32 protein-coding genes, 3 pseudogenes and 1 CRISPR repeat array are annotated in these 45,111 nt (G+C 39.3%); of the genes and pseudogenes, 4 read left to right on the top strand and 31 right to left on the bottom strand.

Annotation, left to right across the window (positions count from 1 at the left end):
* From ACPC57_RS06870 to ACPC57_RS06855, 4 genes are all read right to left on the bottom strand, one after another.
* Positions 1–3,204 (bottom strand): N-6 DNA methylase (locus ACPC57_RS06870; protein ID WP_434066559.1); only part of this gene is annotated, 3,204 nt, incomplete at its 3' end.
* Positions 3,205–3,252: 48 nt separating this feature from the next.
* Positions 3,253–3,804, bottom strand: a complete 552-nt coding sequence (locus tag ACPC57_RS06865; RefSeq protein WP_039671047.1) for a hypothetical protein — start codon at positions 3,802–3,804, stop codon at positions 3,253–3,255.
* Entirely contained in the window at positions 3,788–3,979 is a 192-nt protein-coding gene (locus ACPC57_RS06860) for a calcium-binding protein (protein WP_039671048.1), read from the bottom strand. Before ACPC57_RS06860 ends, ACPC57_RS06865 begins: the two co-directional genes overlap by 17 nt.
* Complete coding sequence (locus ACPC57_RS06855; RefSeq protein WP_434066558.1) at positions 3,980–8,875, bottom strand: SspB-related isopeptide-forming adhesin; 4,896 nt, start codon at positions 8,873–8,875, stop codon at positions 3,980–3,982.
* Positions 8,876–9,156: 281 nt separating this feature from the next.
* Here ACPC57_RS06855 and ACPC57_RS06850 point away from each other — a divergent pair, with 281 nt between their 5' ends.
* Together ACPC57_RS06850 and ACPC57_RS06845 are read left to right on the top strand one after the other, a co-directional pair.
* A complete protein-coding gene (locus tag ACPC57_RS06850) occupies positions 9,157–9,747 on the top strand; it encodes a type IV toxin-antitoxin system AbiEi family antitoxin domain-containing protein (RefSeq protein ID WP_434066557.1) in 591 nt (196 codons plus the stop codon).
* Positions 9,744–10,589 (top strand): nucleotidyl transferase AbiEii/AbiGii toxin family protein, encoded by an 846-nt coding sequence (locus ACPC57_RS06845; protein WP_111679138.1) that lies wholly within the window; start codon positions 9,744–9,746, stop codon positions 10,587–10,589. The genes ACPC57_RS06850 and ACPC57_RS06845 overlap by 4 nt, the downstream gene beginning before the upstream one ends.
* Before the next feature lie 86 nt (positions 10,590–10,675).
* Here ACPC57_RS06845 and ACPC57_RS06840 read toward each other — a convergent pair whose 3' ends face one another.
* From ACPC57_RS06840 to hemW, 16 genes and pseudogenes are all read right to left on the bottom strand, one after another.
* On the bottom strand, positions 10,676–13,477 hold the full coding sequence (locus tag ACPC57_RS06840) for a phage tail tip lysozyme (RefSeq protein ID WP_434066556.1): 2,802 nt from the start codon (positions 13,475–13,477) through the stop codon (positions 10,676–10,678).
* Position 13,478: 1 nt separating this feature from the next.
* Positions 13,479–15,828 (bottom strand): annotated as a pseudogene (locus ACPC57_RS06835) (VirB4-like conjugal transfer ATPase, CD1110 family).
* Positions 15,785–16,138, bottom strand: a complete 354-nt coding sequence (locus ACPC57_RS06830) for a PrgI family protein (RefSeq protein WP_039671053.1) — start codon at positions 16,136–16,138, stop codon at positions 15,785–15,787. The pseudogene ACPC57_RS06835 and the gene ACPC57_RS06830 overlap by 44 nt, the downstream one beginning before the upstream one ends.
* Before the next feature lie 61 nt (positions 16,139–16,199).
* On the bottom strand, positions 16,200–17,054 hold the full coding sequence (locus ACPC57_RS06825; RefSeq protein WP_172036569.1) for a conjugal transfer protein TrbL: 855 nt from the start codon (positions 17,052–17,054) through the stop codon (positions 16,200–16,202).
* Between the two features lie 18 nt (positions 17,055–17,072).
* The gene (locus ACPC57_RS06820) at positions 17,073–17,315 is read right to left on the bottom strand and encodes a hypothetical protein (protein ID WP_001072171.1); all 243 of its coding nucleotides are present in this window, start codon (positions 17,313–17,315) and stop codon (positions 17,073–17,075) included.
* A 17-nt stretch (positions 17,316–17,332) separates the two neighbouring features.
* Positions 17,333–19,150 (bottom strand): VirD4-like conjugal transfer protein, CD1115 family, encoded by a 1,818-nt coding sequence (locus ACPC57_RS06815; protein ID WP_434066555.1) that lies wholly within the window; start codon positions 19,148–19,150, stop codon positions 17,333–17,335.
* Positions 19,150–19,638: a hypothetical protein gene (locus ACPC57_RS06810; protein ID WP_220017028.1), complete on the bottom strand. Its 489-nt coding sequence runs from the start codon at positions 19,636–19,638 to the stop codon at positions 19,150–19,152. Before ACPC57_RS06810 ends, ACPC57_RS06815 begins: the two co-directional genes overlap by 1 nt.
* A 76-nt stretch (positions 19,639–19,714) precedes the next feature.
* Positions 19,715–20,299 (bottom strand): CPBP family intramembrane glutamic endopeptidase, encoded by a 585-nt coding sequence (locus tag ACPC57_RS06805; RefSeq protein WP_434066554.1) that lies wholly within the window; start codon positions 20,297–20,299, stop codon positions 19,715–19,717.
* Between the two features lie 2 nt (positions 20,300–20,301).
* The gene (locus ACPC57_RS06800) at positions 20,302–20,535 is read right to left on the bottom strand and encodes a hypothetical protein (protein WP_014621275.1); all 234 of its coding nucleotides are present in this window, start codon (positions 20,533–20,535) and stop codon (positions 20,302–20,304) included.
* An 8-nt stretch (positions 20,536–20,543) separates the two neighbouring features.
* Positions 20,544–20,927 carry a hypothetical protein gene (locus ACPC57_RS06795; protein WP_000895325.1) on the bottom strand — a complete coding sequence of 128 codons (384 nt, stop codon included), beginning with the start codon at positions 20,925–20,927 and terminating at the stop codon, positions 20,544–20,546.
* Positions 20,928–20,937: 10 nt separating this feature from the next.
* Positions 20,938–21,366 carry a hypothetical protein gene (locus ACPC57_RS06790; protein ID WP_434066553.1) on the bottom strand — a complete coding sequence of 143 codons (429 nt, stop codon included), beginning with the start codon at positions 21,364–21,366 and terminating at the stop codon, positions 20,938–20,940.
* On the bottom strand, positions 21,350–22,705 hold the full coding sequence (gene dcm / locus ACPC57_RS06785; RefSeq protein ID WP_434066552.1) for a DNA (cytosine-5-)-methyltransferase: 1,356 nt from the start codon (positions 22,703–22,705) through the stop codon (positions 21,350–21,352). Before dcm ends, ACPC57_RS06790 begins: the two co-directional genes overlap by 17 nt.
* Positions 22,706–22,853: 148 nt before the next feature.
* Positions 22,854–23,672, bottom strand: coding sequence for a replication initiator protein A (locus ACPC57_RS06780; RefSeq protein ID WP_039671059.1), 819 nt, complete (start codon positions 23,670–23,672; stop codon positions 22,854–22,856).
* A gap of 330 nt (positions 23,673–24,002) precedes the next feature.
* Positions 24,003–24,299 (bottom strand): annotated as a pseudogene (locus ACPC57_RS06775) (NUDIX hydrolase); the annotation flags it as partial.
* Positions 24,286–25,026 carry an acyl-ACP thioesterase domain-containing protein gene (locus tag ACPC57_RS06770; RefSeq protein ID WP_217374925.1) on the bottom strand — a complete coding sequence of 247 codons (741 nt, stop codon included), beginning with the start codon at positions 25,024–25,026 and terminating at the stop codon, positions 24,286–24,288. The gene ACPC57_RS06770 and the pseudogene ACPC57_RS06775, both read right to left, overlap by 14 nt.
* A gap of 13 nt (positions 25,027–25,039) precedes the next feature.
* The gene (gene hemW / locus ACPC57_RS06765) at positions 25,040–26,179 is read right to left on the bottom strand and encodes a radical SAM family heme chaperone HemW (RefSeq protein WP_312951461.1); all 1,140 of its coding nucleotides are present in this window, start codon (positions 26,177–26,179) and stop codon (positions 25,040–25,042) included.
* 24 nt (positions 26,180–26,203) lie between these two features.
* On the opposite strand from hemW, the gene ACPC57_RS06760 reads away from it, so the two are divergent.
* Positions 26,204–26,851, top strand: a complete 648-nt coding sequence (locus tag ACPC57_RS06760; RefSeq protein WP_434066551.1) for a VanZ family protein — start codon at positions 26,204–26,206, stop codon at positions 26,849–26,851.
* Between the two features lie 238 nt (positions 26,852–27,089).
* Here ACPC57_RS06760 and glgP read toward each other — a convergent pair.
* The 11 genes and pseudogenes from glgP to cas9 all read right to left on the bottom strand — a co-directional run bounded on the left by glgP (position 27,090) and on the right by cas9 (position 43,160).
* Positions 27,090–29,358, bottom strand: a pseudogene (gene glgP / locus ACPC57_RS06755) (glycogen/starch/alpha-glucan family phosphorylase).
* Positions 29,359–29,535: 177 nt separating this feature from the next.
* Positions 29,536–30,252 carry a purine-nucleoside phosphorylase gene (gene deoD / locus ACPC57_RS06750; protein WP_277836721.1) on the bottom strand — a complete coding sequence of 239 codons (717 nt, stop codon included), beginning with the start codon at positions 30,250–30,252 and terminating at the stop codon, positions 29,536–29,538.
* Positions 30,253–30,537: 285 nt separating this feature from the next.
* Positions 30,538–31,245 carry a glutamine amidotransferase-related protein gene (locus ACPC57_RS06745; RefSeq protein ID WP_434066550.1) on the bottom strand — a complete coding sequence of 236 codons (708 nt, stop codon included), beginning with the start codon at positions 31,243–31,245 and terminating at the stop codon, positions 30,538–30,540.
* A 9-nt stretch (positions 31,246–31,254) separates the two neighbouring features.
* Positions 31,255–32,064: a purine-nucleoside phosphorylase gene (locus ACPC57_RS06740; RefSeq protein ID WP_277745641.1), complete on the bottom strand. Its 810-nt coding sequence runs from the start codon at positions 32,062–32,064 to the stop codon at positions 31,255–31,257.
* 96 nt (positions 32,065–32,160) lie between these two features.
* Positions 32,161–32,565 (bottom strand): arsenate reductase (glutaredoxin), encoded by a 405-nt coding sequence (gene arsC, locus ACPC57_RS06735; RefSeq protein WP_274504753.1) that lies wholly within the window; start codon positions 32,563–32,565, stop codon positions 32,161–32,163.
* Positions 32,565–33,776 carry a phosphopentomutase gene (locus ACPC57_RS06730; RefSeq protein ID WP_318150877.1) on the bottom strand — a complete coding sequence of 404 codons (1,212 nt, stop codon included), beginning with the start codon at positions 33,774–33,776 and terminating at the stop codon, positions 32,565–32,567. Before ACPC57_RS06730 ends, arsC begins: the two co-directional genes overlap by 1 nt.
* Positions 33,777–34,090: 314 nt before the next feature.
* A complete protein-coding gene (gene rpiA, locus ACPC57_RS06725) occupies positions 34,091–34,762 on the bottom strand; it encodes a ribose-5-phosphate isomerase RpiA (RefSeq protein ID WP_434065030.1) in 672 nt (223 codons plus the stop codon).
* Between the two features lie 121 nt (positions 34,763–34,883).
* A CRISPR array of direct repeats spans positions 34,884–37,099; the repeat unit is 36 nt; unit sequence GTTTTGAAACCATTCGAAACAGCACAGCTCTAAAAC.
* 98 nt (positions 37,100–37,197) lie between these two features.
* Positions 37,198–37,863 carry a type II-A CRISPR-associated protein Csn2 gene (gene csn2, locus ACPC57_RS06720; RefSeq protein ID WP_434066549.1) on the bottom strand — a complete coding sequence of 222 codons (666 nt, stop codon included), beginning with the start codon at positions 37,861–37,863 and terminating at the stop codon, positions 37,198–37,200.
* A gap of 1 nt (position 37,864) precedes the next feature.
* On the bottom strand, positions 37,865–38,197 hold the full coding sequence (cas2, locus tag ACPC57_RS06715) for a CRISPR-associated endonuclease Cas2 (protein WP_217374919.1): 333 nt from the start codon (positions 38,195–38,197) through the stop codon (positions 37,865–37,867).
* Positions 38,194–39,060: a type II CRISPR-associated endonuclease Cas1 gene (gene cas1, locus ACPC57_RS06710; protein ID WP_434066548.1), complete on the bottom strand. Its 867-nt coding sequence runs from the start codon at positions 39,058–39,060 to the stop codon at positions 38,194–38,196. The genes cas2 and cas1 overlap by 4 nt, the downstream gene beginning before the upstream one ends.
* Positions 39,060–43,160, bottom strand: a complete 4,101-nt coding sequence (cas9, locus tag ACPC57_RS06705; protein ID WP_434066560.1) for a type II CRISPR RNA-guided endonuclease Cas9 — start codon at positions 43,158–43,160, stop codon at positions 39,060–39,062. Before cas9 ends, cas1 begins: the two co-directional genes overlap by 1 nt.
* 496 nt (positions 43,161–43,656) lie before the next feature.
* On the opposite strand from cas9, the gene mnmE reads away from it, so the two are divergent.
* Positions 43,657–45,030, top strand: a complete 1,374-nt coding sequence (gene mnmE, locus ACPC57_RS06700) for a tRNA uridine-5-carboxymethylaminomethyl(34) synthesis GTPase MnmE (RefSeq protein WP_172036661.1) — start codon at positions 43,657–43,659, stop codon at positions 45,028–45,030.
* Positions 45,031–45,111: the final 81 nt, after the last annotated feature.

The raw sequence follows: 45,111 nt of genomic DNA, 5'->3' as shown, positions 1-45,111 counted from the left end.
TTTCTCAGATAAGGGAGCTTCATAGAAAACTGTCTTTTTATATAACCCTTTAAACTGACCACGTTTTGCTGCATCATATGTAACATAAACATCTAGAGCAGTGCTATCAGTTACTTCTAAGGCATTAAAGCGATCAATCTGCTTTTGGGAATGCTTGGTGTCCCAGGCTTTGAAGTTACCATCTTCATCGACATAGTAACTGGTTTCTTCCGTCTTGGTCCCCACTCGAATGCCTTTGTTATCTCGATAGTAAATTGTTGAACCCTGATACCCAAAACTGTACTGACCTAGATTTTCTCTAATATCAGGTGGAATGGAGGTATCAATCACTTGTTTGGTCAATACATCTGGGTTAATGATAACCTCATTTCGATCAATCTCTCTTGGGGCCTTAACATGGTTTAGAGCAGTTTGGACACTGGCAATCAAGTTATCACTAGTCCCCTTAACAGAAAGTGTTCCACCGTTAAAGTTTCTAACCTCATAGGTTCCTAGCACTTGGCTATTGTATTCTCCATCAAAGTAAGGATTGAGCCAAATACGGTTGTCCTTGTCATAACGAATAGACCCTGAAAAGGCTAAGTCATCTGCCACATAGCCCTTGTTCAAGTGTTTCTGGAAGAACAACATATCCGTTGTGACATTGGTTCCGGCAATGGCCTTAAAGGCGGTATCAGGCAAGCGAACCCCTCCAAGAAAGTCAGTTGTCTCACGAATATCTTGTAAAATGTTTTCGGTTCGCTTATCCATGGTTCCTGTTGAAGAGATAATGGATACTTGCCCACCATCATGCACCAAATCAAGGGATTTTTTAACAAAATAGTCATGAATCATATAAGGCTTATCGTACTTGTTATCCGCAATTCGTATATTGGCAAAGGGCACATTAGAAATCACCAAATCAAAACTATTGTCGTTAAAAGCCACCGTCTCAAAGCCCTTAATTTCAATATGACTATTGGGATGAAGGTGTTTGGCAATAGCTCCTGTAATAGTATCTAATTCCACACCATATAACTCACTCTTTTTTCTTAAGTGTTTGGGCATTGCTGCAAAAAAATTCCCTGTTCCCATGGAAGGATCTAGGATTTTGCCACCTGTAAAGCCATCTCTTTCCAACTTATCCCACATCTGACGAATCAGGGCTGGGTCTGTGTAATAGGCTGTCAGAGAGGACTGTTTCATATCCGAATACTCTTTATCTGTGACTAGGCTTTTCAATTCTTCTCGTTCCTTAGAAAATTTTGGATTATAGTCATCAAAAAATTCATTGGCTAGTCCACCCCAGCCTACATACTTGGCAAGGAGTTCTTGTTCACTTGGTAAAGCATTGCGGTGCTCCACTTCCAAATTTTTTACCAACCGAATGGCCGCAATGTTTGTCTCAACCTTATCTCTAGCAGTCTTAGGATAAAAGTCCGTCAAATCTTCTGGAAAATAAAAGTCCGGTACTGGAATCTCTGGAATTGTTTCGACGACTTCCTCTTCAGGAATTTGATTATCTGATTCTTCATGATCAGTATCGTTATGACCTTTTTCTGAACCATCTGGTTCCAATAGTCCAACACTCTGAACTGGCTCCTCTTCCAGAAATGAAAAAAGGTTTAGTTCTTGGTCCGCTTCTTCTAACTCTCTTTGTTTTTCTGCCTTTGGCTGATGAAGTGCCTGACTGACTTCCTCCCAGGTCCTCATATAAAGAACTGGATTTTGTTCAATGATATCCGAAAAATCATTGACTAACTCAATCCGAATCAAACCATTCAATTGAGCATCACTGACCGACACGACCTCAAAGTCCTGTCCCTTATAGGAAACCAATAACCCCAGAGGATAAGTGTCCAATACTCTCTGGACTAGTGGATTTTCCGCTAACTCTTCATCAACCACTACTTTTGACTCAGCTTTCTCTAGCTTGCTCTTCCAATCTCTGAGGGATAAATCTGGCTGTTTGCCCTTATCCTTTTCAAATTGTTCCGCATCTTCTCTGCTGAGTTCTTCGTGTAAAAAGGCGTAAGCAACTTGTCGCAGCTCTTCAAGGGAAAGCTGGCTACCAAAGAAAAATTCAACCTTTTCATGACTTAGCCCCATTTGGAGTAGTTCTGTCGCAAGGGCTAGTTGAGTTACCGAGGCTTTGGGATAGCCACCTAGTAAAGCAAGGTCCGCATTTTTCAAACGAAAACGACCTGCCGCATCCAATAAAATACCGACTTGGTCTGATTCAAACTGAGATAGCTCAATCCCTACCTGAGTCAATTTTTCTTGATTGTCTATCCTAATAGCTCGTCCAATTTTTTCTAATTCCTTTTCTTCGACTGTGGTCAGCGTTCGTTTCAGCTCATAGGGACTACCATCAGCTTCTAGATAGGTGAGTAACTCCTCGCCCTCAAAGATTGGTGTCATTTCCATTTCAGTGTCAAAATCACCTCGTTTAAAACTTGGGACTTTGGAACGTTCATTTCGAATTTGGTCAAAATATGTTAGTATCTCAAATTTACGTCGTAATGACAACTCTTCATAAGCTGGCAGATGACTTGTTTTTCCTGTTTGAACATCTAGTTGAGACAAATCTACATCCAAACTAGCAATGATGAGAGAGCCATCTTCTCTAAATGATATTGCTTGATGAACACTAGCTTTGTGCTCATCAACAGTTTCTTCATTTTCTAGAACTGTTTCATCAACTCTTGTTTCAAGCTCAGGCTCGTAAGTCAAGAGAAACTGCTCAATATCTCGGCTAATCCGATCCGCTAAATTATTAGCCACACGATACACATTGACCAAATTAGCTCCCCTACTCTTTTGTAAAAGAGAATCTGGTGAAATGGTTTGGTAATGACCATTTGAGTCTAATAGTTGAAAACGAGTGGCCAGATTGAACAAGGCCACTTCTATCACCAAGTCTTTTTCAGACGGCGATAGTTTGTCAAGTTTTTGGAGACCAGTTTGGCCGAAAACTTGTGTATAGGTCAATAGATCATGAGCAGTATCATAAGGACTAGCCTGGACAAAAGCTGAAACATCTGTCTCAAAGTGAAGTACCTGAACAGATCTTTTGATTCCCTGCCTATTGGTCATAAACTGACGAATAAGACTATCCCACTCCTCATCAAAATGCTCTGCTTGGTAATATAAAAATGCCTCAAGCAGGGCTCTATCACGAGGAATGGTGGCTCTCATCATTTGTAGTAAGACTTCTTGATTCATTTTCCCTCCCATTTTAAAAGGGCTGAGAGTTTTTCTCAGCCCTTTGCGTTAATCTAGGACCAAGGCTCGTTGGTCTCTTTCTTGTGGAATACCTTCCATTACAGTTGCCACATAGTGTTGTAAGAAATGACTTTTCTGGTCTAGTAAATCTTTTTGCAAGGCAAGGTGAACCAGATCTCCAAAATAATCCTGACTGGAAATGGCTAAGTCCTGTTGAATCATAGCCTGTAAGGTTTCAAGACCGATTAAGGAATAGTCTTCACTATCCAAAATTTCATATTGATCCATCGTGTCAGAAATACTATTCGAAGACATGACATCCATGATAAAACTAGATCCTTCACCTGTTCGGTACAGCTTTTCCAGAATGTCAGTCATATCTGCCTGTACTTCTTCCTGATAACTATCAACTTTAACTCGTAGCTCATCACTAATCAAGGATAGGTCATCTTCATCCATATAATCTTGATAAACCTGATTGAGAATTGTTCTATCAGAAATACTTAATTCCAAAGAGAGAAAGGCCTTGATAAACTCTTGGTAATCGGTCTTCTCCATTTCAGATAAAGCCTCTTTCATGGTGTCAAAGTTCCAAGTCATCGTACAACTCCTTTTGTGGGACTTGTGGTGAATGTCCAGATTGTAGCTCCTCTAAATCAGCCTGACCATCACCATCTGTGTCAACAGACTGCGGATTGGTTCCCAAAGCTAGTTCCTGAGCATCTGTCAAACCATCTTGGTCTGAATCCTTTTCATAAATAGTTTTTGGATTCATCTACTTCTCCTCCTTTTTCTTCAGTCCATAGGCCGTACCAAGTAGAATACCAGCCTCAATCAAGCCCAAAAGGGATTCCTGTTCCCCTGTATTTGGCAAAATGCTTGCTGGAACAGGTGGTTCAAGAGACTCAATCGATGGTTGAGGTGGTGTTGGTTGATTTGGAGCCGGCACTTCTGGTTCAGGAGTACTTGTTACAACTGTATTTGAACTGATGACATAACCATTTACGGTATGAAGATAGGTATTCTCCACCTGACCAGCCGCAATCCGTTTCATCTGAAGGTAAACATCTGCTTGGAAGGATGAGTCATCTGAGATAGTTTCTAAGAAGGCAGTATCAAACGTAATAGAAACTAGACCGTTTTCCGTATCTACCTGTTGTAAGGTATATTTCGTGACTTCAGTTCCCGCTTTTAACAGCGTACCATCTTTGAGCGTGACATCCGTTATCAAATAACTACGATAAACACCATTGTATTCATCATGTTTTTCGTCATAATCATCTTTAAAACCATAGTCAAATAAATCAGTCGCACGATTGCTTGGAATCATCGCTCCAACTAAGCGATAGTTAAAGGTTTGATTCAGGGCCACTTCTTTCCCGTCAAGGCTGTCATTTTTATGAGATAAGTCAATCACCACATCCTTTTGTGGGTCTAGTTTGGGAACATTATTAACCACTGTTTCCGTGACATAGGCCAATCCAAAATCAATTTGATAGGCTGTATTTTCATACCGACCACCTGTTTTGGTCAACTCATTTTTTACCGTCATCGGAAGCGTGACAACTAAGGTTTGACCAGTCTTCACATAGGTCTCATAAAAGGTTTTGGGATCATCGCTACTAAGGACCTGAATGGCTCCTTTAGGCGTATACTGACGTTTAGCCATGGCATCTTGAACGACTTTCGGAGCTTCTGACAAACTTGCATAGGTGCTGACAGAGATACCAGATACACGATTGCCATCCTTATCTAAAACTTGAATGCCATCAGGATTTAGGGTAAGGGCTTCTTCTGGGTAATCGTCTACCATGTAAAATCCCTTGGCAAGAACATCATCCGTCACTATCATGTCCTTGTATTGACTGTAATCCAAGACAATTTTGTAATAATTGACTGTATTCGGAAGAACAGTCTTTCCATCAATTGAAATACCTTCTTGATTGGTATTAGACTTATGTGGAGTTACTTTAGGGACAAAATTGGTCACCGTATTAGTTTCATATGCTTGTCCAAAGTCCACCTGATAAGCCACGTTTTCATAAGACTTCCCTGAATTAAGCATGGTTTCCAAAACCGTCATCGGAGTGACAATGGTAATATTCTCCCCCTTGGTCACATAAGATTCAAAAAAGGCTTTTGGGTCTTCAGGCATGAAAATTTGAAAAGCTCCTTTAGTCTGAATTTTTTGTTTCGAAAGGGCTGCTTGTAGCGTTTTAGGAGCTTCAGATAATTGAGAATAAGACTTCACCGTGATTCCTGAAACTGTTTTGCCATCAGATGTGACAAACTGAATAGCTGCTTCATCCGGCAATAAAGCTTCTTCTGGATAATCATCCACAAAGTAAAAACCTTGTGCAATCTGAGAGTTGTCTGCTTTAATCCCTCGGTATTGGTCCAAATCCCATGAGAGAGTATAGTGATTTTGACTTCCCACTAGCATGGGCTTCCCATTGATGTCCACTTTGTCTTTATTGAGGTTCTGTTTCTTGGGTTCTGGAGAAACAAGGGTGTTGGTCACTTCCTTAGTTTCATAGCCATTGCCGAAATCAACTTGATAAGCCTTGTTTGTATAGGTCTTTGTCTGACCGTAGAGACTATCTTTAACCGTCATTTTGGTCAAAAGAGCTAAAGAAGTTCCTGTTTGAACATACTGGTCATAAAAGGCTTGGTTGTCATCCGGCATAAAGACTAGAAAGGCACCTGTCGGTGTAATTTTAGCACGAGCTAATTTAGCTTGAAGGTCTTTAGGAGCTTCATTTAGTGAAGCATAGTTTTTAACCGTTATTCCTGATACCTTCTGACCGTCAAGGGTAGTAACAGCCGTGCCATTTTCCACCACATCGAGCACTTCCTCTGGGTAATCGTCCACAAAGAAGAAGCCTCGTGCAATTGTCTCTTTAGCAGAACGATCTCCCTTATACTGGTCCAAATCCCAAATCAATCGGTAGTGGTTGGTTGTGCCAAGGGCTACGACCGTGTCATTAATGAGGACACCATCCGCATTTTCATTGTTTTTATCTGGTGTAATGAGTGTGGTTGTCTCCCCATCACCTGGTGTACGAACCGTTACAACATTTGAAGTGACTGTGTAAGCATTGGTTGTACCCTTGTTCAAAAGGAGTTTGTAACTATTGGAATAGGTTGCCCCATCATTTTGAACAGAACCATAGAGTTTTGGAGCAGCCAGTTGATAAACCTTGGTTAAATCTTTATTTACCTCCTGCAACAAGTTTTCCTTTGCGGTCAAGGTCACAAAATTCTTAGTCTCATCAAAGCTAAGGACATAGTTTCCATTCTCTTTTTGTGTTGTTTCCTTATCAACGAGGTAACCAGCAGGCAAGTAGTCCTCAAAAATGAGACTAGTCGTTTGGGCACGATTGGGCGATAAGGCATCAACTGTTAAGGGATAAATCACCGTTGAATCTTTTGCGACAGTTTTCTCATGAAGATTAGCTTGGTTACTATTGACCACTTCTTTCATAATCTCTGGAGTTGTCGTCAAACGGTATGCATGATAATGGACTGTCGGTACTTGTGGTGGCGTTGGAAGTTCTTTTGGAATAGGTTTGACAGGTAAGGTTACTTTCGTCAAGGTCAGACTAGGCTGCACTACTTCTTCCAAAGGCTTTGGCGTGAAGGTCACAGGCTTTTCTGGTGTAAATGTTTTAGGAGTAAAGATATCTGGTGTTACCGTAATAGGTTCTGGAATGGGTTCAAGTTCCACCGTTACATGAGGTTTGGGACTATACGGTGTTACAGTACGTGCCACTGGTAGGGTATTTAAGGCGAACCAGTATGACAAGCCAACATTCTGTGGCATATCGCCTTGCCCAAAGGTGACTGTATAGGTATTGCCTGATGTGACCGTTGAGACAATTGCTCCTTTATAAGCATAACGACTTGATGTGGTATCCCATTCCTCAGGTAAATTCAAATCACTTGCACGGTTGGAACCCAACGAACGGGCCAGACCTTCATTAGTCACTTGAACGGTTGAACCATTAATCGGCACAAATTTCCCAGAAGTATCTTTGACATATTCTAGACCAATGTCATTATGATTGAGGGAAGAATGTGTGAAGACTCCTGGCTTTTCTTTGGAGAAGGCAACTTGTGAACCGTCTTCCAAGAAATACTTAGCAACTACACGAAACTCCATCTTGTCTGTTCGCCAGTCACCGTTTCCGTCATTTCGATAGGCAATAAAGCCCTCTGTGGGATCGTTTGGTACAACCAATTTCACGGCATCGGTTCCAGCAGGTGATACAAGGTTGGTAATATCGTAAGTCACTCGACTAATCTTTTTACCATCAAATCGTGCATTTTGAAGATTTTGATAGTTAAAACTAAGGGTCTCACCTGTTTTGAAGCTATCATAGACAAAGAATCCTGTTGAATCCAATATTCTTGAGCAGCCACCCAGCATGGCATCGCCAGTTGAAATGATTTGATTAGGATTTCGGGTAATTGCTCCATGTTGTGCTTGTGGCTCACCGTTATTGAGATTGAGGGCTTGAGCAAGGGCTTCAGAAATATAACCTTCTTCACCTTTTGAAATCTCGGCTAAGTCACGTTGATAGCGTTCCATTTCTTTGGCATTGTAGGCATCAATCGCTTCATTTTCTTTTCTGGCTGCGGCTTCTTTTTCTTGATTGCGTTTTGTAATAGCTTCAATCTCGGCTGCTCGATCTGAAACTAATTGTTGTTTCTCCTTATTAGCTTGATCTACTGCGGCTTGACCTGCACGGTTTTCAGCATCAACAGCTGCTTGACCTGCCTGATTACGCCTTTCAATGGCTTCATTATCTGCCTTTGCCTTAGCAAGTCCAGCTTCGTTTTCTTTTTGAACGGCTTGATTTTTTGCAACAATATCATCAGCCTTGGTTTTCTTTGTTTGATAATCCGCTACAGCTTGTTCGTTAGTTGATTGAATGGTTTCAACAGTCTTACCATAGTTTGTATTGTCAAGTACAGATGTCCCATTCCCTGCTGAAACTATTTGTTCATTTACTGTCACATCAGCATCTGCATACTGGGATTTTAGGTCAGTGACTTTGGTATCAACCCAAGCATTTGTCTCTTTACCAGTTTGGGCAGCCTCTCCATAGGCCTGTGACAGCTCCTTATTTTCTTGTTCAATGCGAACTTTATTCGATTCGTATGTCGCTTTGTCAGCTTTGTAGGTTTTAGTGACTTCATTGATAGCCTCAACTTGATTTTGGGCATCTGCTTCTGCTTTTGAAATTTGTTGGTTGGTCTCTGACGCAGAAGTTGTATTTCCTAAATCCATTGGGCTATCTTCAACCGTAGAAACACCTTCAGCCTTTGCCTCTTCAACCGCTTGTGTTACCGTATCATGTGGTACGGTGACAGCGATTGCACCATTAGATTGACCAGTTGACGCTATACTTTCAGTTTGTTCAGATACAGGGTTTGGTTGTGCTTCTGGTAAATTCGTAGCTGGATTCTCCGTTCGTTGAATGGTGGTGTCAACTGATGGTGTCACTTCATCAGCATGTGCAACCGTGCCTCCCCAAGCAACAACGGCAGTCACCATAGTTCCAAGGGCAACCGAACATAGCGTTCGATATTTTTTACTCTTGCGAAAGACGTGTTTCTCGCCTTTTTCCTGATTGACAAGAAAGTGATGATTATATGTTTTGGTCATAAAGTGTCCTTCTTTTCTTTTATTCTCTAGCAACATACTGTCACTCTTTATTAGATACGAGGGCGTTAAGCGAGCACGACAAAAATAGGAGTTTTGACGAAGAACTTTCCGTTCTAGGAGAAACTCTCTTTTTTGTACAGCTCGTAGCCCAAGTTCAATACCATCATAAAAAAGAAGGCTTGATTTTGTTATCACAATCAGTTCAGGGAAAAGAAAATGTTGCTTTTACACTACAAATGTTATAAAATTGTAGTGTAAAAGCAACATAGAAAGGAGTAAGCATGTCAAAAAAAGAGATTCTACTTGAATTTATAGAAAACCACAATGGCATTATCACCTATAAAGATTGTAAAGCTCTAAATATTCCAACAATATATTTGACAAGACTAGAAAAAGAAGGAATTCTATACCGCGTCGAAAAAGGAATTTTCCTAACCCAGAATGGAGACTACGACGAATACTACTTCTTTCAGTACCGATATCCGAAAGCTGTTTTCTCATATATCTCAGCGCTTTATCTGCAACAATTTACAGATGAAATTCCTCAATATTTTGACGTAACCATTCCTAGAGGCTACCGTTTTAATACTCCTCCAGCAAATCTGAACATTCATTCCGTTTCTAAGGAATATAGCGAACTAGGAATTACACTTGTAAAAACCCCTATGGGAAACGAGGTAAGAGTGTATGATTTAGAACGTATTATCTGTGATTTTGTGATTCATCGAGAAAAAATAGATACTGAGCTTTTTGTCAAAACACTTCAACATTACGGAAACTATTCTAAAAAAAATCTTACAAAACTCTATGAATATGCGACAAAAATGAACACCTTGGACAAGGTCAAACAAACTCTGGAGGTCCTAGTATGAATAAAGCTAAGCTAACAGCACTCTGTCATAAAATATCAAAGAATACTGGATTAACCTTTAATTCCGTGATGACCTATTACTTTCTTGAAGTGATTTTGAAAAAATTAAGTCAGAGTACCTATTCAAATCACTATATATTCAAAGGAGGATTCCTACTGTCAAATGTTATCGGAGTTGAATCTCGTAGCACGGTTGATATTGATTTTTTGTTCCATCAAATAACACTTTCAGAAGATACTGTGAAGCAGCAACTCAAAGAAATTTTAGCAGATTCCGAAGAAGGTATATCTTTTGTGATTCAATCAATTACAGCTATTAAAGAAAGCGATGACTATGGTGGCTATCGAGCAACAATTTCGTGCCAACTTGAGAATATTAAACAAGTTATCCATTTGGATATTGCGACAGGTGATGTTGTAACTCCTCAGCCGATTACATACGACTATAAAGCTATTTTTGATGAAGACAATTTTCCAATCATTGCTTATACAATTGAAACAATTCTAGCTGAAAAACTTCAAACCATCTATTCACGTAACTTCTTGAACAGTAGAAGCAAAGATTTTTACGATGTTTATATTCTTTCAAAACTGAAAAAAGAAGACATTGACTTCATTCAGTTGAAAAATGCCTGTCAGAGAACATTTTCATATCGCGAAACAGAACTCGATTTTGTAAAGATTATTGAACTACTCGAGAGGTTCAAATCTGATCCTATTCAGAATAAACAATGGCAAAATTATTCGAAAAAATATAGCTATACAAAAGGGATTTCACTTGCAGATGTTCTTGATGAGATGATTAGTCTTATTACAATTATTATTTCTACAGACTTTGATTAAAACATTTATCTGCCCCACTAGGTAATCGTGACAAAAAAATAAAAAAGATATACTAACATTTATTCATTTTGTTAGCATATCCTTTTTTATTTCGTCGTATAAGCAAAACTCAAGCTACTATCCACTCCCGATAATTTACGGAAGGTGTAGTTGGGATTGCCATTGTAGTTGGTTTCGGAGATAAGGAATGAGCCGTCTGGGTAGACTTTCTCCACAAAAGCTACATGTCCGTATTCTGCTGGTGTGCCATGTCCTCCTCCCGCAAATGAAAGTATAGCTCCTGCTTGCGGACTTGTTCCAGTCTCACCACCAAGGCTTGCGGCTGTACGCACCCAATCTTGGCCATTGCCCATGGTACTGATAATTGGAATCTTCTCACCGTTTTTACCTTTGAGTTTTAGACCCAGTTGGTTGATACGGGCTGCAACTCCCCAAGTACATTGGCCGTAGGCATAGCCCATACCATCACCACCTCCTGGAACGGAATTGTCAAAAAGGTCTCCTCGTACAGCTTCAAGTGCTGTTGGATCACTTTGGGCGGTTCCACCATTGGGTTGGCTAAAGCCTTTCTCAATTTGGTAATACCACTCACTTGCTCGTGTCTGACGTTCAAGTAGCTTATCACCACTATTTCCTTCCCAGTAAATGAGAAAGAGTTGGGCAAGACTAGCTGGACTTCCTGAATTTTTGAAGAAGTCCTGTAACCAGTTGGTGTAATAAGGACTATCCCCATCCAACATGAAATCTAGTTGTAACCCTAAGTCATACCACTTTTGATGTTTTCCTTTGGCATATTCGAGCAATGAGGTATGTCTGCGTGAACCATCTGCAGTATCTGTCCATTGGCCTAAGCCTAAACCACGTTTGAGAATATTTGGGTAACGTCCATTGTATATAGTTGGACCATTGAGTGAGAGCCAGCCCTCATCATCCCACGAACTGTCTGTTGCACCAATCGGGGGAGATAGATAGTCGCCTTCCGCACGTTTGGGGTTAATAGAGGATTCTACCGACCAATTTCCTAGAATGGCTGCGATAGCTTGATTAGTCGCACCTATACTTTTGAGATAGTCATAAATCACCTTGGCTCTCTCAAACTCATCGCCGCCAAACTGACCGATAGTTGGAAGAAGGGTAGTCTGAACCTGAATCACGTTTGGAAAGTAGAAAGCTGGATTGACATAGACCAACTTATCCGTGTCATCATCAACCTTTTGATAGGTGACTTTTAGACCCGTTCCGTCTTTGGTCTGACCAATAATGTCTCCTGCCAAGACTTGTTGATGTTCACTCACTCGACCTGAATGAATGCCAAACAAGGTTAGTTTAGTCTTATTCACTCCCTTACCTGATGTCAAAACAATGTTCTCTCCATCAAGAGATACCTTGCCATCCATCGGAGCCACAATGACTTGACCTACTTTTGCTTCTAAGATGATATGGTGATGAAGCGTTGGTTTCTCATCAATGACCTCATAACCATATCGGTAGGTCATGTTTAAGCTATCCTCATCGGTCTGTCCCTGAAAGGGATTGTCCAATTCTTGAAGGGCTAAATAGTTGCCTTCTTCGGTCAATTCCTTTAGCTCTTCTTGGTCCTCCTCAGACAGCTTGTAAGCAGGTTCTTTATACAAGTCAGACATGGATTTAATAGAATCACCACCATTTAAGTCCGTCCACACCTGACTGAGAAATGCTTTGTAGGTCACACCACTTGTTTCTATAACATCATCTAACTTGTAGTCTTGGTATTGATGATTCATGTAAACCATGACCTCATCAATTTTGGTGTAGTAGGTAATCCCTTTTTCATTGGTTCTCGTATGTTCCGCATCTTCCCACGTCATGTGGGTATAGGCCTTGGTCAATTCCATCTCATCTTGTTGAATGACACTGCTACCTGAGACACTCATGAAAAAGCTCATCATCAAAAGGAGTATCAAGAGAATGCCTGAGACAATCCAAGTCAAAGGATTTCCCGCAAGTACAGAAAAGAAAGTCATACTTCCCTTAATGGCTTGGACGATTCCTTTGAAACCTGCGACACTTTGTTTTTTGGCAAGCTTTAAAAAGGTTTGGTAGCGTCTTCTTGGTTTAATAGGTTTCTGGCGTGTGAATCCTTTTCCATTTTTGAAGTTCTGGAATCGTTCCTTTCCATGAGAAATTTTTGATTTGGTAATCCGCACACCAGTCTGACCACTTTTTACCGCCACTTTACCTGCTTGATAGGTAAACCTTCCATAGCGTCTGGCTTTTAAGCTAGTATCCTTTAAGGTTCTTAGACCATCTAAATCATCATCCTGTGCTATCAGGTCAAGGGATTCAGAAGCAGCTAAGCCTAATCCAACTTTGACTTTGGTAGAACTTTTCTTAGACTTTCGGACTTTCTTGAGTTGTTTAACCTCACGCTTTGCAGAACTTACGTCTTTTTCTGCACTTAACCGATCAAATGATTTTTCTTGGTGAAACTGAAAGCGAGACTTCAGGGAAGGATTTTCTTTTTGGAAAGTAAACTTGGGATTAACTGCCTTTTGCTTCTCACTTAGTTTCACTTCTGACAAATGTTTTCTTGCCGTCCTCAAACGCTCTTGAGCTTGAGGAAGTCGATAGTTCTTGATTTCCTTTCCCCTTAACAGTCTAGGAGACACATAGGTAATTTCCTTTAGGAACTTCTCTTCTGCTTCCTCTTGGCTACTGAATAGATTTTCTTTTAACTCTGTTTTCTTATCTTGAAACAGAGAATTTTGGGCTGGTTTTCGAAATAGGCCATTTTTAAGAACAGTCTGTTTTAAGTCTCTAACTTCTTTCCGATAATGCATCCGGGCTGATTTTAAGTTGCTTCGAAAGTTTTGCCTAGCCTGTTTGACTAGCTTTTTATCCTCTTTCATCTCATGTCCTCATTTTTTCAGGGTCCGTACTCATGATGTCAAAGAGCTTGGTGTGTTGTGGAATCTTATTTTTGAATGGGACAACGGTGGAACCAGCCTTGATTAGGCCAGCCCCTTTTTCAGGATTGACCAAGTATTTCTCCAGTTCCTTGGAAAGTCCAAGCATATGCACCAATTCTTCGCGATCGCTCTTGGCCTGTTTTAAAAGAATCATAAACTCGCTATTGGCAATAATACGTCTGCCATTGGCATCCAAAAGAAGCGTTTCTACATTCTGAGTAATGCCTGTCGGTATCGCCCCATACTTACGGACACGACTCCAGAGTTTAAAGAAAAAATCAGAGGCATACTTGTCCAATAAAAGTAGCTGCATTTCATCAAAGTAAATCCAGGTCTTCTTCCCTAGCTTTTGGTTTTTGACCACCCGATTCCAAATTTGGTCAAAGATAACCATGAGGGCAATTTGTTTTAATTCATCGCCTAACTTTTTGACATTGTAAATCAGGAAATGACTGTCTGTTTTGATGTTGGTGCGATGTGAAAATATGTCCAGCGACCCTTCCACATAGAGTTCCATATCTAGTGCCAAGTCCTTAGCTTCCTGTTCAGGTTGTTGAGATAAGACAAAGACCCATTCGACCAGGGACGGTGTGTCAAAATGCTTATAGGTGAGTCTTGTCACACGGTCAATCAAGGACTTTTCACGGCCATCCATTTTGCGGTCCAAGAGCTTTCCAATCCAAGACAAGAGAAATTCGGACTTGACCTTGACTGGGTCCTCATCCATATTCTCATCTGATAGATCTAAGACATTTAAGAAGGTGGTAGAATCTGGGGCAATATCAATACTCTCTCCACCAAAGGCTTGACCGATAATGCTGTACTCGTTTTCTGGGTCAACAATAATAATTTCAGTATCGCAATCTGCTTCCTTGAGCTTAGTAGAGATGATTTCATGTTTTGTCGCCATCCCTTTGCCAGCTCCAGGTCCCTAAAATCAAACCTGACGGAGTATTTAACTTGCCACGGTCAATACTGATGATATTACTTGAGATTTGATTGATGCCATAAAATTTCCCACCCTTGTCCTGAATATCTACGGAAGTCCAAGGTGCATTCACGGCAATATTTGAAGTCAATAGAGACCGAGAAACACCTTCGAGATAGTTCTTCCCAAATGGCAAGAGACTATTAAAAGCAGCTTCTTGCATGTAGGTCAAGTTATCGATAATCATATCATTAGACCCTGCAACTTGCTTGATAATATCAAGAGATTGTTTGAGTTGATCTTCAGTATCCGCCAGCACGCCAATTAGAAATACGGTGTCAAACAGTTTATCTCCTGTTTGGGTCATGGTTTGAAGAAGAGCTTCAGCTTCATCGATGTTGTTCTCAAGAACATGGCCGACCTTCTCCAAATAGATTCCAGTCCGAGCCATTTTTTGTTGTTCACCAATCTTTTGTGATTCCATCAAGGTCTTCTTGGTTCGTAGCTTGGTCATGGTTTCAGACTTGGTAGAGCCTTTGGCATGTAGGCTAATCATCACTTCCAAATCTGACTGCATGAGGTCTCGAATAAATTTATCCCCTAGCTCCATACCATAGTCACGAACATAGACAATTTGTAATAATCGTTCGTCCAATTCAATATGATTCTTGTGTTTAAAGGAAAGGTAGGTTGGGGCAATAAAGTGTTTGGTGGATTGACCTGAGAGAGTCAAATCCTTGTAAGAAAACGGTAAATGATTTTCACCTCGTAACATATCCGCAAGGACATTCACTCGCTCCTCTCCACCGAGCAGACCAAGAGATACATCAATCTCTGAAAAGCCACTCTTGAAATATTCTCCAATTTGTGACAGAGAACGAAAAGCTAGTTTTGGTGTTTGGTCGCTCTTGCCAAATGAAAGAAACTTGACAGCTGAAAAGTTGTTCTCACCCGCCTCTAAGTTGGCATCCATCATACGATTCAATTCATCACGATAAGCATCAAACCCATCTTCCTGTAAGGGATAGAGAATACTCTTACGGAATTTTTCCAAATTAACTTTTTGATTGAAGATGGTCAGTTGGAAATTAGTCTTATCATCCAGTGAATTGATTAAATCGGAATATTTCTCAACAATAGCTCCCTTATCGTCTAAGCCAACTGTTTGATAATTAACATCTCCTAAGAGATAGGTTTGTGAGAAATAACTTGGACTGACCTGCATAAGGCCATTCTGAAAAAGCCCTTGATAAGCTAACGTATTTATGGTAGACGGTCTAATCTCCTGCTTCTGCGTTTTCGTCTTTTGCTTTTGGTCATTAGAAGATGTCTTTGGTTTCATTGAGTGTTTTAATTTTTTCACGTTGGTCTCCTTTTCTTCCAGTAAATGTACGTTCTGGTACTGTTAGTTCAAAATGAAAACGGTACTTGAGATAGGTTTCAAATGGTAAATCGTTGGGGCGATAGACCCCAAATAACATGAGTGGAATGGTAAAGCTAAAAACAAAACCATAGATAAACCAATCCCCAAATTGCCAGTAAAATAGGTTCAAACCCAATACCAAAATGGTTATGGCGACGGCTGGAAATACAAAAATAACCTGTCTAGTTGTAAATCCTAGCCATGCCCTGTGTTGAACCTTTGAGATGTCCTTAAAGACACGTGTGTTCATAAATGTTCTCCAATCTAAGTAAGCTATAAAAAGAGGAGGCGAGATATTGACTCCCTTCCTCCTACATCCCCAAAATACTTCGGGCGGTTCGTTGACTGCCAACTAAGGCAGTGATTAACAATATGGCCTGTACCAAGCCACCAAACATAATGGCGAGTGATTCCATCACTCCAGCTCCATTTGATACGGCAATCTTTCCAGCCGATTCAAACAAGGGAACAAGAGATACAATTAGAAAAATCAAAATACCTTGAATGGCATAGACCATGATGTTTTTAAGGTAACCAATCCCAACACTTCTCCAGTCATCACTAAGGAAGGTCGGAATGGTAACAGGGGCAAAAGGAATCATCAGATAGAGTTGGATAAAGCGAATGGTAATCAAGATATTGACAACCATGATACTGGCCATTCGTACCAACCAAATGAGAATCGCAAAAAAGCCAATAATCATTTTTCCTACAATTCCAGATCCCTTAATGCCTGATATGGTATCGTAATTAGCACCACCATTCGTGACTAGCCCTGCCACTTGTTCAATAACATAAGAAGCAAGGGCAATAATGGCTTCCACAATAACCGTCGTATTGGTAATCACGATCGCAACCATGATGTAGCTGACAATCATAGGTGCTATGGCTTCAAAGGTCATTGCACCACCTGAGTTTGCGATTTTCTTGGCCATTTTTGAAAATTCGAGTACGAGAACAACCGCAAGAATAGCTACTCCCAAGGGCTGCATAATCCCCTTTGTAATGGCTGTCATGTAAGACCACACCGTTGGATTAAAGTCCGCTAGTGACTTAACCAAGTTGGCGGTTGATTCTAAATCCACTTGAAACCCTTCAAAAAGGCTATCGCTAGATACTTTTTCAGAGGCTAGATATACAAAAGGTGACGTAAAATTCATCATCATGTCATGTGCTGTCCTCCCCTAAATGGTAATCTGAGTCACAAAAGCACCCGCGGCTCCCACCATGACTCCACCAACAATTTCTAGAATGGCATTTCGGACACCTGGCCCACCATCTTTAATGTTGGTTGAAAGGTTGATAATGCCCATGACAACAAGAAAGGCTCCTACTGCAATCAAACCTTTTTGTAATAGAGACATAGCTTGGGAGAACATGGAGCTGGCGTCCACTCCGTAAACAAAGCCTGATAGTTTTTGATTCATATAATTCCTCATTTCTATTAATGTAGTGTCGTTTCTGTGCTTAAATCCCTTATTTTATGGTCTGACAAATCTACCTCTTCCTCAGCGGTTAGGGGATTGATATGATAGTGCCACCAGCGTACATCGGTTTCCTTATCCGCAAGCCATTTCCAATTCTTATGTTTGAGCGGAAAATATTTCTTGGTTCGAAAAACAGGAATCCCTGCAATGCGTACGAGGCACTCATCTCGTTTCATATTCCCTACTTCATCAGCCGTCATCAAGTCACGGGCAATTTTCTGGTGGGAGGTCGAACTTGAACCAGTCTGCCCAAAAGAACGACTGGTGCTTCTGACATCAACGGTTTGTTTGCCTAAAAGACCACTCATAAATTTGAAAGTTTCCTCGTCATTTCCACCCAAATAGAGGAGGCTGTCACAGTTCCCCAGTATAGTTTTCCAAGCCTCTTTTTCCTTATAAAGTCCTTGGAGTTGAGCAATATTTTGCAAGATTGGAACCAGACTCATGTTCCTAGAGCGAACTGTTGAGGTTTGTTCGGCAAAGTCTGGGATTTCTCCGACATTCGCAAACTCATCCAGATAGCTTCTAACATGAATCGGCAGTTGCCCTTTAAAGTCAACATCAGCCTGCCTGGTCAAAGTGGAGAAAACCGTAGAGAAAAATAAAGCAGATAGAAAACGAAAGGTCGTATCATTGTCTGGAATGACAAGATAGACCATGGTCTTTTGAGTGCCCCACGTTTTCAAGTCCATAGAATCTTTTTTCGTCAAATCAATCACCGATTGGATATTAAAGAGGGCAAATTTAGCTGTTGTGACCGCAATGACCGAATCCAACGTCTTATCCTTATAGTTTTGAAAATCTGCCCAGTTTCGCATGGTAAAGTTTTCGTGACCGTATTTTTTTGCATAATCTTCAAACAGGACTTCAAGAATACTTTTGTCCTGATTGACTCCCTTTGATAAGAGTTTGATGAGTTTCCCAATCTCAGAAAAGGCTGGATAACGGCCACGCTTACGTCTTGCTTCCTGCTCTTGCTTAGAACTTCCTGGAGGATTGTAAAAATCCACCAAGTAAGAGGCAATAGCTCTCACCAATGTCATGGAAGCCTCATCCCAAAATGGATCACTGCGTGAACCAGACCCACGGGTATTGTTAAAATAGACCGTTAACATGCGGTTCAAATCATTCTCTGTTTCTACATAACGAAAGGGATTAAAACCGTCTGAATTGGTCATATTAACCAAGTCTAAAACCTTGACCTGATAACCGTTTTCTAAAAAGAGTTTACCTGTCTTCTCAGCCAAATGGTCTTTAGGATCTACGACAATATTGGAACAATTAAGTTGGATAAGGTTGGGTTTCACAAAGCGAAAGGTCTTTCCTGCACCAGAACCCCCAATGACAATCAAATTTTTATTTCGGTCAAACTGGGGTTTCTTCTTTTCCAACAAGGTTAGACGAACATCACGAGCCAAAATCGTGTCATTAAAAGGATTCTTACTGTAAAAGTTCCGCTTTTCCTTACTGGTTCCAAATCGTGCAGAACCGTATTCTTCCCCTTCTCGATAGACTTTCTGTCCTGTCGATACATAAAGATAGACTAGTATCATCGTTAGAACCCCAAGGATAAAGGCAAGAAGAGATTTTTGAGTAAAGGAAAATAGCCATAAAGGATTGAAAACCTGATTTAACCCCTCTCCTAAGAGGTAGGCAAATCGTTCCATAGGTGGGGCATTGGTTAAACTATCATAGAGTAGAGTTAGACGATGGCAGAAATAGCCAAAGGCGAGACCCAAGAGACCAAAGACAAATGCTTTTTGCCTGGAATACATTACAAGGTCACCTCCTTGGTTTTGACTGCCGAAGGTTCTGTCACTCTAATTTTCTCTTTGGCGAGTTCTATCTCTTGATCCAAGGTTTTATCAAAGGTTAAACCTTCTAGCTTCTCTGGATTAGACATCAGTTTCTTCAACAATTCATCCAAGTGATGATCGAGCAAGGTCTTATCCTTGGCATAAAAGTAGAGATAGTCTTTTTGCCAACTAATTGCGATTGGCAGTTTTTCTGACTCCATCAACTCCTTAAATTTCTCCACATCGATTGGCTTATCCAGTATGTCTTTACTAACATCTATCGCTTCAATTGCGTAAGGGCTTTGAAGGAGTTCTTCCAGTTTTTGAACCCCAATCTTATAAGCTGAATCTTGAGCTAAGGCTTGCCTAGCCGACCATTCTAAGAGCTTTAAGAGAGTTCTAACTGTCAATAAACTACTTCTTTCCACGTATTGTATCGCTTGACGTTCTTGTTGTTCAGATGACATGGTGACCTCCTCTTATTTGAATTCCCTATCAAACATAAGGTGCTTCCATAATACGGAAGAACTCTTGATTTTGGTATCACAAGAAGGTTAAGACATAAACCAAACTATTCCAAAGTAAATGTAAGGTGATTGCCGTCATACAATCAGTTTTCAATCGAACAGCAGCCAAGGTCAAGCCAAGACAGCTATACATGAGCCAATTCCCTAACTGATTGGGTCCATGGGATAGAACAAAGAGAAAACTGGTCACGCCTATTTGTACAAAAGGGAATGTCAATTTTTCCCACAGCAACTGCCTATAAACAATCTCTTCAAGGACACTTGCATTGACCAGAAACAATAAAAAGATAATAGGAGGAACCTGCTTTCCTACTTGTACCAATACTGCTTGATTCCTAGTCTGCACTGAAAATAGGAAACTGATGAAGACTGCAAAAGCAACCATAGCCACAAAGCCAAGAAGCAACCAACTTAGGCGTTTTTGCAAGGTCATATTTTTTCCTTGAACAGTTTTATGACGGGCAATCTCTAAGCAAGTAACACTTAATAGGATCAATTGTAGCAAGACTATACCCTCTATTGTTAGATACTCTTTCAGGTATAAACTCACCAGAAGACCGTTAATCTGTATGGCTAGATAAAACACCACTATCCTTATCATTGTCACCTCTTGAATAAATCTTCATAATCAATGTCTAAGACTAAAACGATTCGCTCAACCCATCTTGTTTGTGGCATCAGACGATTGGATTTGTAATGTCGCAGTTTTTGATAGAGGCGATTAAACTCACTGGGATAGACATATTGACCTTTGAATACTTTGCGAGCTAGTTCTGCCCAAGTGATTTCTCTTTCTGAGAGTATAATTTCTAAATTATCCCAAAATCGTTCATTCATCTTCACACCTACCCTGTCACTTGTTTCATCAGGCTGGCCTGAAACAGCTCTTCTTTTACCTGTCTGGGTAGAAATGTTCTCACTTCGTCTAGTCCAATAGCTGGATAGACATGATTCTGACAGACAATGAGGGGCAGACGAAGGTTTTGGTCTGGCTTTTGGAGAATAAGCTGAATCATCTCATTCAAACTTATCGAATATTGACGCTTAAACCGAAGAAATCGTGGCGACAGCAACTCAAAACAATCCGTGGTTTTGGCAAAGAGTGACAATAAGATTTCACGGTTTACATCACATGCTTTTGTACAACGATAAGCCACTCCATAGGTCGTCAAAATGGTTAGTAAGTCTTGATTTGTATTGGCATTATTTCCTAGATATACCTCAAGCATAGGCTCCTCCTTATAGGGTTAGGCTATTTTCAACTGTTTGTTCAGGAGTTGAAAAATAGCGACTCATATCAATGGGCAACCGTCCTTCACCATAGCACTTGACCGTCACTAGAGTCGTTACAATGCCATCCTTTCCCCTAGCAGTATAATTTTCACCAAAGGCACGAAAGGCCAGGTGATTGTCTTTCGTCAATAGTGTATCTACACCATTTTTAATATCCCTAGTTTCCATAAAATCCGAAATCCTATGAAGATTGGATTCGTAGAAAAGAGGATCATTCATCTCTTTGTGGTAATCATCTTCAAAAGTCACCTCAAAGTCACAATCAAAATTGGGGAGTGATAGAATTTTTTCCAGTAACTGAATGGTTTCAGCTTGGTGAATACGTTCTTCTAATTCAGTACACTCTAGGATACTTTTCTTATGTAGTAGGTTCATGTTTTTCTTCCTCTTCCGTTCTTCTAAATTCTCTCGCAATGGCTTCAATAACTGTGACAGTCACGCTATTGCCGGCCTGTTTGTATAGTTGGCTCTTACTAGAAACACCCTCTGCTCTTTCATAAGCCCAGTCAGGAAAGCCTTGAAGTCTGAAACACTCTCTTGGTGTCAGTCGTCTTATTCTCAGGCGATAAAGTTTTCCCTCTAAGACAATGCCTGTGACTTCATACCACTTATCCTGTCGATATTCCAAAGCAGCAACCACTACTCCCATATTGTCTGAAGTCGTCAGAGTATTGGATATTCCCTTTCCCACTCGTCCCCTACGTTTGGTTGAGTCTGGATAAGCCAGATTGACAGAGTCTCCAAGAGTCGCCTTTGCGTACCCTCTTTTTGTGGCTTCCTTGACTTTCAGAAATGGCAGCTCCTCCCTCAGCAAAATCTTTGGCACCTTGTCTCCACCTTGCATGGTGGTCAAGGTCGGTGACAAGCCAGAAATGTCAAATACTCTTCCAGTCTGGTCAAAGCTAGTCGGCAGATTTCCTGCGACAACAAACCCGTGTTTGTCTTGACTGGTCAAAGTAAACATAGGGTCTTGATTGTCCTTAAATCGACGACCATATTGCCGTTTTTCAATTCTATCTGGTGTTAAGACTGGAATGGCGATTTTAGCTCCCTCTCCTTTACCTCTTGTTAGTGTAGGAGCAAGTCCACTCGTCAGATAGACTTCACCATTCAAACCACGGTTAGATGGATTGATATTGCCTAGCCTTTCAAGATGAGCTGGGCTGTTTTCTCCTCTGAGAGGAAATATGAATCTGGAACGGTATCTTCTAGAATGTCCGATAATAAAGACCCGCTCTCTGTTTTGGGGCACTTGAAAGTCTTTACTGTTAAGCACTTGCCATTCGACATCATACCCCAATTCATCCAACGTGGAGAGGATTGTGGCGAACGTCCGTCCCTCGTCGTGATTGAGTAGGCCTTTGACGTTTTCCAAAAATAGAAAACGTGGTTGGATTTGTTTGGCCGCTCGAGCAATCTCAAAAAAGAGAGTCCCTCGAGTATCTTCAAATCCCAATCGTCTGCCTGCGAGTGAAAATGCTTGGCAAGGAAATCCCCCGCAGATGATGTCCACTTGCCCTCTAAATTGTCTAAAGTCATGGTCTGTGACCTCTTTAATGTCATGGTATTCTATTTCCCCTTCTGTGTTAAACATAGCTTTATAAGATGTTCTAGCGAATTTATCAATTTCACAAAAGCCCAGGCATTTATGACCCTGTGATTCCATCCCTAGCCTAAAACCGCCTATCCCAGCAAATAAATCTAAAAATTTCATTTTTCCTCTCTTTCCAACTAAAAAAGAGCCTTACACTTGTAAAACTCTTGCTTATATATCATCATCCATTTCTGGTGCACGGATGATTTCAAAAATCAAAATGACAATAGAAATCAGATAGATTCCACCTAGTATCCACCAAATCAACTTAATCACCTCCCTTTACTTCTTGTCGTCTCAGTTGCTTGGTCCACTCTGACAGCACTCCATTAAATACGTATTCAGCTATTACTTCCGCTGACCGAGCAAATCGCATATGTTCCAAAGCATACTGATAACGGTCACTAAAATAGAGCATGGCATAGTCACTAGCCGACTGAGATAGACCTGTCTGTCTTAACTGGTCATGAACCAAACCCCAAATATAGTCTCGATCGTACTTGGTCACGCCATCGACTTTTGAAGTAAAGTTCTCTTCTTGTTTCTCATCTACTAGCTGCCTCTCCTCCTCGTCCTCAATAAGGAAATCACTCCCTTTAGTTTCACTATATTTAGTCTCACTTCCTTCAGTCTCACTAGGGGCTGAATTTAAGACCGGCCCCGTCTTTCTTTGAGACCCCCCTAGTGTTTTTTTAACACTAGCCCCGTCAGTATGTAAGACTGGGCTAGTTTCATGTTCTAATTCCCCCAAGTAAATTTTATTTGCCATACGACCTTTTTCACTAGAGGACTGTTGGACTTCATCAATTAAGCCATAGTCACGTAAAGTTTTCTTGATAGAGAGTAATTTTGACTTTGAACAGCCTAAAAGTGCCATCAGATTTGAATTGGAATAAATCAAGTAAATAGCCCCATCCTCATCAATCCAACCTTTACTCAAAGACAACTCCAACCGATCCTTTAAAACCGCGTAGGCTACCTTAACTTCCAGCTTCATATCCTTATAACGTTCACTCTCAAACAAGACTTTTGGGAGTTTATAATAACGCTCTGATGTCTGATACTGATTAGCGGTAATACGTTTCATGATTGTCCCTCCAAGACTAATAGACCAACATTCCCCATGTCATCAAATTGAATGAGTCCTTTTTCCTCCATTTCAGCAATTAACTGAGTTGCTTTCTCAATATTTATTCCCATAATCTCCATGAGATGACACATCACAATTTATCGTGATGACTGCTTATTCTTTTGCATGATTTTCCTCCTGAAAATAAAAAAAGCGAGAACACTTATTAAAATGTTCTCGCTAAAGCATATTATTTTTAAAATCTAAAAAATTCCTCCTTAATGACAGATTGTAGAACGCTCAAATCCTTGATTTAACAGCGTTTTAAGCACCTGTCATTATTATGACACAATCCCCGCCAGGCAAAGACCAAAGTCCATCATTTTCCTGAACCAACAAGATTTTGTTATCCTGAAAAATGGCTGCGCGAGTATCAAGTTTCGGGGTCTGATAGCCAGATTCATTACAAAATAGCTCTTTCACTACTTCCAAAGGTTGCCCCGAAGGCTCCACTAACATTTCTGCCGCAATTTGCCGCACTTCTTCAAAACGTTCAATATCATAAACATCTTTCCCATAGGCTAAACCTGTTTGAGCGATGGCTTGTAGACGCACAGCCCAGTCCAACCACTTATCTTGCGTCATCTCTTTTCCTCCATTCAATTGTAGCTTGTGCATGAATATGCCCCTCTACAACGATTTCATGTTGGCTATGTAATGCTGTTGTAACCAATCGAGAACTCACTTGACTTGTAGGAGCTACTTCCTTGATGTATTTTAATTGAATTTTTTTAGGAACATGGCAGAGCAGAAAATCGTATCCTAGCGATTCATACATCCATTCTAAGTACTTACTATTGTTGACATGACCATTCATATCCAAATCAAAATAACGAACCGAAAACTCCTGAACAAATGGTGCATCCAGCTCATGGTATTTGGGTGCCCGTGGTAATTTTTTGACCTGTTCAGATTGAAATGGCTCAATCAATACTTCTGGAACTGGAGCTACCTTTCGAGTTTCAAAATCAATCAACACAAAATAGCAGAGAATATCGAGTAAAAGATTGCCATTTTCATCATAAATATAGAACATCCGATGGCAGAAAAATTTATTATAGGCAATCGCTTCTGTCACAATGGTGATGGTCTCATTATAAGTTGGTAAGCGATGAATGTTCAGCTCATAATCAGTCACTACCCAGATTAATCCAAATTCTTCAAAAATAAATACATCACTTCTTCCAACTGACTCTGATTGACGTCCTGACACTCCCAGACAATATGAAATAAAAGCTGGTAATTTAATTTCATGTTGCACATCACACATATCAAATGGAATAGTTACATTTTCTTGGTATTTTAATCCCATTTAGCTCACCCCACTACAACTCTTCAATAATAAACCGTTCAGCAACTGTATCGCCAAGAAATAATCCTTTTTTCGTCATTCTAAGCCAATGGTTCTCCTCCTGTAAGAGACCTTCATTTATTAAGTCTCTGACAACCTGACCATATCGTTCTTCAAATGAGATGCCAAATTTTTCTTCAAATCGTTCAATCGAGACACCCGTTTTCTTTCTCAGGCCTAAAAACATCTCTTCTTCCATCTGCTCCGTTTTACTGAGAAATTCCTCATGTAAACGTGAATGACCTTTCTCACGAATTGATTTGAGATAGTGCTGAATCGGGCCTCGGTTACGATAACGCATGCCATCCAAATAGCCTGAAGCCCCTGCCCCTAATCCATAATACTCCGCATTATCCCAGTACATGAGATTATGACGACTTTCAAATCCTGGTTTGGTAAAATTAGAAATCTCATAGTGCTCAAAACCATTTTTTTCTAACTCCCGAAGGATGTAATCAAACATATCAGATTCTACGTCCTCATTGGGCAGATGAAGATTTCCACGGCGTTGGCGATTCATAAAGACCGTATGATTTTCCAAAATCAAGCTATAGAGACTCATATGGGGAATATCCAATTCTAAGGCCTTTGCAACATTGTCTTTGACTTGCTCCATGGTCTGACCAGGTAACGCATAGATAAGATCTATGGAAATATTATGAAAACCAGCTGCTTTTAGTGAAGCAATGGTTTCATAAATTTGGGCTTGATTATGACTACGACCAATTTTTTTTAACATACGGTCATCAAAGGTTTGAACCCCCAGTGATACACGGTTACACTTAGATTTTTTTAGAACTTCAATTTTGTCTGCTGTCAGGTCACCAGGGTTAGCCTCAATAGTAAATTCCTCCAGTTGAGATAAATCCAACAAATTCTCAAGATTGGTCAAGAGGTAGTCTAATTGATCTGCTGACAAAGCCGAAGGTGTTCCGCCACCAATATATAGGGTCCGAAGGGCTGGGAGGTCGTAAAACTTGACCTCTTCCATGAGGCCGGACAAATACTCATCGACAGGTTGGTTTTTGATAAATACCTTGGAAAAGTCACAATAGTAACAAATTTGAGTGCAAAATGGAATGTGAATGTAGGCTGATGTCGGTCGTTTATTCATAAAATCTATTATAGCACATTGTCAATGAAAACTTTTTTTGGAGCCACACTTTACTTCACTCTAAAATATTCGTATAATAGAGATGAAAGGAGACTTTTAATGAACAAAGAAAGAATATACGATAGCATCAATCTCATCCTGTCATTTTTAGTCTGCCGCTGGATTTTTATGACTTTTCTTTTTTTCCAGTTTTCGACTCTATTTATGACTTATGATGTCATTCCGACACTTGCGGCAATCCTGTTAATGACTGCGTTTTGCTTTAACATATTTCGATTAATTTATCGACCAAAAATTTCTAGACCAATTCTCTACTTTTTCTATTGTAGCTATTTTCTTATCCTCATTTATCTCCTATTTTTCAAAAGTATTGGCGTCAAAGGTTTCAACTGGAATCTCTTTTCCACCTTCACACAAGACCTTTTTCTCAACCCAGCTGTCTTAGTCTTTAACCTCTTATTATTTTTACCCCTAGGATTGCTCGTTCCCTTTTCTTGGAAAAAATTAACTCTTTTTATTGGTGCAATTCTGATAATTGAAGTATGCCAGTACACTTTCTCATTAGGTTTCTTTGATCTTGGTGACATCCTGCTCAATACAATCGGTTTTGTCCTTGGAAATTTCATTGGACGATCAGTAATTGGTCAATTCTTCAAAAATATAGTCATTTGAATTAGCTTTGATACATCGTCGCTTTCGCCTTGCCGTACTCTAGTACAGCCTGCGTCTCAGCTCCTTGTCTGAAAGTTAATTCATTCGACTATAAAATTCAAAAAAAATAAATCTGGATAACTAGTCTTTAACATAAAAAATAGCTTAGAAGGACGTCATCAGCAACGTTGATTCTAAGCTATTTTTTTCTAATGTTGTTCAGAGTGAGATTTTTTTAGATTATCTGTCCACATTTATGCTATTTAGCTTCCAAATGCCAGATATCTTCATTGTACTGTTGAATCGTACGGTCTGATGAGAAGAATCCAGATTTGGCAATGTTGACAATCACTTTTTCAAGCCAGCTATTACGGTCTTCATAATCTGTCAACATGCGTTCCTTGGTTAAAATGTAATCTTCCAAGTCTAAGAGGGTCATAAAGTGGTCATTGTGTTTCAAATTATCTTGTAAGCGCCATAGACGTTCATCAATACCACCCGCATGACGAACGACATCACTAGTAATGAAATCAATCAATGGACGGATTGTATCGCGTTCGTAGTAAGCGTATGGGTGGTAGGTTCCATTTGCATAATGATCAATAACAGTTTGACTGTCTTGACCAAAAATGTAGATGTTTTCATCACCAACCAATTCATGGATTTCTACATTGGCACCATCATCCGTACCAATTGTCAACGCACCATTCAACATGAATTTCATATTGCCAGTACCAGATGCTTCCTTAGATGCAAGAGAAATCTGTTCGGAAATATCTGCTGCTGGGATAATATAACTCGCCTCGGTTACATTGTAGTTTTCAATCATCACCACTTGCAAATGCGGGGCAACATCTGGGTCATTTTGAATAACTTGTGACAATACTAATATTAAGTGAATAATATCTTGGGCAGTTGTATAGGCTGGTGCTGCTTTTCCTCCGAAGAATACGGTTAATGGTCGGGTTGGGATATTTCCAGCTTTGATATCCAGATATTTGTAAATGACATATAATACGTTCATTTGTTGTCGCTTGTACTCATGCATGCGCTTGATTTGCACATCAAAAATGGATTCAGGGTTAACCTCTACACCTTGAGTTTTCGCAATATGACGTTGCAATTTACGTTTATTATGTTGTTTGGTTTCTTCTAACCAGTCTTTAAGTTCCTTGTTTCCCTTGAAATCCAAAAGTTTTTCCAATTCACTCGCATCATGGTGATAGCCGTGTCCGATTAAGCAATCAAAGTAGCTTGCCAGACTTGGATTCGCATGCATTAGCCAACGTCGGAAGGTAATCCCGTTTGTTTTGTTGTTGAATTTCTCAGGATAAAGCTCGTAAAAAGCCTTCAATTCTGAAGTCTTCAGGATTTCTGTGTGAAGGTCCGCCACTCCATTGATGGAATAGCTATAATGAATATCCATGTGAGCCATATGAACACGGCCTTGTTCATCAATAGTGTTCACCGCTGGATCGTTCTTGACAGCTTTCGCACGACGGTCCAATTCTTCGATAAATGGTACCAGATGTGGCAAAACACGGTTTAAGAAATCAAGTGGCCATTTTTCCAAAGCCTCTGACAAAATGGTATGGTTGGTATAGGCCGTCATCTTTTTCACGATTTCAACCGCTTCATCAAATGAAATACCACGAAGTTTTAACAAACGAATCAATTCAGGAATGACCAAGGAAGGATGGGTATCATTGATTTGAACGACAGCGTAATCAGGCAAATCATGCAGATTAGAACCTTTGGTAATCGCCTCATCAATCAAGAGTTGCGCAGCATTGGACACCATGAAATATTGTTGAAAAATCCGAAGGACTTTTCCTTCATCCGTCGAATCATCTGGGTAAAGGAAGAGAGTCAAATTGCGGAAAATGTCTTCTTTATCAAATTCTATACCATCATAAATGATATTATCATCAACTGAGCCTAGGTCAAACAAGCGCAAACGGTTTTTCCGTTCCATTTTATAACCTGGTACATCAATATCATAGAGCTTTGAAGTCAGTGTGAAATGAGCAAATGGCACCCGATAAGAAATCGGTGATTCCGTTAACCAGGAATGCGGAGTAATCCACTCATTTGGAACGGCAGTCTGCTGATGGTAGGCAAATAATTGACGAAAGAGACCAAAATGATAGTTGAGGCCAACACCATCACCATTTAAACCAAGACTTGCTATCGAGTCTAAGAAAAAGGCAGCTAAACGACCTAAACCACCATTGCCAAGTGACGGTTCTAATTCCATGTCTTCAATGGTAATCAAATCTTTGCCAGCTGCAACCAAATTGACTTTTCACTTCATCATAAAGTCCTAGATTGATTAGGTTGTTCGATAATAATTTCCCAATCAAGAATTCAGCTGAAATATAGTAAACTTTTTTCTTCTAATCGTTGGTATACTTAGCTTCACTTTGTTGTTTAGTAAAGGCTAATAAAGCATAATAGAGTTCTTGGTCTGTGCAATCTTCGATACGTTTGGCATACATAGACCGAACAAAATTTTGTAAGTTGATCATTCTTTTTCTCCTTTTGGAAACTTATTTATGTAAGTATTCACGAATGTTTCTGTTAAAAAATATAACCGTTTTCTATGTTATACCTTATTCAACAAAAAAAGACAAACCAAGTTCCGTACAAATAGAAATTGGTTCGCCTTTCAAACGATTGCGTTTTATAGCAATCTAGCTTTTTTATCATTCATCAGCAATCAGAGTTTCCAAACCAACCTTCATCATATCAGTGAATGTGTTTTGACGCTCTTCAGCTGTAGTGTCTTCTTCTGGATTCACCAAACTATCAGAAATTGTCATAATGGCAAGGGTTTGAACACCAAACTTAGCACCCAAATAGTAAAGTGCGGCCGCTTCCATTTCTACAGCTTTCACACCCAATTTCCCTAATTCCAAGTTCCGACTGAATAGCTTTGGAGAATAGAAACTATCTGATGATAAGACATTGCCCACATGGGTTGTCAAGTTAAGTTCCTTAGCAATATGATAAGCCTTATCCAGCAATTCAAAATCAGCAATTTGGGGTAAATCATATTCTGGCCAGTCAATATTAATCATTTTTGAATTAGTGGCTGCCCCTTGAGCAAGTACCAATTCACGGACATGAACATCCTTATTTAAAGAACCGGCTGTTCCCACACGAATCAATTTTTTTACGCCATATTCGTTAATCAGTTCATGTGCATAAATAGAAATAGATGGCATACCCATTCCTGTTCCCATCACAGAAACACGATGACCTTTGTACGTACCAGTATAGCCAAACATATTGCGGACTTCATTGAAACAAATAGCATCTTCAAGGAAGTTTTCAGCGATAAATTTAGCACGAAGTGGATCACCAGGCAGTAAAATCTTATCAGCGATTTCACCTGGTTTTGCGGAGATATGGATAGACATAATTAATATATAAAGGGCATTAAAAGGGATCGGACAAAACTAAGAAGTCGCTCAAAAACCTTCATTTTCAACAACCATTATCATTTTGTACTAGACCTTAGCTTATATTTAGTTACACTCTATAAGCTACCCTATTCCTTTCTGTATTTTCAGAATAAGCCTCCTTGCAATTAGGGCGACAACTATTCTGTTTTTAGTTGGGTATATTGTGGACTGAGACCGTATTTTTGCATAGAAATACGGCGTGAGTTTAATGAATACATGCTTTTTTTCGAAATACTTGCTTTAGGTATTATTAACAAGACGCTCCAAAAATAACCATAAGCCTTGATTCATCGTCGAATAGTCATAATCGAGGATTTCCTGTGCAAGCTGACAATAGGGTTCTTCCTTTACTTGTTGATCATAATTGACTTCATGGGCTAGTAAAGCCTTTACCAAATCCTTCGAAAATTCCAGGTGACATTGGAAAGCGTAAACCCTGTCCGCGTACTTGACAATTTGACGTGGACAGCCTTTGGAGGTTGCTAAGACAATCGCTTGACTGGTCAAACCTGGCATATCTCTATGCCAGTGACCAACCACCATACCATCAGTTATACCTGCTAGCAAATGATCCTGACTTCCTGCTTCTGTCAAGTAGATTGGAAAATTCCCAATTTCTGGATAAGGACTGGCTTCAAATTGAGCACCCATAGCTTGGCCGATTAACTGGGAACCAAGACAAATACCAACGACATATTTTCCCTCTTTCACTGCCTTTCGAATCAAACTGATTTCTGCATCGGCATCATAATATGGAAACTCTTCCTTTGTAGAAGCTGGGTTTTGAGGTCCTCCCATCACAATCAACATATCAAAATCAACTGCCTTAGGTAACTGCTCATACCGATAGACCTTTGTCATACTGATGTCGTAGCCCTTCATCGCTGCCCAAGCTAAATAAGCACCGGGGGCCTCAAATGTTTCGTGGATAAGAAAATGAACCTTCATACTGACTCCTTATAATTCCGCCAAGATAGCTTTCACCAAGCCCTTGAAGTTGTCCTTGATTTGCTCGGTTACTTCTACAACTTCTTCGTGATTGAGTTCAGATTGGAAACCAGCCGCAAAGTTTGTAATAGCAGAAATTCCCAAGACTTTCATACCTGAGTGAGCAGCCACGATAACCTCTGGTACTGTCGACATACCGACTGCATGTGCACCCATAGTCTTGAAGGCCAGGATTTCAGCAGGTGTTTCATAGGTAGGACCTGTCACACCTAGATAGACACCATCGTCCAACTTGATGCCCAATTTTTCCGCAATGGTATGGGCTTTTTCACGGTATTCTTTAGTGTAGGCATTGGACATATCTGGGAAACGTGGACCAAATTCTTCCAAGTTTGCACCAATCAATGGGTTTTGACCTGTCATGTTGATGTGGTCAGTAATTGCCATCAAGGTACCTGGACCATAGCCGATACCGCCTGCGGCATTTGTCACAATCACTCCTTCGCAACCGAGAGCTTTCATGACACGGACAGGGAAGGTCACGACCTCCATAGGATTTCCTTCATAAAAGTGAAAACGACCTTGAAGGGCCAAGACCTTACGTCCTGCCAAATCACCGTACACCAACTTACCAGCATGACCAACAACCGTTGATTTTCCCCAGTTCGGAATTTCTGCATAATCAATAACAATGGCATTTTCAACTTCTTGAGCTAATTCACCCAAGCCAGACCCCAAAATCAAACCGAATTCAGGTTTCACTAGACCTTTTTCTTCCAAGAACGCTTTTGTTTCATAAATTTTTTCTACTAATGTCATAAGTTCAATGATACTGGACTGTCGTCCAAATTCAATTAGCCTAGCTAATTAAACTTCCTTTCTATAATCTTTGATAAACCCATAGAATATAAATTTTTATAGAGGCAAAACTACTTCACCATCTTCTTTAACATAGGGTGTTTTCATTGGTGGCAGTAATTCCAAAACTGTCTCTGAAGGACGACATAATTTAACACCCTTTGAGCTCACAACAATTGGTCGATTGATAAGAATTGGTTCAACAACCATTGCCGAAATGATAGTATCCTCAGACGCACTTTCCCAATCAATCCCCATTTCATGATATGGTGGTACATTGGTTCGTAACAAATCTTTAGCTTTTATTCCCATTCTGGACAATAAATCATGCAATTCTTCCTCACTTGGTGGGGTATCCAAATAATGAACAATTTCAGGTTCAATTCCAACATGTCGGATAATAGCAAGGACATTGCGCGATGTTCCACATGCAGGATTATGATAAATCACAACTTTTTCCATTAAACTAAATCTCCTAAGAAACTTTCACCTATCATGGCTGTTTCCACACCAAAGTTTTCAGCAACTGTGGCTGAAATATCCGCAAAGTGACCGACTGGCAAGACTCCATTTCCTTTGAAAGCCTTGCTGTAAGCCAAAAGTGGCACATATTCACGTGTATGGTCTGTCCCAACATAAGATGGATCATTGCCGTGGTCTGCAGTAATCAAGAGCAGGTCATCTTCACGCATATTGTCAATAATCTCTGGAATACGTGCATCAAACTCTTGCAAGCAGTCGCGGTAACCTTCTATATTGCGACGATGACCATAGACAGCATCAAAGTCAACTAGGTTTGTAAAAGTAAATCCTTCCTCGAATTCTGGTAATTGCAAAGTTTCAAGTAGGACATCGACACCGTGCATATTTGACTTAGTGTGACCCATATCATTGGTAATACCTGAGCCATTGAAAATATCACTGATTTTACCAACTGAGTAAGTTGGTACACCTGCATCTGCTAGTTTGTTGAGGACTGTTGCTTCAAACGGTGAAACTGCATAGTCGTGACGATTTGCAGTCCGTGAGAAATTCCCTGGCTCACCAACATATGGACGTGCGATAATACGACCAAGAAGAGCAGGGCGTTCAAGGGTAATCGAGCGAGCATATTCACAGATACGATACAACTCATCAAGTGGAATAATGTCTTCATGAGCTGCAATCTGAAGTACAGGATCTGCGGAGGTATAGACGATTAACTCCCCTGTTTCCATTTGGCGAGGTCCAAAGTCATCAATAACAGCTGTACCTGAATACGGCTTGTTTGCTTCACGGATGATTTTACGACCTGAGAATTCTTCGATTTTTGTCAAAATCTCTTCAGGGAAACCATCCCAGAATGTGTCAAATGGCTCAGTAATATTGAGACCCATAATTTCCCAGTGTCCTGTCATGGTATCCTTACCAAGCGATACTTCTTCCAACTTGGTCACGTAACCAGTTGGATGGCTTTCAGCAGGAACTGTCGCAAGCGCTGTATCACGTGGAATATTGCCAAGACCGATTTTTGCCATGTTTGGCACATCAAGCCCAGCTTTTTCAGAAATGTGACCGAGTGTATCAGACTCTGTATCTGCTACACCTGCATTGAAAAATTTATCTGAGTCTGGAGCTGCACCGATTCCGACAGAATCCATAACAACCAAGTGAACACGTTTAAATTTAGGCATAATTGTCTCCTTTTTTGAATCACGAGTTACAGAAAATCAATTTCCAACCATAGTACCAGTAAAATATCTGGAATTTCATCTTTTAAACAATGCATTATTTGTTACCTTCTTCGTGCTCGTATCATCCTCGAACACTTAGAGCAAAGATCCCATTCTAGAAAATCTATACTTATTCATAGGGTTTGCAAGCAATGGATAGCAAAAGACATATATAAAATTGGAAACGAATTCTCATTAACTTCAAACGTTCGTGTTTTCATTATACCATAAAAACGCCTCTCATTGTTAGTAATTGAGAAGCGTTTTCGCTTTACTTATTTTTCAACTATTTGAGGACCGTCAGGCGTACCAACGATTACCTTGGAAATCAAACCAATAAAGAGACCATGTTCAACAACTCCCACTGTCCGATCCAATTCTTCCGCCAATGCAACTGAATCTTCAATCCGATGTAAATCGAGGTCAATAATATAATTTTTCATATCCGTCACAAGTTTTTCACCATCACTCATTCGGAAACTTGGGCGATATCCTTTTGATTCGAACAAGCGAAATAGATTTTCAGAACCGTATTGAACCACTTCTACTGGCAATTTAAATGCTCCTAGCGTTTCAACTACTTTGGATTCATCAACAATCCAGATGCAATCTTTACTATTGACCGCAACAATTTTCTCCATTAATAAGGCTGCACCGCCACCTTTGATTCCATTAAAGGCTCCATCTACTTCATCAGCCCCATCTACCGTTAGGTCTACGTACTCAACTTCGTCAATATTTTTTAGTGGAATCCCAAGGGACGCAGCATGCTCTGCCGTAGCATTCGAGGTCGTTACACCAATAATTTGTAACCCCTCCTCCGCAACCCGACGGCCAATTTCTTTAACAAAATAGTAGGCTGTAGACCCAGTCCCTAGACCAACAACCATACCATCCTTTACAAATTCCGCTGCCTTAATACCAACCTGCTCTTTTAAGTTTGACATTCCATGCTCCTTTTAAAAACTCATATAACTATTATAGCATGAAGTGGGGAAGTTATTATAAGAAAATTTAAAAAAAAGGGGAAGAAAAATTAGAAAATATTACCAAAAATATCGTAGGTATATTTTAAAACCATTCGAAACAACACAGCTCTAAAACAGAGCGACAAGCCTACCCCGTTCATTTTCCGTTTTGAAACCATTCGAAACAACACAGCTCTAAAACTTGCCTTGCTGTGCTCAATTCTACCTAGTGGTTTTGAAACCATTCGAAACAACACAGCTCTAAAACCGAAGACCTTGCAACCGTCACAGCCTTACATGTTTTGAAACCATTCGAAACAACACAGCTCTAAAACCGATATTTGAGAAAGATTCATAGCTTAAATGTTTTGAAACCATTCGAAACAGCACAGCTCTAAAACAACTAACAACGCTATTCCATTCACTTACACGTTTTGAAACCATTCGAAACAGCACAGCTCTAAAACTAGATGCCATGAAAGGAGCATTTCAGAACTGTTTTGAAACCATTCGAAACAGCACAGCTCTAAAACCGATTAACACGCATAGATGTAATGCTTAACGTTTTGAAACCATTCGAAACAGCACAGCTCTAAAACTCAAAGGTATGTTCAGGGTAGGGGGAGCAAGTTTTGAAACCATTCGAAACAGCACAGCTCTAAAACGGTGCATCGGGTAAGTTACAAGAAACGCTTGTTTTGAAACCATTCGAAACAGCACAGCTCTAAAACAGACTTAATAAGTCTAGATATTTCCTGTCAGTTTTGAAACCATTCGAAACAGCACAGCTCTAAAACTCATTTAGCCAACGTGCAATTGTCGCATTCGTTTTGAAACCATTCGAAACAGCACAGCTCTAAAACCTTGAACCTTAGACGGCTCAGAGGGCTGTTGTTTTGAAACCATTCGAAACAGCACAGCTCTAAAACATATAGCGGGCCAATCCCGACGATTGACGAGTTTTGAAACCATTCGAAACAGCACAGCTCTAAAACTACGTCAAACACGCGTAGCACGTTGTCAAAGTTTTGAAACCATTCGAAACAGCACAGCTCTAAAACACCTGCATATCAATCAAAGACAACAGAGGAGTTTTGAAACCATTCGAAACAGCACAGCTCTAAAACATTTGTCTTAAAAGTTCTTGGTAAACTCCTGTTTTGAAACCATTCGAAACAGCACAGCTCTAAAACACGACACACAGCAATAACACTAGCTTTACTGTTTTGAAACCATTCGAAACAGCACAGCTCTAAAACATGTTGATGATAGTTTTAAGAAAGAATTTTGTTTTGAAACCATTCGAAACAGCACAGCTCTAAAACACGGTTGGGAATTTCGTATCAGCTATAAAGGTTTTGAAACCATTCGAAACAGCACAGCTCTAAAACTACCAACCTTAATTGCTGCTGGTCTATATTGTTTTGAAACCATTCGAAACAGCACAGCTCTAAAACTGGTATTTTGCCAGTAAATATCACGGTTCAGTTTTGAAACCATTCGAAACAGCACAGCTCTAAAACAATACCAATGCACCTGCACCTGCAACAAGAGTTTTGAAACCATTCGAAACAGCACAGCTCTAAAACTAGCAAGTTGCCTGCATTTTGTGTTCTTCAGTTTTGAAACCATTCGAAACAGCACAGCTCTAAAACTTATCAATTGCTTTTTTGACAAGGTCAGGTGGTTTTGAAACCATTCGAAACAGCACAGCTCTAAAACTTACGTACATGTTATTGCTAAATGCTTTTAGTTTTGAAACCATTCGAAACAGCACAGCTCTAAAACCCATCACGAATTTTATCGATTAACATCATAGTTTTGAAACCATTCGAAACAGCACAGCTCTAAAACTACGCGCTATCCACGACCGTGCAAAATCTTGTTTTGAAACCATTCGAAACAGCACAGCTCTAAAACAGACTGGATTTAGTCTCACTTACATCCCGTGTTTTGAAACCATTCGAAACAGCACAGCTCTAAAACGAAAAGCGGTAAAGCGTTACAATTTCAATTGTTTTGAAACCATTCGAAACAGCACAGCTCTAAAACTCTGGCAAAAGTGATTCAGTGTCTTCAATCGTTTTGAAACCATTCGAAACAGCACAGCTCTAAAACTCAACATCGAATCAGCATCACTATACACTGGTTTTGAAACCATTCGAAACAGCACAGCTCTAAAACGGCGCTTGCTAATATTGGTAAGAACCAGAAGTTTTGAAACCATTCGAAACAGCACAGCTCTAAAACAGGAACCATACGTCAGAGTGTTTTACATTTGTTTTGAAACCATTCGAAACAGCACAGCTCTAAAACCTCGTAGACTATTTTTTGTCTCAAAATCTCGTAATCGCGCCATTCGTCTCAGCCAGACTTCAGTTTCGAATAGTTTCTATTATTTGTACTGTATGTACTTATTTTACCATATTTTCCGATAGTAAGAAATAGTCTTTATCCAAAACATACTGAGGGAAATCTTTTCTTTTTCTCGGTTCTAGAAAAAGAACATCCATATTGGAAAGTTCAATATACTCCCTAGTTTTCTGAATTTCACCCACTGTCAAATAAGATAACACATTGATAAAGACAAGAAATCTCTTTTTATTCAAAAATTGATAAACTTGTAAAATCTCAAAAATTTTATCAAAAATCGTATCACTGATAGTTTCAATTTTGACCCCTAACGCCTTTATCAACTCCAAAACCGTAATCTCATCATACTCCAAATCAAGCTCATTCTCTAGACATTCATAAGAGATTAGTTCAGTAATAGAATTTGCTAATTTTTCAATAATTGATTTCACTTCTGGTTTTTCATTTAATTGATTTTCTAAATCAGCATGGATGAGCTTCAGTATTGGTACAGCATTAATGTCATATCCTAAAATATCTGTCACCACCATCAGCTCGGAATCTTTAATGGACCTAAATTGTTCGTCGAAAATTTTTAATTCTGATCCATCTTGATATTGATATAAATTCCTAACCAGTCGAGAAAATACTGTCGTATCCTCTACAACAAAAATAGTTGCTTTCTCGAGCGTCAGAGCTTCGTCTAGTAACGGAAAGTTCAATTTCATATCAAATCTCCTCTCCTAAAAAGACTATTCGAGAGTCTGTATTTCCTATACTGTCATCTCGCTGACCATTGAGATAAATCATACGAGCAAATTGTTTTTCTGTAACAGTCAAAAGTGTGATATTACCTTTCTTGGGATTATTTGCCTTTAGTCGATCCAACATAGCATTACTGGCTGAATTGTTCAGGAGTAACTTGCTATAGACTGAAAATTGATGCATAATAAACCCTTCGTTAATTAAAAATTTACGGAATTTACGATACGCCTTTCTTTCATCAACTGTTTCTGTAGGCATATCAAACATCAATAGCATTCTCATATACCGGTAACTCATATCCTAAATTCAGGAACTCCTTTCCCTTTATTATTGAGCGCCTTAATCACTTTCTTCGTGTAATCGCTAACAATATTAGTCAGGTACATTTCCTTATTGTTGTATTGAAATGTATCTGAGAAAATTGTAAACAATTCACGCTTAATTTTAACAAAACTATGATTTCGATTTTCGTAAACAATCTGATCTATAATAGGCCGAAAAGGTTCCATGATGTCGCTAGCAAGGTTGAATTGATTGAATTGGTTAGCGTGTTTTAAACCAAATTGTGTCATGCAGCCAGAAAGAACAACCTCCCGTGCAAACATACTAAGTAACAGGGTATAGCCATAATCTAGGCTTGCATTGATGTCATTATCAAGTTCTCGATTAAAATCCTTTCCAAACAAAGTATTAAAGTAAATCCTCGCAGAATGTCCTTCACGATTACTAGGGTCAAAGAGCTCCAAGCTATGGTACAAATTCATGACGGATTGAGATTTTTCAATGAAACCACACGCACTGAGATAGATACTTTGGTTTAGTATTTTCTGGGAAATGATATGTGTCCAAACTTCAGCTTTGACTGCTTCTTCCCAGTCAATTTGCCTCGAAAGCTGCAAACTGGAATCATGCCGAGCATAATAAGGCATCAAGTGTGCTGTTGGTAGTCGCTTATCATCACAAAAAATAACCAAAATGTTTTCATCTACTAATCGCTTGATTAACATCGTAGATAGAACAATATCAGTTGTTTCCAGCAATAAGATGTCAACCTCGGACAGATGAATCATTTCTGTCCGAGTAGCATCTTTAAAAATCAAATGATTATTTTTATATGATAGTTTGGAATGAGTATTTACAACGACAGTCCGCCATCCCATTAGTCTCCTCCTAATTTGCTCAAATCAATACGTGTTTCGTAAAGACCAGTCACAGACTGATGAATAAGGGTAGCTTCTAAAATTTCAGCAATTGAAGTATATCGTTTACGATCAATATCGGAACCTAGAAATTTGAATTTAGCTGGAGCCCCAATAGCCGTAAAGGTTAGCAGATTTACAAATGAACTCGCCAAATCACTAATATCATCTCCATCATTTTTATCATACAATTCTTCTATTTTACTCAGACGATCTTGAGCTAAAATATATCTATTAGAGAAATCTGATATATGTCTCAAAAGTTCCTTAAACTCATGTTTATTTTTGTTAACATAGTTTAAATGAATAGGCTCAGTGATTTTGTGAATATTACTTGAATGATATAGTAGCGTCACCAAGTGAGGTGGTAAAATCATTTCATTTCCCTTCTGCAACTCCTTCGCACTAGCTAGAAGTCTTCGCCGTCCATTTTCTAATTCAAATAGACTGTATTTAGGTAGTTTTATAATATTCTTTTCTAAAATATTCTTATAACCCTTATGCCCAAGAAACTCAATAGGATTTCTTTCAAATGCCATACTCTCCATAATCGTAATTCCAATTAGTTCTTTGACTCTCTTTAGTTTCTTGGCTTTCCCTTTTTCAATATCTGCAATTAGTAAAACTGAGTAAGCAATTGTTGGGCTATCAAATCCACCATATTTTTTTGTATCAAGATAGAATTTTTCGGTTTTTCGGGGAATGAGTTTGTCCGAATCACCATGTGGTAAAATAGATTCCTTAGAAAATCCACCAGTCTGTATCTCCACTTTTTTCACAACATTAACTTGCGGATAAGATAAGACTTTTCTAATCGTTCTAAAGTCCGACTTTTTGTCCCAAACAATTTCCCCGGTCTCCTTGTTCACCTCAATAACAGGGCGAATTCTTACCTCTCCTGTCTTTGAATATACCAAAACACGTTTGAAGAAATTCATGATATTGGAATAAAACAAGACTTTCTCTGTTGCAGTTTTACGAGATTTGTAGCTATTGTATTTTGGATAGTCTCCATAAACAAATTCTGGTGCTAACTGAGGATACTTCTTCAATAAAGCTGTTGCTACTACTGCATTCAGATAAGCATCATGAGCATGATGGTAATTGTTGATTTCACGTACCTTGTACAGCTGATAGTCTTTTCTAAATTGGGATACTAAGCTTGATTTTAAGGTAATAATATTGACTTTCGGATTACGAATCCTATTTCCAGCTTCATCCAACTTCGTATTAAAGCGCGTATCCAAAATTCTAGCCACATGCTTTGTGATTTGTCTAGTTTCCACTAGTTGTCTCTGGATAAACCTTGCCTTATCCTCATTGGTCAATCCACCTCGCTCTGCCTTGGTCAGGTTATCAAATTTACGCTGCGAAATAAGTTGAGAATCTAATAACTGTTTCCAGAAGTTTTTCTTTTTATGAACAATTTCGAGGCTTGGCACATCATCAGACTTACCTCGGTTTTTAGCAGATTTAGTCAATACCTTATTATCTAATGAGTCATCTTTAATAAATGCTTGTGGGATGATATGATCAATATCATAATGACTGAGCTGATCAATATCTAACTCTTCATCAGTATACATATCCTTTCCATTTTGAAGATAATAGAGAAAAAGTCTATCATTCTGCAACGCTTGATTATTTGTTGGATATTCTTTAAGAATTTTTGAATTCAAGTTGCTATCCAAATTCTTAATCGCATTCTCTATTTTCTTATAGCGCTGTTGCGAATTACGGAGACCTTGATTCGTAAACTGATTTTCACGCGCCATTTCAACAACGATATGCTCAGGATCATATCCCATAACCTCTATCAATTCATCCACAATTTTTAAACTTTGTAGGATTCCTTTTTTTATGGCTGGGCTTCCGGCAAGATTTTGCACCTCTGCGCGATAATCTTCTGCTTCTCCAGAACCTTGTGCTAGTCTGATTTCATCTACAAATGATAGAGTATCATCGTTTATCAGTTGCATAAAATTACGATTACTGGTTCCATCATCTATTAGATAGTCCAAAATTGTTTTTCTAGTTACCTTATCTCGTATGCCGTTAATTAACTTAGCAGACAACCGACCCCAACCAGTATAATGGCGACGTTCCAGTTTTTTGCGTTGTACTTCTGTCAATACATCCTTATACTTCTCTAGTCGTTTTCTTATCATTTCTCTATCTTCAAATAGAGTTAGAGTTAACACAACATTTTCCAAAATATCTTCATTTTCTGGATTATCAAGTAAATCTTTAGATACTATTTTTTTCAAATCATGATAAGTTCCGAGTGAGGCATTGAAACTCTTATTGTCCTTATCCAAACCCAACAAGTCCACGATACGGAATTCATCAAATTCCTTACCAAGGAAATCCATTAATTTTTCCTTTGTAACTTTTCGATAGACCTTAAATGTACCATCAAAAATTTCTTGCTTCATATTGGCATCAAAGAAAAATGACTTCCCTTGTTCTGTTACGTACCTTACCTTGGTCAGTTCGTTATATACAGCAAACTTTTCATATAATAAACTGTGTTTTGGAAGAACCTTTTGATCCGGCAAGTATTGATCATAGTTTGTCATACGAGTGATGAAGTTTTCGGCGGAAGTTTCCTTATCAACCATTTCATCAAAATTCCAAGGCCGAATCTTCTCGTCTGATTTACGATTTAACCAAGCAAACTCACTCTTTCCTCGTGCCAGCGGACCAACATAATAAGGAATACGGAAAGTTAGTATTTTTTCAATCTTATCCTGATTCTTTGCTAGAAACGGATAAAACTCAGCCTGTCTGCGAATGATAGCATGCATTTCTTGGAGATGAATTTGGTGAGGAATAGAGCCATTATCAAAGGTACGTTGTTTTCTAAGGAAATCTTCTCTATCAATTTTATCAATGAAATAATCGCTTCCTTCAATCTTCTCTATTGCTTTTTTTATGAATCTATAAAAATTCTCCTGTGTCGTTTTGCCTTCAATGTAACCCGCATAACCATCTTTTAGCTTATCATTGAAAACTTCTTTATAGGAATCGGACAAATTCTGACGAATGAAATCCTTCAGTAAGGCTAAGTCTTTTTGATGCTCCTCATATCTGTTAACCATTGAGCTAGAAAGCGGAGCTTTTGTTGTAGATTCAGTTGTTGACAAAATCCCTGCCAACAATATCCCATCGTACAAGGATTTTGTCGCGATAAACAGGTCAGCATAATCATCCCCGATTTTACCTAATATCTCCTCCAAATCTTCTTCGTATGTTTCTTTAGAAAATTGGATTTTTGCATCTTCAGCCAGCTCGAAATTTGTTTTTAAATTAGGCTGTAGCCCTAGTGCAAGTGCAAGAAAATTACCAAACAGTCCATTTTTCTTTTCATTTGGAAAATAATGAAGAATATTTTCTAAACGTCTAGACTTACTGACTTTTTCAACTAAAACATCTGCAACATTTGGTAGATTCTCTGATAAATAGCTACCTTCAACAGTTTTGTCAAACATCTCAACAAAGTCATTAAATAAATGTTGAACATCTTTATTTTCAGATTTTAAATCCCCTTCAAATAAAAAGTGCCCTCTATACTTAATAATGTGAGCCAAAGCAAGATAAATCAATCGAATATCAGCTTTTTGAGAAGAATCTGCTAATTGTTTTCTTAAATGATAAATAGTTGGAAACTGTTTGTGGTACTCTTTTTCTTCCTGCAAGGTCCCGAAAATAGGGTGCTTGCTTCCTTGTTTATCCTCAACAATAAGAAACGAATCGTCAAGACGTTGGAAAAAACTGTCATCAATCTTATTGATTTCGTCTGCAAATATTTCTTGCAAGTATAAAATACGATTTCTGCGGCGTGTGTAACGTCTGCGAGCTGTTCGCTTAAGTCTGCGACTTTCTGCTGTATTACCTTCATCAAATAGTAGGGTACCTAGTAAGTTTTTCTTCATGTACCGCTTTTCGGTATTTCCAAATACCTTCATTTTTTTTGAAGGCACCTTATAATCATCTGTAACAACAGACCAGCCAACAGAATTGGTACCGATATCGATCCCGATGGCATATTTTTTGTTCACCATAGGTTTACTCCTTATAATTTTATTAATATATTTTGATGCTTTTATAAAATTTGTTAGGTTAATGAGTTTATCAAAAAAACTCACCATAAATTTAAATTGATTATATATTTTACTATAGATTATTTCAAGAATTTAGATATTTCTAAAAAAAAAAAATTAACATTCTTAAAAGATTAGTTATACTTAAGAAGATTTATATTTAGTTTTAGTGCTATGTTAGTTTGATGTGCAACAATTTTTAAAAAAACTCTTGCAAATATTCGTAAGATGCTATATAATGATTTTGTTGAAACCATTCGAAACAACACAGCGAGTTAAAATAAGGCTTTGTCCGTACCCAATTTTGCGCACCGATTCGGTGCTTTTTTGTTTTTATTATATCAAATTTTAAACCGTTTTCAATACATATATTTGTAACCCATCTTTCAAACATGCTTTTTTTGTCTTTCCATGTTAAACTAATAAGTAAGATTTTTTTAGAAAGCCAAACTCTATGATCACAAAGGAATTCGATACAATAACTGCTATTTCTACTCCTCTCGGTGAGGGGGCAATTGGCATTGTTCGTCTGTCTGGTACAGATGCATTTTCCATTGCAAGCAAAGTTTTTAAAGGAAAGGACTTAGCGACTGTGCCAAGTCATAGTCTGAACTATGGCCATATTATTGATCCAGCAACTGGACAGGTACTGGATGAAGTGATGCTAGGTGCCATGCGATCTCCAAAGACCTTTACGCGGGAAGATGTTATTGAAATCAATACACATGGGGGTATCGCCGTCACGAATGAAATTCTTCAATTGTTGATTAGACAAGGTGCCCGAATGGCTGAGCCTGGTGAGTTTACCAAGCGGGCCTTTCTCAACGGACGTGTGGATTTGACCCAGGCAGAGGCTGTCATGGATGTCATCCGTGCCAAGACCGACAAGGCTATGCACAACGCAGTCCGTCAGTTGGATGGCTCTCTCTCCCAACTGATTAATGAAACACGTCAGGAAATCCTCAATACTTTGGCTCAAGTCGAAGTGAATATTGATTATCCAGAGTATGATGATGTCGAAGAGGCAACCACAGACTTAGTCCGTGAGAAGACTCTCCAGTTTCAAGCTCTTTTGGAAAATCTCCTCCGAACCGCTCGTCGAGGTAAGATTTTACGTGAAGGTATCGCAACAGCTATTATCGGTCGACCAAATGTAGGAAAATCCAGCCTACTCAATAATCTCCTCCGTGAGGAAAAAGCCATCGTTACAGATATAGCAGGGACAACTCGCGACGTTATCGAAGAATACGTCAACATCAAAGGCGTCCCCCTCAAGCTGATTGATACCGCTGGTATCCGTGAAACAGATGATATCGTTGAAAAAATCGGTGTGGAACGGTCTAAAAAAGCGCTTGAGGAGGCCGACTTGATCCTACTTGTCCTCAACGCATCTGAGCCACTTACCGAACAAGACCGAAATCTATTAGCCATTTCAAACATGGCTAATCGCATTATCTTGCTCAATAAAACAGACCTAGAAGAAAAAATTGAAGCTGATCAACTACCTGAGGATGTCATTCGCATCTCTGTCTTAGAAAACCAAAACATTGATCAAATCGAAGAAAAAATCAATCAACTTTTCTTTGAAAATGCAGGTTTGGTGGAACAAGATGCTACTTACTTATCTAATTCACGACATATATCCTTGATTGAACAAGCTGTCCAAAGTCTTCAGGCAGTTAATGATGGATTGGAAATGGGTATGCCTGTCGACTTGTTACAGGTAGACCTAACACGTTGTTGGCAAATATTGGGCGAAATCACAGGAGATGCCGCTCCAGATGAATTAATCACACAACTCTTTAGCCAATTTTGTCTTGGAAAATAAATATGAGGCTGGGCAAAAACTAGCTTCTCACAATAAAAAAACGAGCAGTTCCAATTAGGAGTTGCTCGTTTTCCACTTCAT

This window comes from Streptococcus sp. VTCC 12886 (genome assembly GCF_049893425.1).
GTDB lineage: Bacteria > Bacillota > Bacilli > Lactobacillales > Streptococcaceae > Streptococcus > Streptococcus suis_AA.
The sequence above is the reverse complement of the archived record's forward strand: the minus strand, read 5'-3'. Positions and strand labels throughout refer to the sequence as shown.

Bases quoted from the DNA above. Each gene is read 5' to 3' on its own strand.
- ACPC57_RS06865 (WP_039671047.1), bottom strand. From the start codon at position 3,804: ATGACTTGGAACTTTGACACCATGAAAGAGGCTTTATCTGAAATGGAG.
- ACPC57_RS06860 (WP_039671048.1), bottom strand. From the start codon at position 3,979: ATGAATCCAAAAACTATTTATGAAAAGGATTCAGACCAAGATGGTTTG.
- ACPC57_RS06855 (WP_434066558.1), bottom strand. From the start codon at position 8,875: ATGACCAAAACATATAATCATCACTTTCTTGTCAATCAGGAAAAAGGC.
- ACPC57_RS06850 (WP_434066557.1), top strand. From the start codon at position 9,157: ATGTCAAAAAAAGAGATTCTACTTGAATTTATAGAAAACCACAATGGC.
- ACPC57_RS06845 (WP_111679138.1), top strand. From the start codon at position 9,744: ATGAATAAAGCTAAGCTAACAGCACTCTGTCATAAAATATCAAAGAAT.
- ACPC57_RS06840 (WP_434066556.1), bottom strand. From the start codon at position 13,477: ATGAAAGAGGATAAAAAGCTAGTCAAACAGGCTAGGCAAAACTTTCGA.
- ACPC57_RS06830 (WP_039671053.1), bottom strand. From the start codon at position 16,138: ATGAACACACGTGTCTTTAAGGACATCTCAAAGGTTCAACACAGGGCA.
- ACPC57_RS06825 (WP_172036569.1), bottom strand. From the start codon at position 17,054: ATGATGATGAATTTTACGTCACCTTTTGTATATCTAGCCTCTGAAAAA.
- ACPC57_RS06820 (WP_001072171.1), bottom strand. From the start codon at position 17,315: ATGAATCAAAAACTATCAGGCTTTGTTTACGGAGTGGACGCCAGCTCC.
- ACPC57_RS06815 (WP_434066555.1), bottom strand. From the start codon at position 19,150: ATGTATTCCAGGCAAAAAGCATTTGTCTTTGGTCTCTTGGGTCTCGCC.
- ACPC57_RS06810 (WP_220017028.1), bottom strand. From the start codon at position 19,638: ATGTCATCTGAACAACAAGAACGTCAAGCGATACAATACGTGGAAAGA.
- ACPC57_RS06805 (WP_434066554.1), bottom strand. From the start codon at position 20,299: ATGATAAGGATAGTGGTGTTTTATCTAGCCATACAGATTAACGGTCTT.
- ACPC57_RS06800 (WP_014621275.1), bottom strand. From the start codon at position 20,535: ATGAATGAACGATTTTGGGATAATTTAGAAATTATACTCTCAGAAAGA.
- ACPC57_RS06795 (WP_000895325.1), bottom strand. From the start codon at position 20,927: ATGCTTGAGGTATATCTAGGAAATAATGCCAATACAAATCAAGACTTA.
- ACPC57_RS06790 (WP_434066553.1), bottom strand. From the start codon at position 21,366: ATGAACCTACTACATAAGAAAAGTATCCTAGAGTGTACTGAATTAGAA.
- dcm (WP_434066552.1), bottom strand. From the start codon at position 22,705: ATGAAATTTTTAGATTTATTTGCTGGGATAGGCGGTTTTAGGCTAGGG.
- ACPC57_RS06780 (WP_039671059.1), bottom strand. From the start codon at position 23,672: ATGAAACGTATTACCGCTAATCAGTATCAGACATCAGAGCGTTATTAT.
- ACPC57_RS06770 (WP_217374925.1), bottom strand. From the start codon at position 25,026: ATGGGATTAAAATACCAAGAAAATGTAACTATTCCATTTGATATGTGT.
- hemW (WP_312951461.1), bottom strand. From the start codon at position 26,179: ATGAATAAACGACCGACATCAGCCTACATTCACATTCCATTTTGCACT.
- ACPC57_RS06760 (WP_434066551.1), top strand. From the start codon at position 26,204: ATGAAAACTTTTTTTGGAGCCACACTTTACTTCACTCTAAAATATTCG.
- deoD (WP_277836721.1), bottom strand. From the start codon at position 30,252: ATGTCTATCCATATCTCCGCAAAACCAGGTGAAATCGCTGATAAGATT.
- ACPC57_RS06745 (WP_434066550.1), bottom strand. From the start codon at position 31,245: ATGAAGGTTCATTTTCTTATCCACGAAACATTTGAGGCCCCCGGTGCT.
- ACPC57_RS06740 (WP_277745641.1), bottom strand. From the start codon at position 32,064: ATGACATTAGTAGAAAAAATTTATGAAACAAAAGCGTTCTTGGAAGAA.
- arsC (WP_274504753.1), bottom strand. From the start codon at position 32,565: ATGGAAAAAGTTGTGATTTATCATAATCCTGCATGTGGAACATCGCGC.
- ACPC57_RS06730 (WP_318150877.1), bottom strand. From the start codon at position 33,776: ATGCCTAAATTTAAACGTGTTCACTTGGTTGTTATGGATTCTGTCGGA.
- rpiA (WP_434065030.1), bottom strand. From the start codon at position 34,762: ATGTCAAACTTAAAAGAGCAGGTTGGTATTAAGGCAGCGGAATTTGTA.
- csn2 (WP_434066549.1), bottom strand. From the start codon at position 37,863: ATGAAATTGAACTTTCCGTTACTAGACGAAGCTCTGACGCTCGAGAAA.
- cas2 (WP_217374919.1), bottom strand. From the start codon at position 38,197: ATGAGTTACCGGTATATGAGAATGCTATTGATGTTTGATATGCCTACA.
- cas1 (WP_434066548.1), bottom strand. From the start codon at position 39,060: ATGGGATGGCGGACTGTCGTTGTAAATACTCATTCCAAACTATCATAT.
- mnmE (WP_172036661.1), top strand. From the start codon at position 43,657: ATGATCACAAAGGAATTCGATACAATAACTGCTATTTCTACTCCTCTC.